General features: G+C 64.4%; 40 protein-coding genes and 6 pseudogenes. 34 read left to right on the top strand and 12 right to left on the bottom strand.

Features of this window, described 5'->3' with window-relative positions; translation table 11 throughout:
• The 4 genes from AC3A5Z_RS23280 to AC3A5Z_RS23265 all read left to right on the top strand — a co-directional run.
• Positions 1 to 298, top strand: a 298-nt coding sequence (locus tag AC3A5Z_RS23280; RefSeq protein WP_487521653.1) for a hydantoinase/oxoprolinase family protein, incomplete at its 5' end; no start/stop codon positions are given.
• A gap of 168 nt (positions 299 to 466) precedes the next feature.
• The gene (locus AC3A5Z_RS23275; RefSeq protein ID WP_487521652.1) at positions 467 to 925 is read left to right on the top strand and encodes a hypothetical protein; all 459 of its coding nucleotides are present in this window, start codon (positions 467 to 469) and stop codon (positions 923 to 925) included.
• Entirely contained in the window at positions 909 to 2,063 is a 1,155-nt protein-coding gene (locus tag AC3A5Z_RS23270) for a DSD1 family PLP-dependent enzyme (RefSeq protein WP_487521651.1), read from the top strand. Before AC3A5Z_RS23275 ends, AC3A5Z_RS23270 begins: the two co-directional genes overlap by 17 nt.
• 56 nt (positions 2,064 to 2,119) lie before the next feature.
• Complete coding sequence (locus AC3A5Z_RS23265; RefSeq protein ID WP_487521650.1) at positions 2,120 to 2,797, top strand: GntR family transcriptional regulator; 678 nt, start codon at positions 2,120 to 2,122, stop codon at positions 2,795 to 2,797.
• Between the two features lie 133 nt (positions 2,798 to 2,930).
• Here AC3A5Z_RS23265 and AC3A5Z_RS23260 read toward each other — a convergent pair.
• The 3 genes and pseudogenes from AC3A5Z_RS23260 to AC3A5Z_RS23250 all read right to left on the bottom strand — a co-directional run.
• A pseudogene (locus AC3A5Z_RS23260) lies at positions 2,931 to 3,050 on the bottom strand (IS5/IS1182 family transposase); the annotation flags it as partial.
• Positions 3,049 to 3,147: pseudogene (locus tag AC3A5Z_RS23255) on the bottom strand (IS5/IS1182 family transposase); the annotation flags it as partial. The pseudogenes AC3A5Z_RS23260 and AC3A5Z_RS23255, both read right to left, overlap by 2 nt.
• A gap of 115 nt (positions 3,148 to 3,262) precedes the next feature.
• Complete coding sequence (locus tag AC3A5Z_RS23250) at positions 3,263 to 4,372, bottom strand: alpha/beta hydrolase (protein ID WP_487521649.1); 1,110 nt, start codon at positions 4,370 to 4,372, stop codon at positions 3,263 to 3,265.
• 478 nt (positions 4,373 to 4,850) lie between these two features.
• Here AC3A5Z_RS23250 and AC3A5Z_RS23245 point away from each other — a divergent pair, with 478 nt between their 5' ends.
• From AC3A5Z_RS23245 to AC3A5Z_RS23235, 3 genes and pseudogenes are all read left to right on the top strand, one after another.
• Positions 4,851 to 5,150, top strand: coding sequence for a transposase (locus AC3A5Z_RS23245; protein ID WP_487521648.1), 300 nt, complete (start codon positions 4,851 to 4,853; stop codon positions 5,148 to 5,150).
• Positions 5,147 to 6,076 carry an IS3 family transposase gene (locus tag AC3A5Z_RS23240; RefSeq protein WP_487521654.1) on the top strand — a complete coding sequence of 310 codons (930 nt, stop codon included), beginning with the start codon at positions 5,147 to 5,149 and terminating at the stop codon, positions 6,074 to 6,076. Before AC3A5Z_RS23245 ends, AC3A5Z_RS23240 begins: the two co-directional genes overlap by 4 nt.
• 34 nt (positions 6,077 to 6,110) lie before the next feature.
• A pseudogene (locus tag AC3A5Z_RS23235) lies at positions 6,111 to 6,296 on the top strand (ISL3 family transposase); the annotation flags it as partial.
• Between the two features lie 162 nt (positions 6,297 to 6,458).
• Here the strand turns inward: AC3A5Z_RS23235 and AC3A5Z_RS23230 are convergent.
• On the bottom strand, positions 6,459 to 7,394 hold the full coding sequence (locus AC3A5Z_RS23230; RefSeq protein ID WP_487521647.1) for a LysR substrate-binding domain-containing protein: 936 nt from the start codon (positions 7,392 to 7,394) through the stop codon (positions 6,459 to 6,461).
• A gap of 132 nt (positions 7,395 to 7,526) precedes the next feature.
• On the opposite strand from AC3A5Z_RS23230, the gene AC3A5Z_RS23225 reads away from it, so the two are divergent.
• From AC3A5Z_RS23225 to AC3A5Z_RS23185, 9 genes are all read left to right on the top strand, one after another.
• Positions 7,527 to 8,564, top strand: coding sequence for an ABC transporter substrate-binding protein (locus AC3A5Z_RS23225; protein WP_487521646.1), 1,038 nt, complete (start codon positions 7,527 to 7,529; stop codon positions 8,562 to 8,564).
• 152 nt (positions 8,565 to 8,716) lie between these two features.
• Positions 8,717 to 9,697: an ABC transporter ATP-binding protein gene (locus AC3A5Z_RS23220; protein ID WP_487521645.1), complete on the top strand. Its 981-nt coding sequence runs from the start codon at positions 8,717 to 8,719 to the stop codon at positions 9,695 to 9,697.
• A complete protein-coding gene (locus AC3A5Z_RS23215) occupies positions 9,694 to 10,554 on the top strand; it encodes an ABC transporter permease (protein WP_487521644.1) in 861 nt (286 codons plus the stop codon). The genes AC3A5Z_RS23220 and AC3A5Z_RS23215 overlap by 4 nt, the downstream gene beginning before the upstream one ends.
• Positions 10,551 to 11,348 carry an ABC transporter permease gene (locus AC3A5Z_RS23210; RefSeq protein WP_487521643.1) on the top strand — a complete coding sequence of 266 codons (798 nt, stop codon included), beginning with the start codon at positions 10,551 to 10,553 and terminating at the stop codon, positions 11,346 to 11,348. Before AC3A5Z_RS23215 ends, AC3A5Z_RS23210 begins: the two co-directional genes overlap by 4 nt.
• Positions 11,345 to 12,457 (top strand): NAD(P)/FAD-dependent oxidoreductase, encoded by a 1,113-nt coding sequence (locus AC3A5Z_RS23205; protein WP_487521642.1) that lies wholly within the window; start codon positions 11,345 to 11,347, stop codon positions 12,455 to 12,457. The genes AC3A5Z_RS23210 and AC3A5Z_RS23205 overlap by 4 nt, the downstream gene beginning before the upstream one ends.
• The gene (locus tag AC3A5Z_RS23200) at positions 12,454 to 12,750 is read left to right on the top strand and encodes a (2Fe-2S)-binding protein (RefSeq protein ID WP_487521641.1); all 297 of its coding nucleotides are present in this window, start codon (positions 12,454 to 12,456) and stop codon (positions 12,748 to 12,750) included. The genes AC3A5Z_RS23205 and AC3A5Z_RS23200 overlap by 4 nt, the downstream gene beginning before the upstream one ends.
• On the top strand, positions 12,747 to 14,132 hold the full coding sequence (locus AC3A5Z_RS23195; RefSeq protein WP_487521640.1) for an FAD-dependent oxidoreductase: 1,386 nt from the start codon (positions 12,747 to 12,749) through the stop codon (positions 14,130 to 14,132). The genes AC3A5Z_RS23200 and AC3A5Z_RS23195 overlap by 4 nt, the downstream gene beginning before the upstream one ends.
• Complete coding sequence (locus AC3A5Z_RS23190) at positions 14,129 to 15,247, top strand: NAD(P)/FAD-dependent oxidoreductase (RefSeq protein ID WP_487521639.1); 1,119 nt, start codon at positions 14,129 to 14,131, stop codon at positions 15,245 to 15,247. Before AC3A5Z_RS23195 ends, AC3A5Z_RS23190 begins: the two co-directional genes overlap by 4 nt.
• Before the next feature lie 12 nt (positions 15,248 to 15,259).
• Positions 15,260 to 15,607 carry a RidA family protein gene (locus AC3A5Z_RS23185; RefSeq protein WP_487521638.1) on the top strand — a complete coding sequence of 116 codons (348 nt, stop codon included), beginning with the start codon at positions 15,260 to 15,262 and terminating at the stop codon, positions 15,605 to 15,607.
• Between the two features lie 418 nt (positions 15,608 to 16,025).
• Here the strand turns inward: AC3A5Z_RS23185 and AC3A5Z_RS23180 are convergent.
• From AC3A5Z_RS23180 to AC3A5Z_RS23165, 4 genes and pseudogenes are all read right to left on the bottom strand, one after another.
• A pseudogene (locus AC3A5Z_RS23180) lies at positions 16,026 to 16,169 on the bottom strand (ATP-binding protein); the annotation flags it as partial.
• 497 nt (positions 16,170 to 16,666) lie between these two features.
• Positions 16,667 to 19,861 carry an efflux RND transporter permease subunit gene (locus tag AC3A5Z_RS23175; protein WP_487521637.1) on the bottom strand — a complete coding sequence of 1,065 codons (3,195 nt, stop codon included), beginning with the start codon at positions 19,859 to 19,861 and terminating at the stop codon, positions 16,667 to 16,669.
• Between the two features lie 117 nt (positions 19,862 to 19,978).
• Positions 19,979 to 21,169, bottom strand: coding sequence for an efflux RND transporter periplasmic adaptor subunit (locus AC3A5Z_RS23170; protein ID WP_487521636.1), 1,191 nt, complete (start codon positions 21,167 to 21,169; stop codon positions 19,979 to 19,981).
• Positions 21,170 to 21,229: 60 nt separating this feature from the next.
• Entirely contained in the window at positions 21,230 to 22,024 is a 795-nt protein-coding gene (locus AC3A5Z_RS23165; RefSeq protein ID WP_487521635.1) for an alpha/beta hydrolase fold domain-containing protein, read from the bottom strand.
• Positions 22,025 to 22,177: 153 nt separating this feature from the next.
• On the opposite strand from AC3A5Z_RS23165, the gene AC3A5Z_RS23160 reads away from it, so the two are divergent.
• Positions 22,178 to 23,086 carry a LysR family transcriptional regulator gene (locus AC3A5Z_RS23160; RefSeq protein ID WP_487521634.1) on the top strand — a complete coding sequence of 303 codons (909 nt, stop codon included), beginning with the start codon at positions 22,178 to 22,180 and terminating at the stop codon, positions 23,084 to 23,086.
• A 365-nt stretch (positions 23,087 to 23,451) separates the two neighbouring features.
• Here the strand turns inward: AC3A5Z_RS23160 and AC3A5Z_RS23155 are convergent, their stop codons facing one another.
• A complete protein-coding gene (locus AC3A5Z_RS23155) occupies positions 23,452 to 24,375 on the bottom strand; it encodes a LysR family transcriptional regulator (RefSeq protein ID WP_487521633.1) in 924 nt (307 codons plus the stop codon).
• A gap of 88 nt (positions 24,376 to 24,463) precedes the next feature.
• Between AC3A5Z_RS23155 and AC3A5Z_RS23150 the strand changes: the two genes are divergently transcribed.
• From AC3A5Z_RS23150 to AC3A5Z_RS23130, 5 genes are read left to right on the top strand one after another with little or no spacing between them, the layout of a single operon-like run.
• A complete protein-coding gene (locus tag AC3A5Z_RS23150) occupies positions 24,464 to 25,639 on the top strand; it encodes a CaiB/BaiF CoA transferase family protein (RefSeq protein WP_487521632.1) in 1,176 nt (391 codons plus the stop codon).
• Positions 25,636 to 26,571, top strand: a complete 936-nt coding sequence (locus tag AC3A5Z_RS23145; protein WP_487521631.1) for a hydroxymethylglutaryl-CoA lyase — start codon at positions 25,636 to 25,638, stop codon at positions 26,569 to 26,571. Before AC3A5Z_RS23150 ends, AC3A5Z_RS23145 begins: the two co-directional genes overlap by 4 nt.
• A 24-nt stretch (positions 26,572 to 26,595) precedes the next feature.
• Complete coding sequence (dctP, locus tag AC3A5Z_RS23140) at positions 26,596 to 27,582, top strand: TRAP transporter substrate-binding protein DctP (RefSeq protein ID WP_487521630.1); 987 nt, start codon at positions 26,596 to 26,598, stop codon at positions 27,580 to 27,582.
• Between the two features lie 3 nt (positions 27,583 to 27,585).
• Entirely contained in the window at positions 27,586 to 28,122 is a 537-nt protein-coding gene (locus AC3A5Z_RS23135) for a TRAP transporter small permease (RefSeq protein WP_487521629.1), read from the top strand.
• A complete protein-coding gene (locus AC3A5Z_RS23130; protein WP_487521628.1) occupies positions 28,119 to 29,408 on the top strand; it encodes a TRAP transporter large permease in 1,290 nt (429 codons plus the stop codon). Before AC3A5Z_RS23135 ends, AC3A5Z_RS23130 begins: the two co-directional genes overlap by 4 nt.
• 128 nt (positions 29,409 to 29,536) lie before the next feature.
• Here AC3A5Z_RS23130 and AC3A5Z_RS23125 read toward each other — a convergent pair whose 3' ends face one another.
• The gene (locus AC3A5Z_RS23125) at positions 29,537 to 30,448 is read right to left on the bottom strand and encodes a LysR substrate-binding domain-containing protein (RefSeq protein WP_487521627.1); all 912 of its coding nucleotides are present in this window, start codon (positions 30,446 to 30,448) and stop codon (positions 29,537 to 29,539) included.
• Between the two features lie 175 nt (positions 30,449 to 30,623).
• On the opposite strand from AC3A5Z_RS23125, the gene AC3A5Z_RS23120 reads away from it, so the two are divergent.
• The 6 genes and pseudogenes from AC3A5Z_RS23120 to AC3A5Z_RS23095 all read left to right on the top strand — a co-directional run.
• Positions 30,624 to 31,634: a hydroxyacid dehydrogenase gene (locus tag AC3A5Z_RS23120; protein WP_487521626.1), complete on the top strand. Its 1,011-nt coding sequence runs from the start codon at positions 30,624 to 30,626 to the stop codon at positions 31,632 to 31,634.
• On the top strand, positions 31,631 to 32,320 hold the full coding sequence (locus AC3A5Z_RS23115) for an RraA family protein (protein ID WP_487521625.1): 690 nt from the start codon (positions 31,631 to 31,633) through the stop codon (positions 32,318 to 32,320). The genes AC3A5Z_RS23120 and AC3A5Z_RS23115 overlap by 4 nt, the downstream gene beginning before the upstream one ends.
• Positions 32,321 to 32,370: 50 nt before the next feature.
• Positions 32,371 to 33,327, top strand: a complete 957-nt coding sequence (locus AC3A5Z_RS23110) for a tripartite tricarboxylate transporter substrate binding protein (RefSeq protein ID WP_487521624.1) — start codon at positions 32,371 to 32,373, stop codon at positions 33,325 to 33,327.
• Positions 33,327 to 33,788, top strand: a complete 462-nt coding sequence (locus tag AC3A5Z_RS23105; protein WP_487521623.1) for a tripartite tricarboxylate transporter TctB family protein — start codon at positions 33,327 to 33,329, stop codon at positions 33,786 to 33,788. Before AC3A5Z_RS23110 ends, AC3A5Z_RS23105 begins: the two co-directional genes overlap by 1 nt.
• Before the next feature lie 28 nt (positions 33,789 to 33,816).
• Positions 33,817 to 35,325, top strand: a complete 1,509-nt coding sequence (locus AC3A5Z_RS23100) for a tripartite tricarboxylate transporter permease (RefSeq protein WP_487521622.1) — start codon at positions 33,817 to 33,819, stop codon at positions 35,323 to 35,325.
• Between the two features lie 37 nt (positions 35,326 to 35,362).
• A pseudogene (locus tag AC3A5Z_RS23095) lies at positions 35,363 to 35,846 on the top strand (transposase); the annotation flags it as partial.
• A gap of 875 nt (positions 35,847 to 36,721) precedes the next feature.
• Here AC3A5Z_RS23095 and AC3A5Z_RS23090 read toward each other — a convergent pair.
• Positions 36,722 to 37,582, bottom strand: a complete 861-nt coding sequence (locus tag AC3A5Z_RS23090) for a formylglycine-generating enzyme family protein (protein WP_487521621.1) — start codon at positions 37,580 to 37,582, stop codon at positions 36,722 to 36,724.
• Between the two features lie 252 nt (positions 37,583 to 37,834).
• Between AC3A5Z_RS23090 and AC3A5Z_RS23085 the strand changes: the two genes are divergently transcribed.
• The 6 genes from AC3A5Z_RS23085 (at position 37,835) to AC3A5Z_RS23060 (ending at position 44,245) form a co-directional block, all read left to right on the top strand.
• A complete protein-coding gene (locus tag AC3A5Z_RS23085; RefSeq protein ID WP_487521620.1) occupies positions 37,835 to 38,650 on the top strand; it encodes a helix-turn-helix domain-containing protein in 816 nt (271 codons plus the stop codon).
• A 45-nt stretch (positions 38,651 to 38,695) separates the two neighbouring features.
• A complete protein-coding gene (locus AC3A5Z_RS23080; protein ID WP_487521619.1) occupies positions 38,696 to 39,976 on the top strand; it encodes an ABC transporter substrate-binding protein in 1,281 nt (426 codons plus the stop codon).
• 64 nt (positions 39,977 to 40,040) lie between these two features.
• The gene (locus AC3A5Z_RS23075; protein WP_248633013.1) at positions 40,041 to 40,925 is read left to right on the top strand and encodes a carbohydrate ABC transporter permease; all 885 of its coding nucleotides are present in this window, start codon (positions 40,041 to 40,043) and stop codon (positions 40,923 to 40,925) included.
• Entirely contained in the window at positions 40,918 to 41,748 is an 831-nt protein-coding gene (locus AC3A5Z_RS23070; RefSeq protein WP_487521618.1) for a carbohydrate ABC transporter permease, read from the top strand. Before AC3A5Z_RS23075 ends, AC3A5Z_RS23070 begins: the two co-directional genes overlap by 8 nt.
• Before the next feature lie 18 nt (positions 41,749 to 41,766).
• Positions 41,767 to 43,212, top strand: a complete 1,446-nt coding sequence (locus tag AC3A5Z_RS23065; protein WP_487521617.1) for a sulfatase family protein — start codon at positions 41,767 to 41,769, stop codon at positions 43,210 to 43,212.
• A 28-nt stretch (positions 43,213 to 43,240) separates the two neighbouring features.
• Positions 43,241 to 44,245: an ABC transporter ATP-binding protein gene (locus tag AC3A5Z_RS23060; protein WP_487521616.1), complete on the top strand. Its 1,005-nt coding sequence runs from the start codon at positions 43,241 to 43,243 to the stop codon at positions 44,243 to 44,245.
• 199 nt (positions 44,246 to 44,444) lie between these two features.
• Here the strand turns inward: AC3A5Z_RS23060 and AC3A5Z_RS23055 are convergent.
• Positions 44,445 to 45,123, bottom strand: a pseudogene (locus AC3A5Z_RS23055) (recombinase family protein); the annotation flags it as partial.

Here is a 45,123-nt window from a genome sequence, read left to right as displayed (position 1 = left end):
CGACGAAACCCGAGGGGGGTCAAAATTGAACGCCGATCACCCCGCCAAGGGGGTCAATTTTGCACGCCTAATCACACCGATGGGGATGTCGGTCGAGCAGGCGGTGCACGGCGTCTTTACGCTGTCTTGCGTGACCATGATCCAGGCCATCCGCGCGGTGACCACCGAACGCGGGCAGGATCCGCGCGACTTTGCGGTGTTTGCCTTCGGGGGCAACGGGCCGCTGTTCGCTGCTGGCATCGCACAGACGCTTGGCTGCAAGACGGTGATCGTGCCCCCGGCGCCGGGGGTATTTTAGGCGCTAGGTCTGCTATGTGCGGAGGTCGAGATCCACAAGTCACGCAGCCACCGTGTCGAGGTTGGCCCCGAGACGATCGCCGAGGCCCGCACCCATCTGGCCACCATGGCGCTGGCGGCAGAGGCCGAGGCACAGGCACCGGGGGGCCGCGTCACAGCAACTGCGCGGATGCGCTATGCGGGGCAATCCTCGGACCTGCTGGTGGCGCTTGGCGACCCCGCGCTGCTGACGGCCGAGAGCGCGCGCGCCGCTTTCGTGGCCGAGCATGACCGGGTTTTCAAGTTCACCGCCCCTGCGGTTGAGCCTGTACGGATCACCGCCATCGAGGTCGCTTATGCCATCCCGGTCGGAGAGGTGGACCTTTCGCGGCGCCGGCTGACCGGCGAGGCGGCCGCGTCGCGGCAGCGCGCATGGTTCGGCGCGCATGGCTGGCTTGACGCACCCGTAATCCCGCGCACCGCGCTGGTCCGCGCCGAAGGGCCTTGCATTGTGATCGATCCCGATGCAACGACTCTGGTGCCGCCGGGGGCCGTGGCCCAGTTGACGGCGCTTGGCAGCATCGAGATCACCTTGCCCGACCTTGCAACCAATGAAGGGCCTGCCGCACGCCATGCCGAACTTGCCTGACAGCGACCCCTTCTGCCCGGCGCGGATCGGCGATCCGGTTTCGGAAATCGCCACGCCCGCGCTGGTCATCGATCTGGACGTTTTCGAAGCCAATGTCGCGCGGATGAAGTCCCATGCCGCGCGGCTGGGTGTCGCGCTTCGCAGCCATGCCAAGACCCACAAGTCCGCGGACATCGCCCGCTCTCAGGTGGCGGTGGGCGGAGCGGTGGGCATCTGCTGCCAGAAGGTGTCGGAGGCGCGGGCGCTGGTCGATGCCGGCGTGACCGATGTGCTGATCGCCAACGAGGTGTTCGGCGCGCAAAAGGTGGCGCAGCTTGCGCAGCTGGCGACGCGGGCACGCATCGCTGTCTGCGCCGATCATCCGGCGCAGATAGCGGCGCTGTCGGCTGCGGTTCTGGCCGAGCGCGCCACTGTGCCGGACCTGGTGCTTGACGTGCTGGTTGAGATGGATTGTGGCTCGCACCGTTGCGGCTCCGCGCCGGGGCAGGCGACCGTCGATCTGGCGCTGGCGATCAACCGAGCTCCGGGCCTGCGGTTCGCGGGGCTGCAAAGCTACTACGGTGCCGCGCAGCATATCTACGACCCGACCGCGCGGGCCGCGGCGCTGGCCGTGTCGTTGGAGCTGACTGCGCAGACGCGGGACGCCATCCGCGCCGCAGGGCTTGCCTGCGACCGCGTCACCGGCGCCGGGACCGGCAGCTTTGAAATCGAGGCTGCGTCGGGCGTCTATACCGAAATCCAGGCGGGCAGCTATGTGTTCATGGACGCCGATTACAACGGCGTGCGCAGCGCAGGCGGCGGCGTGACCGGCGGCTTTGAGCAGGCGCTGTTCGTGCAGGCGGCAGTGATGAGCACGCCGGCGCGAGGCCGCGCGATCTGCGATGCCGGGCTGAAGGCAAGTTCCGTCGACAGCGGCCTGCCGCAGGTGCATGGGCGGCCTGGCATCGGCTATCTCGGTGCGTCGGATGAACACGGCACGTTGGACGATCCCGAGGGCCTACTGTCGCTGGGGGATCTGGTTTGGCTGATCCCGGGCCATTGCGACCCGACCTGCAACCTTTACGACTGGTATGTGGGCGTGCGGAATGGCCGGGTCGAGGCGCTGTGGCCGGTGACGGCGCGTGGAAAGCTGGCCTGACCATGGCCGGCGATCGACGTCCCCGCCCGCAGATCGCCTCGCAGGTCGACAGCGCCGTGCATCTGCTGCGCGCCCGCATCATGGACCTGACCTTGGAGCCCGGAAGCCGCATCGACGAGCGATTGCTGGTCGAGGATTTCGGGCTTGGCCGCACCCCGGCGCGCGAGGCGCTGAACCGGCTTGCGGCCGAGGGGTTCGTGGACCTGCGGCTCAACCGGGGCGGGGCATTCGTTGCCCCGCTGGGGTTCGACCAGTTCGGCGAACTGATTGAGGCGCACCAGTTCTGTGAGGCAGTGCTGGCGCAGCGCCTGCAGATCGACCATCCGGGCCTGCTGGACGAACTGCGCGGCATTCAGGATCGATATGAGGCGGCGGTCAAGGCGCGGGATTTCCTGCGCATCACCGAGATCAACATAGAGTTCCACCTGCGCTTCTACGACACCATGCAGAACACGATCATCCGCGACTTCGCGCTGAAGGTGCAGCGGCTGGTGGCGCGGGTGCTGAACTACACCTATCGCCACGAGCTACCCGACGTGGCGCATCAGGACGAACAGTTCCGGATCAACCTCGCACAGCACCAGGAGATCCTGGACGCCGTCGCCGCCCGCGACCGCGCGCGGCTGGCGGTGCTGCTGCCTGAACATGCAAAATATGTGCAGTTCCGCCTGATTTGGCTGTTGAACCGTCGCGCCGTAGATCCGGAGGCGCTGCTGCGGGGAAAGCCGGCGTAACGCACCTCCGCAGTTTATGTCTCGCCTGTTGCACTCGGTGCGCAACTGCGGGTGATCTGCCTCCGCCAAGCTCCACTGGTCTTATCGGACATGGTGCGCGCGTTGTGGTTACGGCAAAAACTGATGCGCGGGTAACCGCTCCTTGGGCGCCGCGCTCGGCAATGGCATCGTGGCACTTGCGTGTGTCGTAGGCACCATCTGCCGTGACGCTGCAGATCTGCTCGCCCTCCGGGATCTGGCCGAGCAGGTCGGGGGTCGAACCAGATCGTCAGCGAGCCCCGGCGCTTGAGCGCTTCATTGTAGGGCGGCCAGTTCCTCGTCTTGTAGGTCGTGGGTGGAGGTCTGCTCATGCATCCCAGCTACCACGCTGGAGTCTCGAGATGAATCCCTCAAAGGATTTGTGCATCAGAGCCATGTTGAGCTTTCAGCGGGGCCGCCGGACGCGGCCCTAAAGATTCTTGCGGTTTACTTCGCAAAGGCTGCCTTCAGGTTCGTCGTTGCAAACATCATCGCCTCGACGGCTTGTGGAACAACACTTCCCATTCCGAAGAACTCATGTGTGACACCGTCGAGGTTTTTCATCTCGACCTTGCCGCCCGCCGCCACCAGCGCCTCGCCGTAAGCGATGCTTTCAGACCGCAGCGGGTCGATCTGTGCGGTGATCAGCGTTGCCGGCGCAAGTCCCGACAGATCGCCACGGGCCACCAGGTTGATCCGCGGATCTGCGGCGTCTTCCGTGGCCGCGAAAGCGTGATCCACGAACCAGGCCATGTCTGCCTTGCCAAGCGGCGCAGCATCAGCGTTTTCGACATAGGACGGAGTCGTCATGTCGTTGCCCGCGATCGGATAGACCAAAAGCTGGTGCAGAGGCTGGGTTATCTTGGCATCGCGCGCGATGATCGCCACATTTGCCGCAAGGTTGGCTCCCGCACTTTCGCCTGCAACTGCCATCCGTGCCGCATCGCCGTTGAGTTCAGCCGAGTTTTCGACAGCCCAAACATAGGCTGCGTAAGCATCGTCATGAGCGGCCGGGAACACATTCTCTGGTGCTTGACGATAGTGTGACGAAACAACCACCGCCTCTGCACCCAGCGAAAGCTGCCGGGCCGATGCGTCATAAGTATCGACGTCTGCAATGACCCAGCCGCCGCCGTGGTAGTAAACGATGAGCGGAAATGGCCCATCGCCAGCAGGAGTATAGACCCTGGCCATGATGTCACCGGCGGGACCTGGTATGACGATGTCACGGGTGGCGATCGCCGCGGCAGGTCCCGGCTCGATGCCCTTGTCTTTCATAACGGCGACCACGGCATCAGCAGGCGTCGGTTGTGCGCGCGCCTCTTCCACCGAAAGCGTGTGAAGTGGTTTCGCACCCAGATCTGCCAGTTTGTCGAGCACAGCGTTCATCTCAGGGGCTGGGGTCGCCGCCTTTGAAATCGATGTGGTAGGGGTTGCAGCCTCCTTAGTTGTCGCGTCAGCGCCTGCAGTCGTTGTGGTCTGCGCTGTGGCCGAGAACGGCAGGGCTAAGGCAAATGCTGATGTGAGCACAAACGCTGGAAACGATTTCTTGGTCATGTGGCATCCTCAGGTTACCAGGCACGAGAGGATGCACTGGTGATACCAGGTCAACCAACGGTGTGATGACAACGTTCCGACACTGAAGCGAGGTGCACGATCACTTTGTAGAGGTGGAGATCACCGCGTGATAGTTTCACCGAGGACGATGACGACCGAAGACCTGAGCGAACGCATACCTCTGCGAGCGGCGCGCCCGCCCGGAGGTCTGGCAAAATGCTCGCCAAGGGTCCCGCCCGGGAAATCGCAGCACTCGATGGGTCAGCTATTGCCGGCGTCTGCTCTGACACCCGATACCTCCTCCATCTGATACTGGAGTCCGGGCCAAGAAGAGCAGCGGAACATGAAGAGATCGAAGTTCACCGAAGAACAGATCATCGGGATCCTGCGCGAGCAGGGTCGACATATACGTTGGGCTGCCCCCCAGAAAAGTGGTCCTTCCCTGAGGTGGGTTTTCCAGCCAGATGGAGGACGAGAAATGCCCCTGAAGAAGCACAAGCCGGCGGAGATCGTGGCGAAGCTCCGGCAGCTCGACGTGCTGGTGTCGCAGGGCCGATCGGTGGCCGAGGCGGTGCGGTCGATCAGCGTGACGCAGTTCACCTACGACCGCTGGCGCAAGGAGTTCGGCGGCCTGAAGACCGACCAGGTGAAGTGGCTGGAGGAGCTGGAAAAGGAGAACGAGCGGCTGCGGAAAGCCGTGTCGGAACTCACGTTCGAGAAGCTGATCCTACGCGAGGCTGCCTCGGCAACCGAAGGTCCGCGTCAGCGAAACTACTGAGCCCCGCCCGCCGCCGAACCTGCATCGACCACGTCCGCCAGACGCTCGGCGTGTCGGAGCGGGTGGCCTGCCGCGTGCTGGGGCAGCATCGCTCTGCTCAGCGGAAGGCGCCGCGGGGCCGACCCGACGAAGAGGCGCTGACGGCCGACATCATCGCGCTGGCCAGCCAGTACGGCCGCTACGGCTATCGCCGGATCACCGCCAGGCTCCGCGAGGCGGGCTGGGTGGTGAACGTGAAGCGGGTCGAGCGGATCTGGTGGCGCGAGGGGCTCAAGGTCCCACAAGAGCAACCGAAGAAGGGGCGCCTGTGGCTGAACGACGGATCGTGCGTCCAGCTGCGGCCCGAACCCCCCAACCACCTATGGTCTTACGACTTCGTCGAAAGCCGGACCGTCGCCATCGTCGCTCGGACCGATGGCGCAATCGATGGCAACCGGGAGCAAGTTCCGCATGCTCAATGTCCTCGACGAGGTCACCCGCGAATGCCTTTCCATTTGCGTCGCCCGCAAGCTCAACTCCACCCACGTCATCGACGTGCTCTCCGAATTGTTCATCCTCCGCGGCGAGCCCGCCATATACGTTCCGACAATGGCCCCGAGTTCATCGCGACTGCGGTCAGGACCTGGATCGCCGCGGTCGGCGCCCGATGCGCCTTCATCGAGCCCGGCAGTCCCTGGGAGAACGGTTACTGCGAGAGCTTCAACTCGAAGCTCCGCGACGAACTGTTGAACGGAGAGATCTTCTACAGCGCGGCCGAAGCCCAGATCGTGATCGAATCCTGGCGCCAGCGTTACAACACAAGGCGCCCGCATTCATCGCTCGGCTACCGTCCTTCGGCACCACGGGAGGTGCAGTGGCCGGCTTCGCCACACGCACCCGCTACGCCGGCCACCTCAACCGGGGTGCCGAGACCGGTCATGCACTAAGTTTGAAACCGGACCACCCCATGGGGGCAAGCCAAGCCTGCTATCTTCCTTCGCCCGTGGTCTGCAAAAGGATCAAGCTGCCGTTTCCGCAGCCCTGAGCCAGCCGTGGTCGAATGGCCAGACCGAGGGTCAGATCAACCGCCTGAAACTCCTCAAACCCCAGATGTATGGCCGCGCCGGCGTAGCGCTCCTAAAGGCCCGTATCACCGCGGCTGCCTGAGACGGAAAGATCGACGTCATCAAAAGTGAGTCAGAGCCCGACGATTCCCCCCAGAGGTGGCATTAACCTCTAAACGTTGCTGGCAAATTCTTGTAACTGCCGGGGTCAGGCTTGGACTCCATAAGGGGGTAGGTTGGGCTCCTGTTCACACTTTTAGCACGATCACGTAGCCAAGGGGTCCCAATCAAGCGCCGTTACCTCATGTCGTGGTTGAGACAGTGCCTCACGGAGATAGACGAGGAAATTGTTCCGGATTGCGGATGCCGGGCGCAGCTTCGGGATGAGGAGATGAGCCTCGGTGTGGATGGCCGGGCGGAGGCGCGCCATCCGCAATCCGGTCGCCACCGGCCCCGTCGCCGTCAGGGGGCCGACCAAGGCGATGCCCGCACCGTCCCGCACGAAGCCGCAAACCGCAGCGGCAAGCGCCACGCGGCCGACGATCCGCCTGTTGACTCCCGCTTTCAGGAAATACTCGTCGATCATGATGCCCATCCGGTCATCATGCCCCATCGACACGAATTCTTCGCCTTCCATGTCGCGGGGGCGCAGTTCTTCGCGCGCCGCGAGGTGGTGATCGGGCGGCATGAGCACCACCAGATTTTCACGCAGGCAAGGCAGGGAGATGACATCGGGGTGGCGCACCGGCAGTATGCTGATCCCGACGTCGAATTGTTGCGCTATGGCCATGTCGCCCAACCGGGGGGAGGAGCGGATCAGAAGGGTGGAGGTAGCTCCCGGGTTCTGGCGGCGAAATCCATTGACGATTCCCGGCATCAGGTCGATCGCCAGAGCAGGATAGCAGGCGATGGTCAGCTTGGTATGCACCATGGCCTTGAGATCCTCGGCAATGCGCTTGAGCCGCGCAAAGTTGAGAAACAGATTCTCGGCTTCGTCCAGATACAGATGTGCTTCTGCGGTCGGCGTAACCCGCTGGCGCTGCCTCTCGAACAAGCGCAATCCGCACTCGGCCTCGAGGGACTGGATCAGTTTGCTGACCGCAGGCTGGGTAAGATGCAGAGCATCCGCAGCACGCGAGATGCTCCTTGTTTCCATAACCTCTTTGAATGCTTGAAGTTGTCGGAACGTCGGCATGATCATCATTCCTCTAGGTTATGAACTTCATATATTAATCAATTTGACTTTATAACAGATGAAAGTCCTCCTCGGATTGTGGGCTGACGTTCGGCGTGAGACCGAACTTCAGCAACATGCCAGACAGGGAGTCAGAAAATGAAAAAAATACTGGTAGCTACGACCGCTCTTGCAGGCGGGATCGCACTCGCAAGTGCTGCTGCGGCCCAGACCCGGACGCTCTACCTCGGGTCTTACGGGGGGTCGACCGAAACGCTGATGAAAGAACAGATCATCCCGCAGTTCGAGGCTGAGCATGACGTTCGGGTCGAGTATGTGGCGGGGAACTCCACAGAGAACCTTGCCCGGCTCCAAGCGCAGCGTGGGGCGCAGGAGCTTGATGTCGTGATGCTGGACGATGGCCCGATGTATCAGGCGATGCAGCTCGGCTTCTGCGGCAAGATTACCGACATCCCCAATCTCGAGCAAACCTATGACATCGCGCGCATGGGCGAGAACGCTCTGGGACTAGGGGTGGTGAGCACGGTCTTCGGCTATAACACTGAAGTGTTCGCAGCCAATGGCTGGGACGCGCCGACGAGCTGGGCCGATCTTGCCGATCCAAGATTTGCCGGTCGGCTCTCGATCCCGCCGATCTCCAACACCTACGGGCTGCACGCGCTCGTCATGCTTGCCCGGATGCAGGGCGGCAGCGAGACCGACATCGACCCGGGCTTCACCTATTTGGCGGAAACCGTGGGTCCGAACGTGCTGGCCTTCGAGGCGTCGCCCGGCCGCATGTCGGAATTGTTTCAGAATGAAGAGGTCGTTCTAGCCGTCTGGGGCAGTGGTCGGCTGGTTTCCCTGCAGGATACTGGCTATCCGGTGGAGATTGCTTACCCCAAAGAAGGTGGCGTGGCGCTGCTTATCGCGGGCTGCCCGATTGCCGACAGCCCCAACTTCGACTTGGCTCAGAAATTCTTGGATTTCCTGATCGAGCCGGAGAACCAAGCGCATTTCGCCAGCACCCAAGGCTGGGGCCCGGTGAACCGCAACGTGGAGCTTGAGCCAGATGTCGCGGCGCGGGTGCCCTACGGTCCCGAGCAGGTCGAAACTCTCGTGGCGATTGACTGGGACGTTGCGAATGAGAACCGTCAGGACTGGACCCGTCGCTGGGCGCGCGAAATCGAGCGTTAACGATGAGGCCGGGCGCGCCTTCTGATGGCGCGCCTCGCCGCGTGGGGGCCGCTTGTCCGGGGCCCTCACGTCTCTTCGTTTGTGAGGTGGCCTCAACAGGCCCCCGCGCCTCCGCCAACTGCCGGAACCGCGGCTTTCTGAAAGCGATCTGAATGAGTTTTCTTCAACTCAAGTCCCTGTCGAAGAAATTCGGCACCTTCACTGCGGTGGAGGATTTCAACCTCGATATCGCCAAGGGTGAGTTCGTCAGTCTGCTCGGCCCCTCGGGCTGCGGCAAGACGACCACGCTGCAAATGATTGCCGGCTTTCTCGAGCCGACGGCCGGGGGGATCAACGTGGAGGGCGAGGATCTCGTCGCCATTCCGTCAGCCAAGCGCAATATTGGCATCGTCTTTCAGTCCTACGCGCTGTTCCCGCATCTGACCGTGGCGCAGAACATTGCCTTCGGGCTGGAGATGCGCGGCGTGACCGTCATCGAGCGGGATCGGCGGATCGCGCGGGCTATCGACATCGTGCACCTGAAGGGCTTCGAGGCCCGTTATCCCAAACAGCTTTCCGGCGGTCAGCAGCAGCGAGTGGCCTTGGCGCGGGCCATCGTGATCGAGCCGCGTATCCTGCTGCTCGACGAGCCGATGTCGAACCTCGACGCGAAACTGCGTGAGGATATGCAGCTTGAACTTCGCCAAATCCAGCAGGATCTGGGAATAACCACCCTGTTGGTTACCCATGATCAGCACGAAGCGATGGCTTTGTCCGACCGCATTGCGGTGATGCACGGCGGCCGCATCGTGCAGGTGGGCGCGCCTTATGAGATCTACGAAAACCCGGCGGACAGTTTCGTGTCAACATTTCTCGGCAAGTCGAACCTGTTTCCCGACCCGACGTCTGCTGCCCGGCGGGTTTCGCTGCGACCGGAAAAGACGCGGCTGGTGTCCGCCGGGCAAGGCAGGCTGCAGGGTCGCGTGACCGCCTGTGTCTTCTTCGGGGCGCATTGGCTCTACCAGATCGAGACCGAGCATGGCCTCATGCTGGCATACGAACAAAACCTGGGCGCCGCCCGCGCGCAGGCGGGCGAACCGATTGGACTCGACTGGGATGCGGCGCATCTGCGCTATCCGGAGGGCCAGGCATGAGCCCCTCTTTGTCGCGCTCTCTTGCACCCTACTGGCTGAGTCTGCCTGCATTCGCGCTGTTCGCGGTGATGCTGTTCGTGCCCTTGATGATGACGGCGATGCTCAGCTTCTACAGCTTCGACTACAATCAGGGCATCCAGCCGAGCTTCTCCTGGCACAACTATGCCGATGTGGTCACCGACGGCTATTTTCACGAAATCTTCTGGCGCACCTTTCGATACGGGATAATCGTCACGCTGCTTTGCATCCTGATCGGGGTTCCCGAAGCCTACATCCTCAACCGGATGGGCTCGCCTTGGCGCGCGATCAGCCTGCTGGCAATCATCGGGCCGCTGCTGATCTCGGTGGTGGTGCGGACGCTCGGCTGGGTGATCCTGATGGGGAACAACGGGCTGGTGAACGAGGGGCTCAACGCTCTCGGCCTCGGGCGCATCCCGTTCATCTACACCGAGACCGGGGTGATCGTTGCGCTGGTCCATGTGATGATCCCGTTCATGATCATCTCGGTCTGGGCCGTGCTGCAAAAGGTCGATCCGGCCACCGAGAACGCCGCGGCCTCGCTGGGCGCCTCGCAGATGCGGGTGTTCTTCCGAGTGGTCGTTCCACAGGTCATCCCAGGCATCCTGTCGGGCGCGCTGATCGTCTTCTCCCTGACGACCTCGGCCTTTGCCACGCCTTCGATTATCGGCGGACGGCGACTGAAGGTGGCCTCGACGACGATCTACGACGAATTCCTCAACACGCTTGAATGGCCGCTCGGGGCCGCCATCGCAATCACCCTGCTGCTGGGGATCATGGCGATCATCATCGGCTGGAACCGGCTGATCGAGCGTCGCTACGCACAGGTGTTCCAATGAACCGTAACGGACCCGCCGCCCTGATCTTCCACACGCTGTTCCTCATCTTCATGGTGGCGCCATTGGCGGTAGTCGTCTGGGTGTCGTTCACGCCGCTGGGATACATCCAGGCGCCAACGACCGAGTGGTCGCTGCGCTGGTATCGCGAGATCTGGGCAAACACCGGCTTCATCCAGAGCTTCTGGCTCTCACTCGGCCTCGCCTTCGCCGCAGCCACGCTGTCGCTGGTGGCGGCGGTGCCTGCGGCGCTGGCCATTGCCCGCTACGACTTTCACGGACGCGGTGTTCTTACGGCGATCTTCCTGTCGCCGCTGATGATCCCGTCGGTCGTGCTGGGGATCGCCTTTTTGCGCTTTCTGACCGCCATCTCGATCACCGGCACGTTCTACGGGATGGTGCTGTGCCACGCGATCTTCGTGATGCCCTTCGTGTTGCGGCTGTCGCTGGCCTCCATCACCGGGATGGACCGGCAGGCCGAGCGCGCCGCGATTTCGCTCGGCGCATCGAACCTCACTACCTTCCGTAGAGTGACCTTCCCGATGATCCTGCCGGGAATGGTCGGGGGCTGGGTGTTGGCCTTCATCACCAGTTTCGACGAATTGACGGTGTCAGTCTTCATCGCCTCGCCGTCGCTGATGACCCTGCCGGTGCGGTTGTTCAACCACATCACCCAGACGACCACGCCGATTGTCGCCTCGGTCTCGGCGGTGATCATCTTCCTGTCGATGGCAGTGATCCTGATCTTGGAGAAACTTTACGGGCTGGATCGCCTGCTTGTGGGGACGAAAAGATGACAGCGATACTGAAGGTGGACGCCGTCGTGGTCGGCGGCGGGCTGGTGGGATCTGCGATTGCCTTCGGTCTTATGGAGCAGGGCCTCTCGACAGCCCTGCTGGACGAAGGCGATGTCGCGTTTCGCGCCTCGCGCGGGAACTTCGGCCTGGTCTGGGTTCAGGGCAAGGGCGACGGACGCTGGCAATATGCGCATTGGTCGCGCCGCTCGGCCGATCTGTGGCCCGGCTTCGCCGAGGACCTCAAGGCGCGGAGCGGCGTGGACGTGGAGTATGAGAAGCCCGGTGGCTACTACTTCACCATGTCCGAGGCCGAGCATGTCAGCCGGACCGAAACCCTCGAACGGATGCGCCGCGAGGTGCCGGGCGGCTATGACTTTGAGATGATGAAGCGCAACCAGCTGCTGAACATCTTTCCCGGTCTTGGCGAAGACGTGTTCGGCGCCTCCTGGTGCCCGCATGACGGGCATGCCAACCCGCTGTATCTGCTACGGGCCTTTCACGCTGCGATGAAGGGACGTGTCCAATATCTCCCGGGCGCCGCCACGTCGCGCATCAGCCGTGAGGGGGTAAGCTTCCGCGTTGAGGCGGGGCCCAACGTTGTGCTTGCGGAGAAGGTCGTGCTGGCCTCCGGGCTGGGGAACAAGGCGCTTGCGCCGATGGTCGGTTTGCGCGCCGAAGTAAACCCGCTGAAGGGGCAGATCCTCGTGACCGAACGTCTTGCCCCGAAGTTCGGCGGGCTGACGCTGAACGTGCGCCAGACTGGCGATGGCACCGTGATGATCGGCGACAGCCATGAGGATGCAGGTTTTCACACAGAAGCAAGTGTCGACATCGGGAAGTCCATTGCTGCGCGGGCCATGCGTCAGTTCCCGGCGTTGGGACAGGCCGGGATGATACGCCAATGGGCGGCGCTGAGGATCATGTCGCCGGACGGCTATCCGATCTACGAGCAGTCGGTCACGCAGCCCGGCGCCTTTGTCGTCAATTGCCACAGTGGCGTCACGCTGGCCGCCGCCCATGCCAGATCACTCGCCGTGCAGATCGCGGCGGGCCAGCTTGAGCCGCTGCTGGAGCCTTTTTACGGCGGACGTTTCGAGGAAAGACAATGAGCTTCACAAGAACCGCCTCCACGGCGCCCGTCGTCCATTTCAGTTTCGAGGGGGCGTCCGTGGAGGCGCGCAAGGGCGACAGCGTCGCCGCGGCGCTGCTTGCCGCCGGAGTAAGCCGTTTCCGCACCACGCCGAAGAAGGGTCAGCCCCGTTTGCCCTACTGCATGATGGGGGTGTGTTTTGACTGCCTTCTCGAGATCGACGGCGAAGCCAATCGCCAGGGCTGCATGATCGAGGTGCGCGAGGGGATGCAGGTTCGAAGGCAGGATCTGAGCCGGGAGGTGCAGCTGTGACATATGATCTGGTGATTGTTGGGGCAGGCCCTGCGGGGCTGGGTGCCGCCGCCGAGGCGCGCGGCGCGGGGCTGTCGGTGCTGGTGCTGGACGAGCAAACCGCTCCGGGCGGGCAGATCTACCGTCAGGTCGAGCGGATCACGGAGCGTGAGCCCGCCCGGGCCGAGGTGCTTGGGCCGGACTATGCCCATGGTGCGGCCCTCGTCGGCGAATTCCGCAAGAGTGGCGCCGATTATCTGCCGGAGGCGATGGTCTGGCAGATCGAGCCGGGCAAGGTCTGGTATCTGAAGAACGAACAGGCAGTGGGCGTGCGCGCCAAACGGGTGCTGATGGCCACCGGCTCCATCGAGCGGCCGATGACCCGGAAAGGCTGGACCCTGCCCGGGGTGATGAGTGCCGGAGGCGTGCAGATCCTGCTGAAGACGTCGGGGATTATTCCCGGTCCGGATACCGTGCTGATCGGCTCCGGCCCGCTACTCTATCTGATTGCCGGCCAGATCCTCAAGGCAGGCGGCAAGCTGCGGGCCATCGTGGAGACGGTGCCCTCGAGCCGCTACGCTGCGGCGGCCCGGCATCTGCCGGCAGCAATCGGCACAGGCTATCTCTCCAAGGGGGTGAAGATGCTCCTCGATCTGCGGCGCATGGGTGTCCGCATCTACCGCGGGGCGTCGGATCTGGAGGTGCTGGGCGAAAAGGCGGCCGAGGCGGTGAGCTTCCAGCACAAGGGGCGCAAGCTGACGCTCGCCACCAGCACCGTGGTGCTGCACGAAGGGGTGATACCGAACCAGCAGATCACCCGGCTGACCGAATGCGCCCATAAATGGAACGCGGCGCAGGCCTGTTTCGTGCCCGAGACGGATGTCTGGGGCAACGCCTCGGTCGAGGGTCTGATGATCGCCGGTGACAGCGCCGGGATCGGCGGCGCCTGGGCCGCGGAAGTCGGGGGCCGGCTGGCGGGACTGGAGGCGGCGCGCGCGGCGGGCCGACTGGACGAGGGCTCGCGCGACGCCAAGGCTCAGGCGCTGCTGACGCGCCACCGTGCCCTGACCAAGGGCAGGGGTTTCCTAGAGGTCCTCTATGCCCCATCCGCCCCGGTGCCACAGGACAATGACACCATCGTCTGTCGCTGCGAGGAGGTCACCGCCGGGCAGATCCGTGAGGCGGTGGCGATTGGCGGACTGGGCCCCAATCAGGTAAAATCCTACCTCCGCTGCGGCATGGGCCCCTGTCAGGGGCGTATGTGCGGCCCGGTGGTGAGCGCTCTCATTGCCGAGGTGCGCGGGGTGAGCGCCGACGAGGTCGGCTATTTCCGCATCCGCCCGCCTTTGAAGCCGATCCCGCTTTCGGCAATCGCCAACGCGGATCTCGGAGACGACAAGTGAGCAGCCCCGATGTCGTGGTGATCGGCGGCGGCCTGCATGGCTGCGCCACCGCGCTGCACTGCGCACGAGCGGGGCTGAGGGTCGAAGTGCTGGAGCGCGAAGCGGTGGGCCGTCACGCCTCCGGCGTGAATGCTGGTGGGGTGCGGCAGCTGGGGCGGCACTTTTCGGAAGTTCCGCTTTCGGTGCTGGCGATGCAGATGTGGCGGTCGATCGGCAATTATGTCGATGACGACTGCGGCTTTCAGCAGTCGGGCCAGATCAAGGTCGCCCAGACCGAAGAACATATGGCCGAAAATCGCGATCGGGTGGCGAAGCTGCGGGCGATGGGATTCGACCATGAGGAAGTGATCGGGCCGCGGGAGCTTCGGGAGTTGCTGCCCGCCGCCGCGGAAGGGCTACCGGGGGCTCTGATCTCCCGCGGGGATGGTTATGCCAATCCTTACCGCACCACCACGGCCTTCCGGCGCAAGGCGCAATCGCTAGGGGTCCGCTTTCACGAGGGGCGTCCGGCCATCGGGCTCGTTCGGCAGCGGGGCGGATTCCGGATCGAGACTGCCGGGGGTGCCTTGCAAGCCTCGCACGTGGTGAACTGTTCGGGGGCCTGGTCCGGAGACCTCTGCGCCAAGATGGGCGAAGCTGTGCCGCTGCGCGTCATCGCGCCGATGATGACGATCACCGGGCCGATGCCGCAATTCGTATCGCCTGTTGTGGGATATTCCGGCGCGCCACTGTCTTTCAAGCAATTTGCCAATGGCACGGTAATGGTCGGGGGCGGTTATTCCGGCGACCCGGATCTGGCGACCGGGCTCAGCCGGCTGAGATATGACCGCCTTGCCGTCAATCTGGGCACTGCCGTCGAGCTGTTTCCGATAATGCGCCACGCCCGGATCGTGCGACAATGGGCGGGTATCGAGGGCGAGATGCCCGACCTGGTCCCGGTAATCGGCCCGAGTTCCACCACCGAAGGCTTGCTGCACGCCTTCGGCTTTTCTGCTCATGGCTTCCAGCTCGGCCCGGTCGTGGGCTTGTTGATCGCCGATCTCATCCAGCACGGCAAGAGCCGGCTCGATCTTGCGGATTTCGCGATTTCGCGGTTTCGCATGTCCAGAACCTGAAAGGACCAGACCATGACAATCACCCGCAATCAACCAACCCCGATCATGCACCGCTCCGTGGTCCACAATGGTGTCGCCTATTTCGGGGGGGTGGTCGGCGCAGACCTGACCGCCGGAATGGAGGCCCAGACCCGCTCGATCACTGAGAGGCTCGACACTCTGCTTTCCGATGCCGGCACCGATCGGACGAAGTTGCTTACCGCCATGCTCTACATCACAGACATGTCGCTCAAGGGCGAGATGAACAAGGCATGGACAGACTGGATCGGCGGATCCGACCTGCCCACCCGCGCGACGATCGGCGTAAAGGATCTCGGCGAAGGCTGCTTGATCGAGGTAGTTATTTCCGCGGCGGTCTGAGCTAGATCTCGCCGATTGATGGGCTGCGCCAGTTCGTTTGATTGCCTCTGCCGGGCAGCGGCGAACTGGCCAAACATGCGTGCTGACCGCCCTCGCCGTAAAAGCGCGTTGGCTCAAATTTTTCGTGGACTACCGGATTGGCAGCATTGGGCGGTCGACTGCTTATCGACCTGTTCGAACCTCCGACAGCGCTGCCGTCAGGCCGAGGATGTGAACCGGCTTCATCTGTTCCGTAACGGGTCGCTTGCTTCAAGCGCAAATATCGTAAACGGTGCGCCGATCACACCTTGGCGGTGTAGTTCCACGGATGCCGATCGTCAATCTGGCTCTGCTTGTGCCCTTGGACCGTTGATTTCCACCCAGAACTGAGCCGGATTTTCCATCGAGAAGTGAGCCACCTCTGACCATGGATTCTGGGTCATGGCGGGCTCAAGGCATGATTTGTCTCCTGCTTCTTACGGGCTGCCGCGGATGAACTGGCCTTGAAACGGAAGCTATCGTTTCCGGTTTCCAGGAGGTGGCAGCGGTGGGTGAGGCGGTCGAGCAAGGCGGTGGTCATTTTTCGCATCGTCGAAGATGGACGAGGAACTTGTCCCGGATTGCCGATGCTGGGCGTGGCTTCGGGATGAGGAGATGAGCCTCGGTGTGGATGGCGGGGCGCAGGCGCGCCATCCGCGATCCGGTGGCCACCGGCCCCGTCGCCGACCGGGCCAAGCGAGGCCGCACTCATTCGCCTTCAGGATTATCGACCTTGACCAGCTCCGGTGTCTCGCCGGTACTTTAAGAATTGAAAGTGTGCTTGCTGGCTACGAAAACCCAGAGGGCCACCTTGCGTTTGGCGTGCGCTTCTTCGAGCGAGACCCAATTAGCTTACTTGAGCAGGTGTGCACCGGCCATACTCGGATTCGATCATGGAGCGGGGTGTTTGTGATGCGTCCCGGGGACAAGCTAACTGATGCTCGTTCCGATGAGCTGGGACCGCACCTATCGGAAGCCGTTGCCGTCGGCTTCCGATCCAGATGCCGACGGCCGCCAAACGATGCGCGGCCACCGGCGATGCTATTCTGCTACTACAGCACCTCTTCCCGTTTCGCTTTCAAAGACCTCGCCGTGCTGGATCAGCGCCCGGTTGCCTGCCACGCGACGCATCAGGACATAGAACACCGGGGTCATGAAGATGCCGAAGAAGGTGACCCCGATCATGCCGGAGAACACCGCGACGCCCATCGCCGAGCGCATTTCGGCACCCGCGCCGGTCGAGATGACAAGAGGGACGACGCCCATGATGAAGGCCATCGAGGTCATCAGGATCGGCCGCAGACGCTGGCGGCTGGCCTCGATGGCGGCCTGCACCGGGGTTCGGCCATCGAATTCTAGCTCGCGGGCGAATTCGACGATCAGGATCGCGTTCTTCGCCGAGAGCCCCACCAGCACCATCAGGCCGATCTGGGTGAAGATATTGTTGTCTCCCCCCGTCAGCCAGACGCCGGTCAGCGCCGCCAGCACACCCATCGGTACGATCAGAATGATGGCGATGGGCAGAGTCAGGCTTTCATACTGGGCCGCGAGCACCAGATAGACCAGCAGCAGGGCGAGGCCGAAGATGACGAAGCTGGAGCTGCCGGCGAGGATCTGCTGATAGGTCAGGTCGGTCCACTCGAAGCCGATGCCCGGCGGCAGGGTGTCCGCGGCGATGCGTTCGACAGCGGCTTCCGCCTGACCGGAGGAGAACCCCGGAGCCGGGCCGCCGTTGATGTCGGCGGCGAGGAATCCGTTGTAGCGCGTTGTCCGTTCGGGACCCGTGGTGCTCTCGACCTTCAGCAGGGCGGCCAGCGGAATCATCTCGCCCGATTGCGACCGCACCTGAAGCCGGCCGATATCCTCGGGCATGGCGCGGAACGGCGCATCGGCCTGGACACGGACGCTGTAGGTTCGGCCGAAGGCGTTGAAGTCGTTCACGTAGAGCGACCCGAGGTAGATCTGCAGCGTCTCAAAGACATCGGTGACCGCCACTCCGAGCTGCTGGGCCTTCGGCCGGTCGATGTCGGCATAGAGCTGCGGGACATTGATCTGGAAGCTGGAGAACAGACCTGCAAGCTCGGGGGCCTGGTAGGCCTGGGCGAGGAAGTCCTTTGTTGCTGCGTCGAGCGCCTGATACCCAAGTCCGGCCCGGTCCTCGATCTGCATCTTGAAGCCCCCGGTGGAGCCGAGGCCATTGACCGGCGGCGGGGGGAACATGGCGATGAAGGCGTCCTGGATGCCGGCATACTTCTGGTTCAGCTGCAGCGCGATGGCCTCGCCCGACAGCTCCGGCGAGGTGCGCTCGTCGAAGTCGTCAAGCACGGCAAAGACGATCCCGGAGTTTGAGCCAATGGTGAAGCCGTTGATCGACAGGCCGGGGAAGGCGATGGCATGGGCAACGCCCGGTTGCTCCAGCGCGATGGCGCTCATCCGCTCGATGACGTCTTCGGTGCGATCCAGCGTCGCTCCGTCGGGAAGCTGGGCGAAGCCGATCAGATACTGCTTGTCCTGCGCCGGCACGAACCCGCCAGGCACTGCATTGAAGACGGAATAGGTGCCACCGACGAGGGCCAGATAGACCACCATGACCACGGTTTTGCGCGACAGGAGTCTTCCGACGCCCTTGCCGTAGGTCTCTGAGGCCAAACCGAACAGCCGGTTGAAGCTGCGGAAGAACCAGCCAAGGGCGAAGTCCATGCCGCGGGTCAGCCGGTCCTTCGGCGCGTGACGGTCCTTCAGCAGCAGCGCGGCCAGAGCGGGCGACAGCGTGAGGGAGTTGATGGCCGAGATCACCGTCGAGATGGCGATGGTCAGCGCGAACTGGCGGTAGAACTGGCCGGACAGCCCGCTGATGAAAGCCAGCGGCACGAAGACCGCGACCAGCACCAAGGCGATAGCGATGATCGGCCCGGACACTTCGCGCATGGCGCGATAGGTGGCCTCCCGCGGCGTGAGCCCGAGATCGATGTTGCGCTCGACATTCTCGACCACGACGATGGCGTCGTCGACGACGATGCCGATGGCCAGCACCAGCCCGAACAGCGTCAGCGCGTTGATCGAGAAGCCGAAGGCATACATCACGGCAAAGGTGCCGATGATCGACACCGGGACCGCGATCAGCGGAATGATGGAGGCGCGCCATGACTGCAGGAAGACGATGACGACCAGCACGACCAAGGCGACCGCCTCGAACAAGGTGTGGATGACCTTCTCGATGGACGAGCGCACGAAATTGGTCGTGTCATAGACGATCTCGTATCGGACCCCCTCGGGCATGGCGACCTGCAGCTCGTCCATCGTGGCATAGATCTGGTCGGCAATCTCGATCGCGTTGGATCCGGGCGCCTGCAGGACGGCAATGGCGACAGCCGGCTGGCCGTCGAGCAAGGACCGCAGGGTGTAGTCCGCCGCGCCCAGCTCGACTCGGGCCACATCCCGCAGCCGGGTGATCTCGCCATTCGCGCCGGTCTTGACGATGATCTCGCCAAACTCCTCGGGCGTGCCGAGACGGCCCTGCGCATTCACGTTCAGTTGCAGCTCGGTGGTGGACGGGGAGGGCGATGCACCGATGATGCCTGCCGCCGCCTGGACGTTCTGCTGACGGATAGCGTTGGTGATGTCGCTCGCGGCGAGACCATGCTGGGCGGCCTTCTCTGGATCGAGCCAGACGCGCATCGCGTAGTCACCGGCCCCGAAGACCTGCACCTGACCCACACCCTCGATGCGCGCCAGCCGGTCCTTGACGTTCAGCGTGGCATAGTTGCGCAGGTAGGTGATGTCGTAGCGGTCGGTGTCAGACACCAGATTCACCACCATGATGAAATCGGGCGAGCTCTTGACCGTGGTGACGCCAAGCGCGCGCACCTCGGCGGGCAGGCGAGGCTCGGCCTGCGCCACACGGTTCTGGACCAGCTGCTGCGCCTTGTCTGGATCGGTGCCCAGCTTGAAGGTGGCCGTCAGAGTCAGCACCCCGTCCGAGGTGGCCTGACTGTTCATGTAGAGCATGTCCTCGACGCCGTTGATTTGCTCTTCAAGCGGCGTGGCGACCGTCTCGGAAATGACGACCGGGTTTGCGCCCGGATAGACCGCGCGGACGACGATCGAGGGGGGCACGACTTCCGGATATTCCGAAATCGGCAGGGCTCTCATGCCGATGAGACCTGCCACGACGATGAGGACCGACAGCACGCCAGCGAATACCGGGCGATCGATGAAGAATCTCGAGATACTCATTTCCAAGCCCTTTCCAGGACAAACTGCATGAGGGGACCGGGCCAGCGAATGTCTCCGCAGACGGACCGGGGGTTTTGCGGATGTTTGCGAAGAGCCTCTGGCTCCCCGCGACAGCCGTTATTTCAGGGCGGCGACGACATCATCGGTCTGCGGGGCGACGACCGTGCCCGGGGCGATGCGTTGCAGACCGTTCACGACCACCCGGTCGCCCGGAGCGAGCCCGCTCTCGACGATCCGCGCGCCCTCTGCAGTGCCTCCGAGATGGACGAGGCGGTAAGCCACGGTGTTGTCGGCACTGATGACGTAGACGAATTTCTTGTCCTGATCGGTGCCGACGGCCCGTTCACTGACAAGGATCCGCTTCTCGGCCTGCGGCTCACCCATGCGGATCCGCACGAACTGGCCGGGGATCAATCTGCCACCCGGATTGTCGAACACGGCGCGGACGCCGATGGTGCCGCTTGCCGCATCGACATGGTTGCCGATGAACTGCAATTTGCCGGTGATCGGCGCGCCGTCTTTCACTGCCGAGCCGATCTCGACGGGGATATCTTCAAGCCAGGTGCCTGCGGTATCCGATGCGCGAAGTGTCGCGAGGATCTGTGCGGCAACCTCTTCGGCGACGTCGAAGCTCGCATAGATCGGATCGACCGACACCAGAGTGGTCAGGGCGGCCGAGGCGGACCCGGCGGCGACCAGATTGCCCACAGTGATCTCCACCTTGCCGATCCGACCGGTCACCGGCGCGTGGATCCGGGTATAGCTGAGTTCCAGTTGCGCGGATTGCAGGACGGCCTCTGCCGATTTTCGGGCCGCCTGCGCCTCGGCGACCGCGTTCGCGCGCTGGTCGAGGATGCTTTGCGAGATCGCCTGGTTCTGGGACAGCGACTTGCCGCGCTCAAGTTCGATCCGGGCCAGGCTGAGCCTTGCCTCGGCTGATGCCAACTGCCCTTCTGCCTGCGAAACGGCCGCCTGATAGGGGGCGGGGTCGATGGTGAACAGAAGGTCGCCCTTTTTCACCATTGAGCCTTCGCGGAAGTCCACGGACTGGATGGCCCCTGCGACGCGGGAGCGGATGTCAACCCGGTCGACCGCTTCGAGCCGCCCCGAAAACTCCTGCCAGGTGCTCACGTCGCGCGCCTCCATGACGGAGATGGTCACCGGCACAGCCGGGGCTTCCGCCGCCACATCCGCCGCCACGGCTTTTGGGCTCAGCGGCATATCGATGAAGACGGCGGCGGTCGAGAGCAAAGCAGCCGTTCCAAGCCCGGTGCCCACGAGGGCCCAGCGTTTGATTGTCGATGTCATGATGGTCTCCTTGGGGGCTTTCGGATGCCGGAGTGGGTCAGCCTTCGTCGGGCCAGCTCACTACGGGCTGAGATCTCGGATAAAACTGGAAAAGTGCCGACCCACGGCCTCTTGCCAGGTCGGTGGGTTGGAGACCGCCCCGCCATAGATGGAGGGCCAACCCGACGTGGCGGGCAGGGTATGCTGGTGAACGCCGACCCCGGCATCTGTCAGGTGTCTGGCGAACCCTCGGGTCTCGTCCCGCAACGGATCGTCGTCGGAGGTCAGCACCAAGGCCGGTGCCACGCCGCCGAGGCGGGAACAGGTGCAGGGCGCGGCGTAGGGGTGACAGATCCCGCCGCTCAGGTAATGCGCCCAGCCAGCCTCCCAAGTGCGACGCATGCCGACGTCGTCCGCACTGCGGAAGGAGGCCGAGCCCATGAAGGGATCGAGCAGGGGCGAGGCGAGCACCTGACCGTCCAGTTCGCTGGCGAAATGGTCTCGCGCCTTCAGCGCGACCGCCGCCGCGACATTCGCACCGGATTCCACGCCGCCGACGATCAGCAGCGACTTTCGGTCGCCAAAGCCCGCTCGTTTCTTCGCAAGCGCGGAAAAGACCGCAAAGCCCACTTCCAGCGGTTTCGGAAAGACCCCGCCGAGTAGCGCGTTGTAGTCGGGCACCACGACAGTGGCCCCTGCCTCCGCGAGACAGCGTGCCAGCGGACAGTCCTGAAGGCCGGAGCGGAGGAAGGCTCCACCGTGGAAATACAGAAGAACCGATGTACACGTTGTCGAGCCTGCGCGCTGATAGATCTGTGCGGAGACGTCGCCGACGGCCACCTTCTCGAGTATCATGTGCTTCACGTTGACAGTCATGGCGCGGGTTATCCAAGGTTGATGCTGCGGACATTATGCCCTGACCAATCTTCCTAGTCGGCAATCTAGCCTTGTTCGCCGTTTTGAATAAGATAGTATTTCCTGATTACACTATTCTCTATTTCGAACAATGACGGAGGCGCTAGACCACAGATGGATCAGCTGTCGGCGATGCGTGCCTTCCTCCGGGTTGTAGAGACAGGCAGCTTCACCAGAGCCTCCGCAGGGCTCGGCCTGCCGAAGGCGACGATGACCAACCTCATCCAGAACCTCGAGGCGCATCTGAAGACAAAGCTGCTCAACCGGACGACGCGGCGGGTGATGGTGACGACCGACGGGGCTCTCTACTATGAGCGGGCGCTGCGCATCGTGGCAGAGGTCGACGAGTTGGACGCCAGCCTGTCCCAGTCCCAGGTGACCCCCGGAGGACGCCTGCGGGTGGAGATGGCCGGCATCTTCGCCGACTGGATCGTCATTCCCGCCCTGGCGGAGTTCAGCCGGACCTATCCCGACATCCAGATCGATCTCGGCGTTGGCGACCGGACTGTCGACTACTTGGCCGAAAACGTCGACATCGCCTTGCGCGGGGGCCAACCTGCGGATCAGTCGCTCATCGCGCGGCGTGTGGGTCAGCTGGACCTGGTCCTCTGCGCCGCTCCCGGATACGTGGAACGACTGGGTGTGCCGCGGCATCCGGCAGACTTCGAGCAGGGCCATCACTGCGTCAGCTACTTCATGCCGCCGAGCAACCGGATCATGCCGTTCACGTTCGACAGGGGCGAGGAACGCGTCGAGATCGTTCCGCACTATGTCCTCTCGGTCAATGATGCGCGCAGCTACATGGCGGCGGTTCTGTCTGGCTTGGGGGCTGGCCAATTGCCGCGCGTCATGGCGGCGGATCATCTGACCAGCGGTAGCCTCGTGGAGTTGCTGCCGGCCTGGGGCGTGAAGGAGATCCCGCTCTATGTGGTCTATCCGCCGAACCGCCACCTCAGCAACAAGGTCAGGGTCTTCGTCGATTGGCTGGTGCGGCTGATCGGCGAGATGGGCCTTGATGCGTAGCAACCAACGGCGCCGGAGCGCGTCGTCAAGCTCTGATGCAGAGCAAGAATCCGGTGCATGGCCTGAAGGGGCCGCCATTATAGTCCGGGTGCTGCTGGCAGTCGATGAAGCCAGTGGGGCCTGGGAAGGACAGTCCGGAGTGTCATTCAGCTCGTTGATCACCGTGAGGTTGACCTCGCCGTCGCCGAGCGACCGGGTGATTACCCGAGCCGGTAGCTGTCGCCGTTCATCTATAGGATGTTGACGTTCTGTGTCAGCCTGTCGAGCGATGTCGACCTGGCCGTGACCGGCTGCGTTGGAGGGTTCAATAGCTGCCATGGCGGTGAGTGAGGATCAGCCGGACCTCCGGCGACCCAGGCGCAACATTAAAGAAGTCGCGCTTCCCAGGCGCCATCGGCGACCGCCTGCCCGATCAGGTCGAGGATCAGCGTGCGGGTGGTTTCCAGCGCGATGGTCGGTGGCCGGTCCGCAATCTCGCACAGGAAGAGCGTCCGTGTCAGCACCGGGTCGGTGATCGGGCGCCAGTGCAGCGCGCCCGACTCGATCTGTTCGCGCATGAACAGCTTGGTGCCGATGGCGCAGCCGAGGCCTGCGACCAGCGACCCGGCGATGGCCTGGACCGAGTTCAACTGCAAGCGGGCCCGCGCCTCCAGCTTGCGCAGCAGTTGCACATCCTCCAGCAGCGCCCGCGCCGACACGCCTTGCCTCAGCAGGATGATCGGCAGCGTCAGCAATTCCTCCACCGTGATCGGCGTGTCGGTGTCGCCGATCATGTCGCGGCGCCCGACCAGCACCATTGTCTCCTCCAGCAGCGGCGTGGCGCGCAGCGTGGGTGTGGGCGGCGGATTGTAGACCAGCGCCAGGTCAACATCCGCGGATTTGAGGTGCAGCAGCGTGGTCCCCGACAGGCTTTCCGACAGGATCAACGTCAGCTCCGGATAGTCCGCCAGAACCCGCCGAGCCAGATCGACGCCGATCGCCTTCACCGCGGAATAGGCAAGTCCCACCGTCACCTCGCCCGAAACGGTGTCGCGGATCGAGGACAGATCGCGCGCGGCAGCCTCCATCGCCCGCAAGATCGCGCGGGCATGCGTGTTCAACCGGACGCCCGCCGCGGTGGGATGCAGGCCGCGCGGCTTGCGCTCGAACAGGGCCGAGCCCAGTTCAGCCTCAAGGTTTGCAAGATGATAGCTTAGCGCCGAGACGGCGACCCGCTCGCTTTCCGCCGCGCCGGTCAAGCTGCGCTGGTCATAGATCGCTGCGAAGTACCGCAGCTGGCGCGAGTCCATGCTTTCTAATTCCTAGAACGAAACATTCCAAACAATATGATTTTCCAGAAGCTCCGGCAAGCCTAGGGTGGCGCAAACGGAGGATGGAATGGACGACGCGTTTGCCCCCCTCGCGGGGGTCCGGGTCGTCGAGATGAGCCATATGATCATGGGGCCATCCTGCGGGATGTTCCTTGGCTTTCTCGGCGCGGAGGTCATCAAGGTGGAGCCTCCGGAAGGCGACAAGACCCGCGCGTTGACCGGGATGGGAAGGCCGTTCTTTCCGCTGTTCAACCGCGGCAAGAAGTCGGTGCAGTTGGACCTGAGATCAGAGGCGGGGCGCGCCGCGCTGGACCGGCTGCTGGCCACGGCCGATATCTTCGTCGAGAATTTCCGCGATGCCGCCCTCGGTCGGATGGGCGCCGATCCGCAGGACTTGCGCGCGCGCTTCCCGCGGTTGATCCTGGCCAGTCACAAGGGCTTCCTGTCCGGTCCCTATGAGAACCGCACCGCTCTGGACGAGGTGGTGCAGATGATGACTGGCCTTGCCTATATGACTGGCCCCACTGGGCGGCCGCTGCGGGTCGGGTCATCGGCAAATGACATCATGGGCGGGCTGTTCGGGGCGCTGTCGGTGATCGCAGCGCTGCGCGAGCGGGATACGACCGGGCAGGGCAGGTCGATCCGCATCGGGTTGTTCGAGAATTGTCTGCTGCTGGTCGCGCAGCACATGGTGCAGTTCGAGCTTGAGGGCCGCAGCCCGCTGCCGATGCCCGAACGTGATTTCAGCTGGCCGGTCTACGATATCTTCGACACGGCCGATGGCGAGCAGGTTTTTGTCGGCGCGGTGTCGGAAGGCCAGTGGGTGGCGCTGTGCAACTATCTTGGCCTGACCGGGCTGCTGGCCGACCCAGGCCTGCAGCTCCGCATGGACCAGATCAACGCCCGCGACCGCACCATCCCGGTCTTTGCCGCCGCGATCCGGTTGCGGGACCGTGAGGCGCTGGTGACGGATCTGGAGCGGCTCGGCCTGCCGTTCTCGCCGATCTCGAAACCCGCGGACATGTTTGACGACCCGCATGTGATGCGCCCCGGCGGGCTTGCCACATCGACCCTGTGGACGGGCGAGACCTTCCGCGCCCCTGCCCTCCCGTTCGAGGTGGACGGCGCCATGCTGACCGGTGGCGGCAACGTCGACGCCATCGGCGCCCATTCTGCCGAGGTGCTGGCGGGATTGGGGATGACCGAGGATGAGATTACCGCCGCAATGGGAAAGGCAGCATGACCCAGCCTTATCCCAATGACCGGGTGACGCTGCGCGAGGTCGGCTTGCGCGACGGGTTGCAACTGGTCAAGGCCTTCCCCTCGACCGCCGCCAAACGCGGCTGGCTGGCACGCGAATATGCTGCCGGAGTCCGGCACTTTGAGCTTGGGTCATTCCTGCCTGCCGCCCGCTTCCCGCAATTCGCCGATTTGCCCGACCTGATCGCTTCGGCCCGCGAGTTGCCGGGCCTGCACGCCGCCGCCCTCACGCTCAACGAGAAGGGGATGGAGGCGGCCTTCGCCAACAAGATCGACGAGGTGGTCTGCGTGGTCTCAGCCACCGAAGAGCACAGCCTTGCCAATATCCGCCGCAGCCGCGCCGAGTCCGTCGCGCTGGTTGCCCGAGCCGCGGCGCTGCGCGATGCGCAGGCGCCGCGCATCCTGGTGAACGCGGGAATAGCGATGGCTTTGGGCTGCTCGATCACCGGCGCCGTGAAGCCGGCAGAGGTGCTGCGGCTGGCCGAGGCCTGCCTGGCGGCCGGCGCCGATATCGTCGGTATCGCCGATACCGTTGGCTATGCCGGCCCGCGCGAGGTGGCGGCGCTGTGCGACGGCATGGTGCGGCTCTGCGGCGACCGGCCGTTCATCGTGCATCTGCATGACACCCGCGGCACCGGCATAGCCAATGCCGCCGCAGCGCTTGACCATGGGGCGCGGGTGCTGGACGGCGCGCTGGCGGGGCTGGGAGGTTGCCCCTTCGCGCCGGGCGCCACCGGCAATGTGGTGTTCGAGGATCTGGTCTATCTGTGCGAGCGCATGGGATTTGCCACAGGGATCGACCTCGCGTCCCTGACCGGGATCCGCGAGATCCTGACGACCGAAATGCCGGACGAGACGCTGTATGGCGCTCTGGCCCGGACCGGCCCCCCCGCCAATCTGGCGTGGCGGGCATAACTGCCGTCTCTGGGAGGAGAATCCATGAAACCAAGCATCATCGCCGCAATCCTTGTCACCGCCGCCAGCGCCGGCGCCGCGCAGGCGGAAACCGTCATGCGCTGCAGCCACCAGCTGCCGCCGGGCCACCACATCGCCCTTGTCGTCGACAAGTGGGCCGCCGAGGTCGAGGCGCAGTCGGAAGGCAGCATCGACGTGCAGGTGTTCGGCGCCGACAGCCTGGTCAAGGCCAATGACAACATTCTCGCCGTCGCCAAGGGCGAGATCGAATGCGCCTTCTCGCTGAACTTCCAGTGGGGCAAGACCCTGCCGATCATGAACGTGACCGTGGGCCCCTACACCATGTCCTCGATCGAGGCTTGGAAGAAATGGCCGACGTCGGAGGCCGCTGGCTATCTGGAAGGCAAGCTGCTGGAGAAGGGGGTCAAGAATGTCGCCTGGATGTTCCAGACCAACGTGTCGGTCTTCACCTCGAACGGCAAATTCCTGCAGACCCCCGATGATTTCAAGGGCGTGAAGATGCGCGGCCTCGGGCCGGCCTTCGACCGCGGTCTGGAAGCGATGGGTGCGACGACCGTGTCGCTGCCGGGGTCCGAGGTGTATCAGGCGCTGGCCACCGGCGTGATCGACGCCGCGGTGACCGACGTCGCCGCCGCATGGTCCCGCAAGTATTACGAGGTGCAGGACCATTTCGTCGTGGTGCCGGTGCTTGCGGCCTATCTGCACGGCTATGTCACGCCGGGTTTCTATGACGGCCTGACCGATGCCGAGAAGCAGGCGCTGCAGGTCGCTGGGGAAATGGCTGCAGGCTGGGCAATCGACGCCTCGGTCGAGGCCTCTGCCTCGGCGCCCGATCAGCTGCGCTCGACTGGGGCGCAGGTGCATGTGGCAACGGATGCCGAGAACGAGGCGTTCAAGGCGGTCATGCAGCCGGCCTTTGCCGCTGGGTTCGAGGCCGAAAGTGGTGCCGACGGCAAGGAATTGCTGGACCTGATCGCCAAGATCCAGTGACCGATGGCACCTGACGCAAAAGAGGCGGCGGCGCCGGAAGGTGTCGTCGGCGGTCTGGCGAAGGTCATCGGCGTCCTGTCGGGCGCCGTGGCCGCCCTTGCCATTCTGGCGGTGCTGGTGCTGACAGCGGTCAATGTCGCCGGGCGATACCTGTTCAGCGCGCCCCTGCGCGGCACGGAGGAGGCCACCGGCTTCCTCGTGGTGGTGATGGTGATGTTCGGCGCGGCAGAGGCTTACCGCCGCGGCGATCACATCCGGATCGACATCCTCACCGAACGGCTGGGTCCACGTGGTGCCCGCTGGATCGACCTGCTGTCGCATGTCGCGGTCGGTATCTTTGCCGCAAACCTGCTGCGCACCGGGCTGCACACGGTAGAGTTCTCGCGGTTGTTCGGCGCCTATTCCCCCGGCTACCTGCAGATCCCGATGTGGATCCCGCAATCGGCGCTGGTGGTAGGCGGCGGGCTGCTGCTGGCTATGGCGGCGCTGCGACTGATCGATTGCATCTTGTCCTTTACCCGTAAGGAGCGGCGCCCATGACCGCCTTGCTGATCTTCGGAGCCCTGATCGCGCTGCTGCTGACCGGGATGCCGATCTTCGCCGCGCTCGGCATCGCCTCCCTCAGTGTGCTGTGGGTGATGGAGGGCAAGATCGACGCGATGGCGGACACGGTGTTCGCCAGCCTCAACACCCCTTTGCTGGCGGCAATCCCGATGTTCGCCTTCATGGCGCATGTGATGATCCGCACCCGTGTGGTGGATGACCTCTTCGACATGGCCAACAAGCTGGTCGGTCACGTCAAGGGCGGGCTCGGCTTCGCCACCATCCTGTCCTGCACGGTCTTCGCCTCGATCTCGGGCTCGTCGGTGGCCACCGCCCTGACCATCGGGTCCACCGCCATCCCGCAGATGCAGAAATATGGCTACCGGCCGCGCGACACCTACGGGATCATCGCGGCGGGTGGCACGCTCGGCATCCTGATCCCGCCCTCGGGGCCGATGATCCTCTATGCCATCGTGTCGGATGCCTCGATCGGGGCCCTGTTCCTGGCCGGGCTGATCCCCGGGCTGATCGTCGCCGCCATCTTCGCGGTGTTCAGCTGGGTGCAGGCCAATGCGCATGGCGGGACGCAAAAGCAGGACTGGGTCGGAGCCCCCGAGGTGCTGCGGGCGCTACGCCGGTCGATCTGGGCGGTGCTGATGCCGCCGGTGATCATGGGCGGGATCTATCTGGGCGTCTTCACCGCGACCGAGGCGGCGGGCATTGGCGCAATCTACGCGCTGGCGGTGGCGGTGTTCGTCTACCGCAACCTGTCGCTGCGTGACCTGTGGGACTGTCTGTGGGAAACCATGCGCACCACGGCGATGCTGTTCATGATCATCGCCGCCGCCGCCATCTTCGGACATGCCATCACCCTGATCCGGCTGCCGGCGCAGATCGTCGAGGCGGTGACGGCGCTGGGGCTGGGGCAGACCGCCTTCCTGCTGTTGGTGATGGCGGCGATCTTCGTGATGGGGATGTTCCTCGAAACGATCGCCATCATCCTGATCACGACCCCGATCATCCTGCCCTCGCTGCTGGTGCTGGACATCAACCCGGTCTGGTATGGCATCATGCTGATGATCAACCTGGAACTGGCGCTGATCACGCCGCCAGTCGGGATGAACCTATTCGTCATCAAGGGTATAACCGGAGCGCCGTTGGCCGATGTCATCCGCGGCGCAGTGCCCTATGTGGCGCTCCTGATGATCAGTCTGGCGCTGATCTGGCTGCTGCCCTCGCTGTCGCTGTGGTTGCCCACGGTGGCGGGGTTCGGGCGGTTCTGACCAAATCGAGCCGTCGCGCCAAGCTGCGGCGGCCCGTTCCTGAAGCAGCCTTTCGGCAATACCAAGGTCATCATGGCAGCGATGAGGAAAGAAGCCGATACTCTCGACGATTTTCGCTCGAAAATGCGCTACTTGGCTGCGGATGCGTCAATTCCAGCTCTTGGGACACCATGCGATCCACAAAGCTGGGCGAGCACTTCGTGCAGGCGCACGATAATTTCGCCGCGTGGAGAGAGCGTGCGCTCGACAATGCCGATCTGACGTGTCACCTGCGGCTCGCCGAACGGAAACCTTCTCAGGTCCTGACCTTCAGGTTCCTCGAGCGCGACATGTGGCACCACCGAAATTCCGAGCCCATGGCGCATGCATGTCACGATCGAACCGATGGTGTCAATTTCGGCCACGTCATTGGTCACCACGCCCATCCGAGAGATTTCGGTATCAATCAGATTCGCCAGCGGCACCGAGCTTCGGAAGCGAACGAATGGCATGGTGGCGAGCATCTTCACCGGATCATCCACTGCGATGCCTTTCGGCGCGATGATCAAGAGGGGCTCTTTCAGGAAGGGGCTCCAGCGTAGCGCGGGCGGAAACCCAGTATGTTCTGCGACTACCGCGGCGTCGAGCCTGCCGGCGGCCACATCGGCGATGAGCTGGCTCGAAAGCCCGACCCGTAGGTTGACCTTGAGCGCAGGATACTCCACCCGCATCTGCGAGATGGTGCGCGGCAACAGCCCGAGGCCGCTGGTCCGGACGGTTCCCAGCATCAGGGTTCCTGCGATCTGATCTCCTCGCAGGCTTGCCTTGGTGTCTGCTTCCAGCCGCAGGATGTTCTGCGCCATCTCCATGACTTGAAGACCTTGGGGCGTCAGCTTGGGCGGTCGCGATGACCGCTCGAACAGCGCGACTCCCAGCTCCTGTTCAAGTGCCTGAACTTGCTGGCTGATGGCGGAGGCCGTCAGATGCACGACCTCGGCCGCCCTGGCGAAGGTGCCATGCGTTCCGATGGCCATGAGAGTCTTAAGCTGACGCGTATCCATGATCGTCCAGTTTTGCTTAAGATGATAACCAGATTAATTCGCTTTTGTGAAGCAACGCTTTCCAATACTCCCGTTGGCGAGGAGTATCCGCGTCCGCTGGGAGGCTGCCGCGGGCCAACCAAGTTCACAAAAGCTAATGTCGCCCGCCATTCGCGGTCGGGGACGGAGATGACGCATGCGCAGATATATTGTTGTCACCGGGCCGGATCTTGATCCGAGCGCCGAGAAGCTGGTGACGGCGCACGGTTTCGAGACGGTTCACACGCCCCCCTACGCAGACAGCGCCGTCATCGCCGATCTGCTTGCGCGGACCGGGGCGCAAGGCATCATCTCGCGCATGGGCCGCATCGACGGCTCCGTTCTCGACGCGGCGCCTGCTCTGCGGGTGATCTCCAAGCATGGCGTCGGGGTGGATAACATCGACCTTGCGGCTGCAGCGGCACGCGGCATTCCTGTTCTGGTGGCTACAGGGGCCAATGCGATCTCGGTTGCGGAACACGCCATTGCCTTGCTGCTCGTGACGGTGAAGCGGGTGCTGCCGCTTGATGCTGGCTTGCGCGCCGGCCGCTGGGAAAAGCCGGGCTTCCTTGGCCGTGAGCTGGCTGGCTTGCGGATGGGCCTGATGGGAATGGGCGCCATCGCGCGAGCGACCGGTCGGATGGCGAAGGGTCTGAACCTTGAGCTTTGTGGCTACGATCCCTACGCGTCCCAAGCCGCTTTCGATGAGCTCGGCGTCGCCCGGTGCGACAGCTTTGCTGCTTTGCTCTCGCAGTCCGACATCCTCAGCCTGCACTGCCCGCTGACTGATCAGACCCGGGCAATCCTGGATGCCGATGCGATCGGGCGGATGCCGACTGGCAGCTTCGTGATCAATACGGCGCGGGGCGGGCTGATAGACGAGACCGCGCTGGTCGCGGCGATCCGGTCGGGCCATCTCGCCGGGGCAGGGCTTGACACCTTCGCGATCGAGCCGCCGGTGGCGGACCATCCGTTCTTTGCCGAGCCGAACATCGTTCTGACGCCGCATATCGGCGGGGTCACGCGCGAGGCCGGCGCCCGGGTCGGCGTCGAGGCCGTCCGCGGTATCATTCAAGTGCTTGGGGGTGAAACTGTCGCGCCTGAGCGGATCGCCAATCGCGCTCTGCTGGCAACTGCCAGCGCGCAAGTTGCCAAGGCAGGAGAATGAGCATGGCCATCGGATTCCGGATCTGCAAGCGAACCTCAGTCGCGTCGCTCGAGCTCGTGCAGGCATTCGCCAAGCTGCCGGTCGCCAATGTCTCCGATGCGATGCACAGGGTCACGGCTGCCGGTCCGTCGCTTCGGCCCATGCATGCTTCGGGCGGAATGGCGGGCGTTGCGCTGACCGTGCGCTGCCGTCCGGGAGACAACCTGATGCTGCACAAGGCCATAGACATGGCCCAGCCCGGGGACGTCATCGTCTGCGATGCGGGCGGCGATCTGACCAACTCGCTGATGGGAGAGTTGATGCTGGCCTACGCCGTCAAGCGGGGTGTCGCCGGCTTCGTCCTGAACGGCGCGATCCGCGACCTGGACGCGATCAGGAAGGTGAACCTTCCGATCTTTGCGGCGGGCGTTACGCATCGCGGCCCCTACAAGGACGGCCCCGGAGAGATCAACGTCGCCATCAGCCTTGCCGGAATGGTCATAGAACCGGGGGATGTCGTCATCGGTGATGCGGACGGGGTGCTCGCGGTTCCTCTTGCCGGGGCAGAAGACATCTTGAGAAAGACCCAGGCGAAGCAAGCGGCGGAGACCGCACAGATGGCCGCCATCGAGGCCGGCACCAATGACAGGTCCTGGGTTGACGAGACCCTGCGCCGACTGGGCTGCGAGAACCCGGAAGGACTTTGAACGGAGGAGCCGCCAAGGCATGGTGCCGGGCGGCAGAGGAGGAGAGACCAATGACACTTGCAAGATCCGTTGCGCTGGCCGCGGCCCTGTCGGCAACCACGACCGGCGCCGCACTGGCTGACTGGCCTGCCGACAACCCCGTGGAAATGATCGTGGCCTTCGCGCCCGGTGGTGGCACCGACATCATGCTTCGCGCGCTCGTCCCGTTCCTTGAGGCCGATCTCGGCGCCACGATCGCGGTGATGAATAAGCCCGGCGCCTCGGGGGAGATCGCCTATACCGGGCTGTCACAAGCGGAGGCGGATGGCTACACACTCTCGTCGCTCAACACGCCGGGCTTTCTGACGATGCAGTTGCAGCGCAAACTGAAATACAATCCCGCGGCCCTGTGCCCCATTGCCCGCATCGTCGAGGATCCGGGCACCTTCGTCGTGCAGGCCGGATCGGGCATCAAGACCCTGGAAGACCTTGTCGCCAAGGCCAAGGAAGCGCCCGGCGCGGTTTCGGTCGCAACGACGGGTGTCGGCACCGATGAGCACATGGCGCTGCTTCAGCTTGAAAAGGCGACCGGTATCGACCTGACCGCCGTGCCGTTCGAAGGCGCCAACGAAGCCAAGACCGCGCTACTCGGTGGCCACGTGCAGGTGATCGGCCTGAATGTCGGTGAAGCGGTGTCGAGTGATCCCAACTCGTTCCACGTTCTGGCGCAGTTTGCAGAAAAGCGCTCCACGCTTGCGCCGGATCTTCCGACGGCGATGGAGCAGGGCTTCGATGTGATCATGTCCTCCGAACGCGGCCTGGCGGCACGCTGCGACGTGCCCGAAGATATCCGGGTGAGGCTGTCGGCCTCGGTCGAGAAGGCCCTGGCCAACCCCGAATTCCTCGAGGTCGCCAAGCAGCAGGATCTGCCGCTGTCCTATCTGTCCGGCGACGAGTGGACGGCCGAAATGCCGGTCCGGCTTGCCCGCTTTGAAGAGATCTTCAAGCTCGTTGAGGCTGGGAACTGATGCCCGGCCCGAGCAAGCCGCTGCGCGGTGACCGGCCCGACCTGCTGACGGCGCTGATCTTCATCGGGCTCGGCGCGCTCGGGCTGGTCATGGCCCGCGATCTGGAGGCGGGAACGCTTGCCCAGATGGGACCCGGGTTCCTTCCCCGCGTGGTCTGCGTGTTGCTGATCCTGGTAGGGCTGGCCGTCGGCTTGCCCGCCCTCCGCCGCCCCGCCGCCCCGATCGAGCCGGCGAAGGCTAGGCCGGTGCTGGTCATCCTCGTCGCCATCATCGGGTTCGGCCTTGCCGTCACCCAACTGGGCTTCGTGCTGGCCGCCCTGTGGCTGGTCGTCGTGGGATCGCTGGCCGATCCGGGAGGCAAGTGGCGCCAGACACTCGCGCTGGCGCTCGGCCTCGCCGCGTTCGGCGCTGTTGTCTTTGTATACGGGCTGGGCGTGCAAGTGCCGCTCTGGGCATTCTGATGCCCGTCACGATCCCGGGGAGGAACGGATGACTTTCATAGATCTGCTGATGCTGGGCTTTTCCGAAGCCATGACGCCCACCAACCTCGGCTTCTGCCTCCTGGGGGCCTTGCTGGGGACCCTGATTGGTGTGCTGCCCGGGATCGGCCCGACGGCCACCATCGCGGTCCTGTTGCCGATCACGTTCTTCCTGCCGCCGCTCGCCGGCATCATCATGCTGGCCGGCATCTACTACGGCGCGCAATACGGCGGATCCACCACCGCGATCCTGGTGAACCTGCCTGGCGAAGCCTCTGCCGTCGTCACAACCCTCGATGGCTACAAGATGGCCCAGCAGGGCCGCGCAGGCGCCGCATTGGCGGTTGCGGCGTTGGGGTCGTTCTTTGCAGGGACCGTGGCGACGCTCGCCATTGCCATAGCCGGGCCGACCCTGTCGAATTTCGCTCTGAGCTTCGGCCCCGCGGAGTATGTCTCGCTGATGGTCTTCGGTCTTCTGGCGGCGACCATCCTGGCCAGCGGTCCGGTTCTGAAGGCGATCGGCATGATCCTGATCGGGCTCTTGCTGGGAATGGTGGGCACCGACCGGGCGACCGGGGATGACCGGTTCACCTTTGGTGCCATCGAGCTTTTCGACGGCATCGACTTCATCGTGATCGCGATCGGCCTGTTCGGGTTTGCGGAGATCATCGGCAATCTGGAGCGGACCGGGTCAGAAGGCGTAAAACTGGCTCCATTGACCCGGCTCTGGCCGACGCGCGAGGACTTTCGCAACTCTTGGGGCGCAGTGTTGCGCGGAACAGGGCTCGGCACCTTGCTTGGGCTGTTGCCCGGTGGCGGCGCGACGCTTGCCTCGTTCAGCGCCTACTCCATGGAGAAGAAGCTTTCGCGGCACCCGGAAAAATTTGGCACGGGCGTGGTGGAGGGGGTCGCTGCACCGGAAGCGGCGAACAACGCCGCCGCGCAATCATCCTTCATTCCTCTTCTGACCCTTGGCATTCCGTCCAATAACATGATGGCGATGATGCTGAGCGCCTTCATGATCCACGGCATCACGCCTGGACCGACAATCCTGACGACGCAGCCCGAAATCTTCTGGGGCCTCGTGGCTTCGATGTGGATCGGCAACCTGCTGCTGGTCGTCATCAACCTGCCCCTGATCGGGATCTGGGTGAAGCTGCTGACAGTGCCCTATCGCCTGCTGTATCCCGCGATCCTTCTGTTCTGCTGCATTGGTGTCTACAGCATGAACAACCGGATCTTCGATGTGGTGCTGGCGGCCGGCTTCGGGCTTCTGGGCTACATCTTCCGCAAGGCAAAATGCGAGCCTGGACCCTTGCTGCTTGGCTTCGTCCTCGGTCCGCTGCTGGAGGCCAACCTGCGTCGCACCCTGCTGATCACCCAAGGTGATCCGTCGATCTTCGTCGAACGTCCTATCAGTCTGACCTTGCTGCTCGCAACTGTCGTGCTTCTTGCGCTGATGATGCTGCCGTCTTTCCGGTCGACCCGCGAAGAGGCATTCAAGGAGGAGGAGGTATAGTCCGGCCCCTCCAGCAAGGCGGAATCCCATCCCGCCGCTCAGGCAGACGACCGGGTTCGTCGAGCGCCTGATGCGGCTGGTTGGCCTTGACTGATCGGCGCGTGACTTCAACACGTTGTCCTGCTGCCAGAAGACCCTGGCGGTGAACATCCCCTGCCGCGGCTCCAAGGGGCCGCTGCACCTTCGACAGCGCCGGGATCGAGGTCGAGGGCGAAGGTGAGTGGCTGGCCCGCAAGCATGGTGGTCCAAACGGACGGTATGGCGCAAGATCCACCTTGGGATCGACGGGAAGCGCTGGAGATCCGCGCCGCCGACGGAGCCACATCGGCGATGCTCCCATCCTGCGCGACCTGCTCGGCCAGATCCCGGCGGGCGAGGAGGGTCGGCAGGGTCACCGCTGACGGCGCCTATGACACCCGCACGGCGCCCACGCCGTCAGCCCGCCCCGCAAGAACGCGAAGCCGTGGACAACCGTCACCGCTGGTGCTCTCGCCCGAAACGACGCACTGCGCGAGACGCGGGGCAAGCGCGTCACGGGCGTCGTCACCGCCGACGGCGAGACCGCGGGCGACAGCGTTCCGATCGCCTGCGGCACCGGATCGGCCGTCTTCGAAGGCGATGGGCGAGGCGGTGCCGCATCAGGCGGTCGGCGGCTATCACGTCATGCTGAACGATCCGGGCGTCACCTCGACAGGCCGGTGCTGCCGATCGACTTCCGCTTCGCCATCACGCCGATGGGAAAGTCATCCGGCTTGCGGGAATCTGCGAGTTCGGCGGGCAGGGCCGACCATTCCGCAAGGATCTGGTCGACAGCATGCTCGCCCATATCGGCAGAGCGGGGCGTCCCGGAACGTATCTGTCAGGCGCCCGGGGGCGAGGCCAACCGGCTGCGGCGAGCCCGCTGGCACTGATCATCCCAAAGTTACGCTTTCGCGGCCCGCCGGCGGGCCAAGGGGTCGCGCAGCTTTGCAGCCCGTCGTGGGCGGAAGCTTCGGCCGCCGTCTCGGGCGGCGGCGATCCTGTCGCCTCGGAACATACAGAAATTCTCGCGCAGGCGGCATCAGGCGAGAAGCTCAGGCAGCGTTTGGTTTGAATCACCGCCAAGGGCAGGACCGTCCGCGTGGTGCGGGAGCCGCCCCGGTCGGCGTAGTCGATCCACAGCGCGCGCTCGTCGAAACAGGCGGCACGGCTCGACGACCTGATCCGCGCGTCGGGCCTGTAGACCTGCGGCACCGGGTGAAACAGGTGTTGCGCCTGACCCTCGCGCAGGGTCGCGCGGCCTCGACTTGGGCAGGGGTCCTGGTGATGAGATCCGCAGTCGCGGAACGATTCGCGCATCGCCGAGATCGTTACGGGCGGATGGATTTATCGTCATTCGCCGGCGGGACGCAGCCTTCTATCCCGCGACGCGGAAGCCGATATGGCTTGTCGTGGTCGCGGGCGAGTTGCTCATCCGCGCTGCGATTCGATAGCGGTGGCAATAGCTCGCATGGCAGAGATGCGAACCGCCCTTCAGGATGGGGTCGCCCGATCTGGCCCAGGTCTCCGCAAGGCAGGCCGTCCATTCCCAGACATTTCCGCTCATCTGGTAGAGCCCGTAGCCATTGGCTGCAAAGGACACCACGGGGGACGTTCCGGTCCAGCCGTCGCGGCCCTCGTCACGGCGGGGGAAGTCGCCCTGCCAGATGTTGCAAGGCAGGAACGCGTCGTCCGGGGCGCGGTCGCCCCAGGGATAGGTCTGGTCGAGAAGGCCGCCGCGCGCCGCGTGTTCCCATTCGGCCTCGGCGGGCAGCCGCGTTCCGGACCAGCGGCAAAAGGCTTCGGCGTCGTGCCGGGACACCTGGACGACGGGATGATCCTCGCGACCGGACAGGGAGGAGTCAGGGCCGAACGGTCGGTTCCAGCATGCGCCCTCGACCCTGCGCCACCAGGAAGGGCTGGCGGGTGTGTGTGCAGCGTCCGGCGCGGCGACGTGGGCATGGAAGACGAAGCCTGCCCCCTGCCGCTCCGCCGTCGTCCGGTAGCCGGTCGCCGCGACGAAGCGCGCGAAGTCCGCATTGCTGACCGCGGTGGCGGCGATATGGAAGGGCGACAGCAGCACGGCGCGCATCGGTCCCTCGCCGTCGGCGGGGATCATCGGTCGGTCGGTGCCGACCTGGGCAATGCCGCCGGGGATGGCGACCAGCGCCAAGGCGGGGCTGTCGCTCCGCGCCGGTTCCGCCGGGGGCAGGGCGGTCGCGGTCTCGCCGCGTGGCATGCAGCAGCCGCTCTTCACTCCTCGCGCCCGCGCTTGGCCGCACGCGGTTTCCGCCCCCGCATGTAGCGCAGCTCCGGCCGGTATCCGGCCTGCGAGACCAGCCCCCTGCGCAGCTGCCGGAGGCGCCGCAGCAGCCTCGATCCGATCTTCAACCACACTACCCAACCACGCTCCTGTTGCTGCGCGAGCCAAGATTGTTGCTCAAGAATTTCATATGTGATATTTATATATTTCAAATATGGAAGATTCGCAATGACCGGCGCGCCTACGGACCGCATCATAGACGTGCTCGAATACCTGATGAACGCCAGCCCCGGGCCGGTGAAGCAGGTGACGATCGCGCGGGATCTGGGGATGTCCTCGGCGACGCTGAGCCGGATCGTGCGCATCCTGTCGGACCGCGGCTATCTGTTCCGCACTTCGGAGAAATACCTGATCAAGAACTTCAGCCTCGAGCGGATCGTGCCGATGTCGGAGGCCTATCTCGAGGAGCTCGACGCCACGCTCGGCTCCCTGCGGGCGCGGCTGGGGGTGGCGGTCGAGGTGATCGTGGTGACCGGGCACGAGCTTCTGTGGCATTCGCGCGCCGCCCATCCCGATCCCGAGGTGACGATCTGGGCGCGAGAGGGTTTCCGGCGCAGCCTGTTCGAATTCGACGCGCTGTCGCGGCTCTACCTGTCGACGCTGCCGCCGGAGCGGCTGCGCGACGGGTTCTACATCGGCGGCTTCTTCGACACCTCGAAGAAGGCCGGGCGGCGCGAGATCGCCTGGCTCGAGGCGGATGCGGTGCAGGCCGCAGTGGAGGCGACGCGCGATGCGGACTTCGCCTGCGACGCCGAGGGCAACCACTTCGGCATCCGCCGCTTCGTCACCGTCGTGCGCGATCCGTCGGGCCGGTTCCTGCACCTTCTGTCGTTGGCCGACCCGCTGCCGGTCGGCGCTGCCGAGCGTGAGCGGGCCTTCGAGGCCGCGCTGGAGGAAGAGCGCATCCGGCTCGAAGCCGTGCTGGTGCGCGAACAACATGGCGAGGCGATCGGCGCCTCGCCGAGGATGCAGCTGGTGCGCTGACAGCGCGCGATAGCTGCGCAACGGGATTTTCAGGGAGGAAAAACCATGATTGCCATCAACCGTCGCAGCCTGCTTCTGGCTGCTCTGATGTCGGGCGCCGCCGCGATGCCCTTCGCCGCCTCGGCGCAGGAGCAGGAGGTGAACGTGCTGCTGTTCTCCATGCCCTCGACGCTGGGCCTGCAGAAGCTGGCCGGCGATTTTGAGGCCGAGACTGGCATTAAGGCCAATATCGAGGTCGTGGGTCAGGACGTCTTCGAAAGCCGCATCACCCTGTCCTTCGCGGGCGGGGCCGCGGATGTGGATGTGGTGCATACTCCGGGCATCCAGGTGCAGCGCTGGGTCGAGGCGGGCTGGCTTGCGCCGCTGACCGAAGTGGTCGCCGCGCTGCCCGACCGGGATGACATCATCCCCTCGACGCTGGAATCCTTCCGGGTCGGCGATTCCGACTGGGGCGTGCCGTTCTTTGCCGAAACCGGGCTTCTGGCTTATCGCAAGGATCTGCTGGATGCGGCGGGTGTGGAGCCGCCGAAGACTTGGGAAGAGATGCTGGCCGTGGCCAAGGCCGTCGACAGCCCCGACACCGCCGGGGCGGTGATGCGGGCGGCGCCGGGGCAGGGCTTCAACATGTTCGTCTTCCCGATGATCATGCGCGCCTATGGCGGCGAGTTCTTCGCCAACTATCCCGAGGATCTGACGCCCGCGCTCGACAGCGCTCAGAACCTCGAGGCGCTGAAGGTCTACACCTCGTTGCTCAACGACTACGGTCCCGACGGGGTGGGCAGCTTCAATTTCCCCGAGGTGGTGGCGGCGATGCAGTCGGGCGGGGCGGCGATGACGGTGGATGGCACCTCGATCGTCAGCCAGACCGTCGATCCGACCAAGAGCCAGGTTGCCGACAATATCGTGCTGGCGCTGCCGCCCGAGGGCCCGCAGGGCCGTTCGCCGGCGCTGGCCGTGCATGGTCTTGGCGTCGCGGCAGGCACGGCCAATGCCGATGCCGCGGCTCAGTTCATCGCGTGGGCGACCTCGAAGGAGACGCAGACCAAGCTCGCGCTGAACGAGGCCTATCCCGATTTCACCCGCGCCTCGGTCGGACAGGACCCGGCGGTGCAGGAGAAATACGCCGCCATCCAGGAGAATTTCCTCGATCTGCGTGTCGCGGCCCTGCAGGCGGCGCGCAGCGACTACCGCCCGCTGCTGCCGACCTGGCCGGAGATCGGCGCGGTGATCGGCGAGAACGTGAACGCCGCGCTGAACGGGCTGATCTCGCCCGAAGAGGCGCTGGCCACCGCCAATGAGGAAGTCGGCTACATCACCGGCCAGTGAGGCAGCCTCGGCCGGGCAACGCGCCCGGCCACCCTTCCCCCCCACCGAACAGACGGGACCTTCCATGACACCTGCCCGCGCCTCCGCGGCGATGGATCGCGGCTACCGCAGGATGCTGATCCCGGCATCCCTCGCGGTAGGCATTTTCGCGATTGCCCCGCTTCTGGGCATGTTTGCCCTCTCCTTCACCGACTATCACCTGATCCGCGGGTGGAGCGGGAAGGTCGGGATCGACAATTTCCAGCGGCTGATCGGCGACCGGCGCTTCGTCTCCTCGGTCTACATCATGGCCGCGCTCAGCGTCTTCGGCGTGATCGCGCAGGTGGTGATCGGCACCGCCATCGCCGTCGGGCTCGATCGCATCGTGAAATCCTGGCGCTTCGCCAGGGGCATCTTCGTCATCCCCTTCGCGGTGCCGCATATCGCCGTCGCGCTGATCTGGCTGTCGCTGTTCACGCCGACGCTGTCGCCGGTTACGGCCTTCTTCGCCGAGTTCGGCATCAAGGTTCCGGCGCTGCTGACCAGCCAGACCGGCGCCATCGCCGCCATCGTCATCGCCGATACCTGGGCCGCCTATCCCTTCGTCATGCTGATCGTGCTGGCGGCGCTGCAGGGCATCTCGCCCGATCTCGACGAGGCGGCGGCTCTGGACGGGGCCAGCAAGATCCGCGCTTTCTTCCTGATCACGCTGCCGCTGCTCTATCCGACGCTGCTGATGGTGGCGCTGTTCCGCTTCATCGAGACGTTGAAGCATTTCCCACTGATCTTCGTGATGACCAGCGGCGGGCCGGGGCGAGCGACGCAGGCGACGAACTACTACGCCTATGTCCAGACCTTCCAGAACTCCAATGTGGCTTACGGCGCTGCAATCGCGGTCTTCCTCTTCGTCTTCGCCGGGGTGATCAGCTTCTACGTCGCCCGCGCCAATGCGAGGCTTGCCGATGCGTGACACCTCCTTCGCCCATGGTCTCAAGCGCGGCTTCGGCATCCTCGTGATGCTGCTGCTCCTCGGATTCGCGCTTCTGCCGATCCTCTGGACGGTGCTCCTTTCCTTCCGGCCGACGACCCATCTCTTCGAGCCGATCTGGGACTCGCCCGGAGCGCTGACCTTCGACAACTACCGCTCGATCGCCCGGTCGAACTTTCCCAGCGCGCTGTTGAACAGCTTCATCACCGCCGGAAGCTCGACGCTGATCGCGCTGCTGCTCGGCGTGCCGGGCGCCTTCGCGCTGTCCAAGCGCCGCGCCTCGAACAAGTTCTTCGCCTCGTGGCTGCTGCTGCTCCTGCGCATGGCGCCGCCGGTGGGCTTCGTGATCCCGCTGTTCCTGATCTATGTTCAGGCGGGGCTGATCGACAGCTACCTCGGCCTGATCTTCGCCTATACCTCGCTGACCCTGCCCTTCGTGGTCTGGTCGATGTGGACCTCGTTCAACCAGATCCCCGACGAGCTGGTCGAGGCGGGGCTGATGGATGGCGCCACGCTGGGCCAGACGCTGCGGCTGATCGTGATCCCCGCGGCACGGCCCGGGCTGGTGGCGGCGGGTGTGCTGAGCTTCCTTCTGGCATGGAACGACTTTTTCTTCGCGCTGGTCATCACTCGCGCCGACACCACCACCGCGCCGGTCGCCGTGATGAACTTCGTCTCCTATGCCAGCGTCGACTGGGGCGCGATCGCCGTCGCCGCGCTTGCGCTGACCCTGCCGATCGTCCCGATCATCATCGTCGCAAACAAGTATATCGTGCAGTCGCTCGGCGGCGCGGTGAAGGGCTGAACCTTGAAGCAAGAAACCATGACCGACCAGAAACGTCCCAATATCGTCTTCATCCTCACCGACCAGCAGCGGCTCGACACGATCCGGGCGCTCGGCTTCCCGCATATGGAGACGCCGGTGCTCGACAGCCTCGTCGAGGGCGGAACCTCTTTCCGCAACATGTATGTCACCTCGCCCTCCTGCAGCCCCTCGCGGGCCTCGCTGTTCTCGGGCACCTATCCGCATACCAACGGCGTCTTTCGCAACGACGAGCCTTGGGTGTGGTCCTGGGTAAAGCTGCTGGCAGAGGCCGGGTATCGTTGCGTGAATGTGGGCAAGATGCACACGATGCCGGTCGAGGGGCCCTTTGGCTTTCACGAGCGGCATGTTGTGGAGAACAAGGATCGCGACCACCCGAACCTGCCCTTCTACCTCGACACCTGGGACAAGGCCTTCTGGACCCGCGGCCTGCGCAAGCCCTCGCGCGTGAGCTACCGCGAGCGGCCAGATTACGACGACCGGCTCGGCGCCTTCGTCTGGGAAGCGCCGGAGGATCTGCATCCCGACGTCTTCGTCCCCTCGCTCGCCTGCCTTTGGCTGGAGCGCTATAAGGGGCAGGACCCCTTCTTCCTGCAGATCGGCATCCCGGGGCCGCACCCGCCCTACGACCCGACGCAGGACTACCTCGACCGCTACGAGGGTCGTGACGACCTGCCGATGCCGATCAACGACTACGATCTCGACGCCGAGCAGCCCGCCGCGATGCGCGAGCTGCGGCGGCATCATCAGGGCGAGGATCACGACGCGATCGTGCATCTCGAGAATCCGACGGCCGAGCAGCTGCGCCGCCAGCGTGCGCATTACTATGCCAATGTCTCGATGATCGACACGCAGGTCGGGCGCATCATCGAGGCGCTGAAGGCGCGCGGCGTGCTGGACGAGACGATCATCGTCTTCACCTCGGATCACGGCGACTGCCTGAACGATCATGGCCATTCGCAGAAGTGGAACATGTTCGAACAGACGGTGCATGTCCCGGCGCTGGTCTGGGGCGCGGGCATCCCGGGGGGGCGCAGCGTCGAGGATCTGGTGGCGCTGTTCGACTTCGGGCCGACCATCCTGGAATGGGCCGGGATCGCGCCGCCCGCCTGGATGGAGGCGCGCTCGCTCAACCCGTTGATGGGGCTGGCGGCCGAAGACGGCGAGCGGGACCGGGTATTTGCCGAGCACACCAACGACGCGATCCTGCAGGGCACGAACTATATGACGATGATCCGCAAGGGCGACTGGAAGCTCGTGCATTTCGTAGACAGCGCCGAGGGCCAGCTCTTCGATCTGGCCGCCGATCCGGAGGAGCGGAGCAACCGCTGGGACGACCCCGCCTGCGCTGCGCGGCGGCAGGAGCTGATCATGGACATCCTGCGCTGGCGCATCGAGAGCGACCGCAAGACCCAAGGCTTCCGTCGCGAGATCGCCGGTCTCTGACCCCAATCATCGAAAGGATGCAGTGCCGATGGGCAGCATTTCACTCAACGGCGTGGCCAAGCGTTTCGGGGCCACCGAGGTCATTCCGCCGCTCGATCTCGAGATCGCGGATGGCGAGTTCGTCGTCTTCGTCGGGCCGTCGGGCTGCGGAAAGTCGACCCTCCTGCGGCTGATCGCCGGGTTGGAGGACACCAGCGCGGGCCGGATCGTCATCAACGGGCGCGATGTTACGGCGGCGGCGCCGGGCGAGCGGGGGCTGGCGATGGTCTTCCAGTCCTACGCGCTCTATCCCCACATGACTGTGGCCGAGAACATCGCCTTCCCCTTGCGGATGGCGAAGGTGCCCGACGCCACGGCAAAGGAAAAGATCGCCCGCGCCGCCGAGGTGCTGAACCTCTCGGGCTATCTCGACCGCAAGCCGAGCCAGCTTTCGGGCGGCCAGCGCCAGCGTGTCGCCATCGGCCGCGCCATCGTGCGAGAACCCGCGGCCTTCCTCTTCGACGAGCCGCTGTCGAACCTCGACGCAGCGCTCCGCGTGACCATGCGGCAGGAGATCACCGAGCTGCACGACAAACTCGGCAACACGATGATCTACGTCACCCACGATCAGGTGGAGGCCATGACCATGGCAGACAAGATCGTGGTGCTGAACGCCGGCCGGATCGAGCAGATCGGCTCGCCTTTGGAGCTCTACGAGCGTCCCGACAACCTGTTCGTCGCCGGTTTCATCGGCAGTCCGAAGATGAACATCGTCGATGGCGCGGAGGCGGCGCGTGAAGGAGCCGCCGTCATCGGCATCCGGCCCGAGCATCTGGACCTCATCGAGACCGGCGGTTGGGAGGGGAGGGTGACCCTGTCCGAACATCTCGGCTCCGACACCTTCCTGCGGATCGAGACCGAAGCGGCAGGGACGCTCACGATGAGAGCGGATGGCAAGGTGGCCCTGCGCAAGGGCGATCCCGTCCGCGTCGCCCCGAGAGCCGAGGAGCTGCACCGCTTTGCAGCCGATGGAAGGACGATGGGACGGAGGTAGGGAGAGGGAGGGAAACCCAGAAGACAGGCGGGCGCACGTCAAATCTATCGGGCATCGCTCCGGAGCGTGATTTTCCGCCTGACAATAGTGCCTGGGAACGGGAGCGTTGAACAGGTTTGGGAGGGCCTCGGCCGCGAGCTTCACTGCATGTGGAGCACAAAGTGTCTTCTTTACGCAATCCGCATGAAGCGCTGAGATTTCATGAACTGCCTGCTTGATGCAAAGACAAGTAATTCTGATATCCTGTCCCCGCAACCATCGTTTCCGACCCAGCCCTCGCCAATCGCGGGGGCTTTGTCATGTCCGCTCCCCCCAAAGCCATGATGTTCGCAAGTTCACCGGCAAGTTCAATGCGATGGCCGTCCTGTGCCGTCGCGTCGGGGATCATCCGAACCTCGGAAACCAGCCCGCGCAGGGCCTCTGTTGCCTCCAGCTTCACGGACGGGTCCGAAAGTGCCGCCGCCAGATCCGCGATCCTCTTGCGATAGAGTTCCGTCAGGCTCGGGTGCAGCCGCAGGGCAGGGGGCTCGGGATTGGTCGCAAGCTCGGAGGTGAGCCGCGCCCTTGCAGTCTCCAGGTCTGCCATCTTCGCCTTCATCGACGGATGATACATCCCGTCCTCGATCGCCGCGAGGATGCCAGCGATCTTCTTCTCGACCTGACCGAGATCGCGCTGCAGCTTGTCGCGCGCAGCACCGGCACCGGCCTGCGCCGCGTTCCAGGCGCGGCGGTATTCCTCGACGAAGACGGCGATCAGGTCGGGATGCAGCAGCCTGTCCTTCAGCCCGCCGAGCACGCGCCCCTCGACATCCTCCCGACCGATGGTCGCTCGGTTCTGGCACACGGCCTCGCCCTTGTTGCGCACGGCGGAGCATCCG

The sequence above is a fragment of the Cereibacter sp. Soil_C_27 genome (assembly GCF_057657095.1).
The sequence above is the reverse complement of the archived record's forward strand: the minus strand, read 5'-3'. Positions and strand labels throughout refer to the sequence as shown.

Excerpts from the sequence above, each read along its gene's own strand:
- AC3A5Z_RS23275 (WP_487521652.1), top strand. The coding sequence starts at position 467 with ATGCGCTATGCGGGGCAATCCTCGGACCTGCTGGTGGCGCTTGGCGAC.
- AC3A5Z_RS23270 (WP_487521651.1), top strand. The coding sequence starts at position 909 with ATGCCGAACTTGCCTGACAGCGACCCCTTCTGCCCGGCGCGGATCGGC.
- AC3A5Z_RS23250 (WP_487521649.1), bottom strand. The coding sequence starts at position 4,372 with ATGACCAAGAAATCGTTTCCAGCGTTTGTGCTCACATCAGCATTTGCC.
- AC3A5Z_RS23245 (WP_487521648.1), top strand. The coding sequence starts at position 4,851 with ATGCCCCTGAAGAAGCACAAGCCGGCGGAGATCGTGGCGAAGCTCCGG.
- AC3A5Z_RS23230 (WP_487521647.1), bottom strand. The coding sequence starts at position 7,394 with ATGATCATGCCGACGTTCCGACAACTTCAAGCATTCAAAGAGGTTATG.
- AC3A5Z_RS23225 (WP_487521646.1), top strand. The coding sequence starts at position 7,527 with ATGAAAAAAATACTGGTAGCTACGACCGCTCTTGCAGGCGGGATCGCA.
- AC3A5Z_RS23220 (WP_487521645.1), top strand. The coding sequence starts at position 8,717 with ATGAGTTTTCTTCAACTCAAGTCCCTGTCGAAGAAATTCGGCACCTTC.
- AC3A5Z_RS23215 (WP_487521644.1), top strand. The coding sequence starts at position 9,694 with ATGAGCCCCTCTTTGTCGCGCTCTCTTGCACCCTACTGGCTGAGTCTG.
- AC3A5Z_RS23210 (WP_487521643.1), top strand. The coding sequence starts at position 10,551 with ATGAACCGTAACGGACCCGCCGCCCTGATCTTCCACACGCTGTTCCTC.
- AC3A5Z_RS23205 (WP_487521642.1), top strand. The coding sequence starts at position 11,345 with ATGACAGCGATACTGAAGGTGGACGCCGTCGTGGTCGGCGGCGGGCTG.
- AC3A5Z_RS23200 (WP_487521641.1), top strand. The coding sequence starts at position 12,454 with ATGAGCTTCACAAGAACCGCCTCCACGGCGCCCGTCGTCCATTTCAGT.
- AC3A5Z_RS23185 (WP_487521638.1), top strand. The coding sequence starts at position 15,260 with ATGACAATCACCCGCAATCAACCAACCCCGATCATGCACCGCTCCGTG.
- AC3A5Z_RS23175 (WP_487521637.1), bottom strand. The coding sequence starts at position 19,861 with ATGAGTATCTCGAGATTCTTCATCGATCGCCCGGTATTCGCTGGCGTG.
- AC3A5Z_RS23170 (WP_487521636.1), bottom strand. The coding sequence starts at position 21,169 with ATGACATCGACAATCAAACGCTGGGCCCTCGTGGGCACCGGGCTTGGA.
- AC3A5Z_RS23165 (WP_487521635.1), bottom strand. The coding sequence starts at position 22,024 with ATGACTGTCAACGTGAAGCACATGATACTCGAGAAGGTGGCCGTCGGC.
- AC3A5Z_RS23160 (WP_487521634.1), top strand. The coding sequence starts at position 22,178 with ATGGATCAGCTGTCGGCGATGCGTGCCTTCCTCCGGGTTGTAGAGACA.
- AC3A5Z_RS23155 (WP_487521633.1), bottom strand. The coding sequence starts at position 24,375 with ATGGACTCGCGCCAGCTGCGGTACTTCGCAGCGATCTATGACCAGCGC.
- AC3A5Z_RS23150 (WP_487521632.1), top strand. The coding sequence starts at position 24,464 with ATGGACGACGCGTTTGCCCCCCTCGCGGGGGTCCGGGTCGTCGAGATG.
- AC3A5Z_RS23145 (WP_487521631.1), top strand. The coding sequence starts at position 25,636 with ATGACCCAGCCTTATCCCAATGACCGGGTGACGCTGCGCGAGGTCGGC.
- dctP (WP_487521630.1), top strand. The coding sequence starts at position 26,596 with ATGAAACCAAGCATCATCGCCGCAATCCTTGTCACCGCCGCCAGCGCC.
- AC3A5Z_RS23135 (WP_487521629.1), top strand. The coding sequence starts at position 27,586 with ATGGCACCTGACGCAAAAGAGGCGGCGGCGCCGGAAGGTGTCGTCGGC.
- AC3A5Z_RS23130 (WP_487521628.1), top strand. The coding sequence starts at position 28,119 with ATGACCGCCTTGCTGATCTTCGGAGCCCTGATCGCGCTGCTGCTGACC.
- AC3A5Z_RS23125 (WP_487521627.1), bottom strand. The coding sequence starts at position 30,448 with ATGGATACGCGTCAGCTTAAGACTCTCATGGCCATCGGAACGCATGGC.
- AC3A5Z_RS23120 (WP_487521626.1), top strand. The coding sequence starts at position 30,624 with ATGCGCAGATATATTGTTGTCACCGGGCCGGATCTTGATCCGAGCGCC.
- AC3A5Z_RS23115 (WP_487521625.1), top strand. The coding sequence starts at position 31,631 with ATGAGCATGGCCATCGGATTCCGGATCTGCAAGCGAACCTCAGTCGCG.
- AC3A5Z_RS23110 (WP_487521624.1), top strand. The coding sequence starts at position 32,371 with ATGACACTTGCAAGATCCGTTGCGCTGGCCGCGGCCCTGTCGGCAACC.
- AC3A5Z_RS23105 (WP_487521623.1), top strand. The coding sequence starts at position 33,327 with ATGCCCGGCCCGAGCAAGCCGCTGCGCGGTGACCGGCCCGACCTGCTG.
- AC3A5Z_RS23100 (WP_487521622.1), top strand. The coding sequence starts at position 33,817 with ATGACTTTCATAGATCTGCTGATGCTGGGCTTTTCCGAAGCCATGACG.
- AC3A5Z_RS23090 (WP_487521621.1), bottom strand. The coding sequence starts at position 37,582 with ATGCCACGCGGCGAGACCGCGACCGCCCTGCCCCCGGCGGAACCGGCG.
- AC3A5Z_RS23085 (WP_487521620.1), top strand. The coding sequence starts at position 37,835 with ATGACCGGCGCGCCTACGGACCGCATCATAGACGTGCTCGAATACCTG.
- AC3A5Z_RS23080 (WP_487521619.1), top strand. The coding sequence starts at position 38,696 with ATGATTGCCATCAACCGTCGCAGCCTGCTTCTGGCTGCTCTGATGTCG.
- AC3A5Z_RS23075 (WP_248633013.1), top strand. The coding sequence starts at position 40,041 with ATGACACCTGCCCGCGCCTCCGCGGCGATGGATCGCGGCTACCGCAGG.
- AC3A5Z_RS23070 (WP_487521618.1), top strand. The coding sequence starts at position 40,918 with ATGCGTGACACCTCCTTCGCCCATGGTCTCAAGCGCGGCTTCGGCATC.
- AC3A5Z_RS23065 (WP_487521617.1), top strand. The coding sequence starts at position 41,767 with ATGACCGACCAGAAACGTCCCAATATCGTCTTCATCCTCACCGACCAG.
- AC3A5Z_RS23060 (WP_487521616.1), top strand. The coding sequence starts at position 43,241 with ATGGGCAGCATTTCACTCAACGGCGTGGCCAAGCGTTTCGGGGCCACC.